Genomic DNA, 57,671 nt, shown 5'->3' on the forward strand with positions numbered 1-57,671 from the left:
TAATATTAAATTTTAAAGCCTGTGCTTTTTTATTTTTTACTTTATTAATAATTAATACTATCTTTTTTTTCTGTTGTTCATTATACTGTTTCATAGGTATTCCTTTGGGTTTATTTCTAGTAATTTAAATTATAAGGAATACCTTCTTTTTTTTAAACTAAAAGTGTGCAATATCTATGGCTCTTAAACAAAATTATGAACTAAATATTGTTTATTTTTTTATATAAAAATATATAATATAAAGTTTATTATAGAGGGTAAAAATATGTCTAATAATACAAATAACTCCAATAAAGATAATACTACATTTATATTGTATATTGTTGTATGTCTTCTCTCTTTGCTAGCATTAATTGCTATATATTTTTATTATACTAATTCAATAAAAAAATCAATAGATGACAGTATTGGAAAATTTGAAACAAATTCTCAAATACAATTAAGCAATTATTATGAGTTACTAAAAGAAACAATCACAAATGAAAGTTCAAGTAACAAAGAGTTTATCAAAGATACATTAGAAGAAGCATTCAAACCTAACATTGATTTACTTAGAGAAACATTAAGAGACACTAAAGAGTTCGGAATAAATACTGTAACTTTCTGGCTAGCATTCTTATCATTAAGTATGATAATATTTACAATTTTAGGAATATACTCTAATAACAAATCAATAGAATTCAATAAAGAAAATATTAAATCAATGGAAGAAAAATTAGTAAGTATTGAAGAAGCTTCTAAAAAAATAACAATAGACATGTATGTATCAAAAGCTAGAAAAGAAGAAATTGATGAAGAATATGATAAAGCAATAGATAGTTACAGTGAAATATTGAAATTAGATGAGGATAATTTAGATATTCTTAATTCCAGAGCATTATTATATAGTAAAAAGTATGAAAATGAAAAGTATGATGAATATTTTAATAAATCAGTTGAAGATTATGATAAAATTATAAAAAATGATGATCATAATAATAAAGCACTACTAGGAAGAGCATGGCTATATACTAAAAAATATGAATATAGTTTGGGTAAAAATGATGAAGTCTATGAATATTTTAATAAAGCCATAAAAGATTATGGTAATATTTCTAATGAAAAAGATAAACTTGATTCTATAGCTTGGCTATATTATATTAAATATGAACATACTACTTCTGATGATGATTATAATAAATCTATTAATTATTATAATTATTTATTTAATTCCACAAGTAGCAATATAATAAATACTGATACATATAACAATATACTTAATAATATATTAAATTTATATAGATTAAAATATACTGAAAATTTTTAACTTTGTCATTTTTTTAGTCAACTTTTTCCCGCCGCATACGCTCTGCGGACTTCGTCAAAGTTGCTATATCCTCGACAGGCTTGGATACGCTTCGCGAAAGTGCAAGGTATAAAATTAGTACTAAATCATACTAAAATTGTTTTACATGTAATATAAACTATTAATTTAAGCTAAAATATAGCCCTTTTGCTTCTTTGTGGCAACAAAAGAAGTGGGGTTTGGGGCAAAGCCCCAAATATAAAACCAAAACATAAATTTATTTTTGACAAAGTATAATTGTTTAGGTATATATAGAAAATTACACATTACTTAAAGATATTTTCAGTATCGATAAAATATTAGAAAATAGTATAAATCATAAAAAAACAAATATTGATACTAAATCGATTATTGATAGTTGTGAAAAAATTATAAAAAGAAGTAATAATAATTCTGATATAAATAAAAATGCTTTATATATTATGTACTCTATGTGTTTAGTAAAATATAATGATGAAAATGATGAGAATTATTTAGATAAAGCTATTCAATATGCAGAAAATGCTATACAGATTGATAATATAAATTTGGATACATTAAAAAATATATCTGCTCTTTATTGTTATAAATACAAATGTGCTAAAGGCATGAATTTATTTTATTTAGAAAAAGCAGAATCTTATTTATCAAAATTAGTAAATTTCTCAAAAGATAAAGAAATGATAAAGAATAATTCTAAATACTTATCCTGTATATATAAAGAATATTATAAAAATGGCGGAAAAAATATTAATAAAATATTTGATATTTCAGAAAATGAATGCAAAAATTTAGCTGACAAATACAATAAATAACAATCCAAATGATATATTGAGTTTCTGGTTTGCTTTTTTATATATAAAATTGGAGTAAAAAATGGAGAAGAAATTAAGCAAAGATCAATTAGAATTACTTTATAATACATTAGAAGAAATATATAATCATAAAATACGTAGAGAAGATGGATTGAAAAAATTAGTAAATGATATAGGAATTTATAAAAAAAATTATTATATATGTTTATACTATGCTTTTTGTGGAATGAAGGAAGGCGAATTATTTACGATGTTTGTTGCCAATGCATTTATATATTTTTTTCTTGATAAGATTGCAAAAAATAATAATCCAACTGATATAAAAAACTCTTTAGAGTCCATTAAAAAACATATTAAATATAGATATGATAATTATAATAAAATTCCAAAGTCATTACTTACAATATGTAATAAAATATCAAAAGAAAAAAATATAGATATAAATTTTAATGATTTAGAATATAATTCAGAAAAAGATATAGATAATAATTATATAAATGATAAATCAGATAACTCCTATACAAAAAATGATTTTCTTAATGAAGTTTTTATATCCGAAGAAAAATACAATACTATTTGCAATTTATTAAATAGAAAGAAGAATATTATTTTTCAAGGCTCACCGGGAGTGGGAAAACTTTTATGGCTAAAAAACTTGCCTATTCAATTATAGGTGAAGCTGATGATAATAAAATAAAAATGGTTCAGTTTCATGAAAGTTATTCTTATGAAGATTTTATTATTGGATACAAACCTAATGATAAAAACTTTGAATTAAAAAACGGTGTGTTTTATGATTTTTGTCAGAAAGCTGCCTCAGATATGGATAATGATTATTTCTTTATAATAGATGAGATTAACCGAGGAAACATTTCTAAAATTTTCGGTGAGCTTTTAATGCTTATAGAATCGGATAACAGATTGCAGAAATTATACTCTCTTACAATAATGAAAGTTTTACAGTGCCTAATAATTTATATATTATTGGTATGATGAATACTGCTGACAGAAGTATTGCTGTTATTGATTATGCATTACGAAGAAGATTTTGTTTTATAGATATTGAGCCAGCTTTTGAAAATGAAAAATTTAAAAACTATTTAAAAAATCAAAATGTAAATGATAAGCTTATAGATAAAATAATTAAAAAATTTACTGATCTGAATAATATTATAAAAAGCGACAGAACTCTAGGTAAAGGCTACACTATAGGACATAGTTATTTTTGCGATAAATTAGATGATAAAGAATACAAAAATATTATAGAATATGAGATAGCTCCTACATTAAGAGAGTATTGGTTTGATAATGAGGAGAAAGCAGAAAAGGAAATAAAGAAGTTATTGGAAATATAAAATTTGTTATATTAAATCATAATTATAATTTTTGATGAGTAAAATTGCAGTTTTTTTGGTTCTCGCCGAAGGCGGGCTGTGCCTTATACCAATACCGAAAGGTACCTTGCCGCAGGCACGCAGAGCGTCGGTAAAAGAACTGGGGATTTGGGGGCTAGTCCCCAAAAATAATAATATAAAATTATGAATAATATAAAAATACCTATTAAAAATATATACTACATGCTTTCTTATGCTTGGAATGTTTGGAATATCATTGATGAAAAATAATGAAGATAATGATAAAAAAGAAATTTTCGGAGATGAAAAGTTTGATAATATTTATAATGTTATGGCTTATATTCTCAATATGTTTTTAGATAAATTAATTAAAAGAGGTTTTTATAAAGGATATATAACTTTAGAAGAAGATTTATCTGTATTAAAAGGAAAAATTAACTTTTCTAAATCTATAAAAAGAAATACTATCAATTATAAAAAATTGGTATGCAGTTATAATATTCTATCTAATGATATACTTTTTAATCAAATAATAAAATCCACTTTAAACAAACTTATAAATTATAAAAATATAGATAATGATATTCTTGATAAACTAATAAGATTAAATCATTACTTTATAAAAATAAAAAATATAAATGTTAATAACGCCACTTTCAAATCATTAAAGTACAATAGAAATAATATGCATTATAAAATTATAATTAATATTTGCAAATTCATACATAAACATTTAATAGTTAATAAAAATAGTGATGAATATTCCTTTATTGATTTTAACGAAGAAAAAAGAATGCATATACTTTATGAGAAATTTGTTTTAAACTTTTATAAAATGCATTTTAGAAATAATAAAAATATAAAAGTAAAAAATAAATCTATTAGGTGGCAGATAAATAATAATGAATATATACCTATAATGAAAACTGATATCATGATTTATAATAAAGAAAAATGTTTAATAATAGATACAAAATTTTATAAAAATATATTAATAAAAAATAATGATAAGATTTCAATAAGAAGCCAGCATTTATATCAAATGTTTTCTTATATGAGTAATGTCAATAAAAAATTTAAAACTATAAAAGGTGTTTTACTTTATCCTTTATGCTCTGATAATATTAATAAAGAATATAAAATACAAGATAAATATTTTGCTGTTAATACAATAAATTTAAACTCTGATTTTAAAGAAATTAAAAATAAATTAATAGAACTAATAAATGATTTTTTAATGGAATAATTTTACTGCAAAATAAAATACATTGTTAAATATTGTAATTATTATAATATTATATAGTAAAGAATAGTAAGAAATGAAAGATTTTTTTGAAAGCTGTAAAAATGGAGATTTAAACATATTTAACAAATATATTAATGAAGGAATTAATATAAATTCATTCGATAAAGAAGGATTTAGTCCTTTAATGCTTGCCTCAATATTTAACAGAATTGATATAGCAAAAGAATTAATAAAAAATAATGCTGATGTAAATTTGATTAATAATGAAAATTGGACTGCTTTAATATTTGCCTCATTTTACGGACATTATAATATAGCAGAACTTTTATTAAAAAATAATGCCGATTTGAATATAAAAAACAAACAAGGCTTTGATGCTTTGCTTGTAGCAATATTTTATAAAAGAACTGATATTATAAAACTTCTTATAGATTATAATGTAAATATTAATGATACAAATAATAATGGAACTACTGCTTTAATGTATGCTGCCTTAATGCTCAAAGAAAATATTATAAAAGAGCTTTTAAAGCATAATGCTGATACTAATAAAAAAGATAATAACGGCGACGATGTTTATACATATTTAAAAAGCAATGATTATGATTCTAATAATACAAAAATAATAAATAATATATGCCGCATATTAAAAAAATATTCAAATTAGATTGTATATAATTAATATTTTATTTTTAAAAGTATTAAATTGATAAATAAAATATTTCTTATTGTAAAATACTTCTAATAACTTACATATTTATGAATCAGCAAAACTTCCTAAAATAATCATATTTGTTTAAAATCTATTCACATAAACATGACTAAATGCATGTATAATAGAAATATGTTTTTTAATATATTCACCCCGCCCACCCGCCCCTAAATTAATATATTTTGTTTGTAATTATATTTTTTTAATATATAATGCTTAGACACTAAAATCCGTTAATTTAAGAAGTTAATAAAAAATAAAACACAATAGTAAAGTTTCCCCATGCAGAATTATAATATATGTATAATAACAGATATAGGAACAATATATGGGTTTGGACATATTACCCGTATGAAGTTCATAGCGAATAGATTAAAAGATAATTACAATTTTGTATTTTCTTCTATAAATAATAACAGTGATATATTTAAAGACAGCAGTATAAAAACTTGTAAATATAATGAAATAAAGAAATTAAATCCATATTTGATAATAGTGGACAGCAGAGAAGTAGAACCTAAATTCATAAAGGAATTAAAAACTATAAGCAATGTTATAATAATAGACAGTGTAGGAAATGAAAGAGCATTTGCTGATATAGTTATAGAAATGCTTCCTAATATAGATAACTCAAAAGAAGTTAATATTAAGCCTTTTATAGCTACTATATTAAATTCAAATATAAAGCCTAAATACGATAAAAATGCCCCAGTGCTTTTATACTTAGGATTTAATAATGAATTAAAAAAGAAAGCCATTGATATTATAAGACAAATAGAAGATAAAAATTTCGTATTGATAGACACAGAAAAAGAAAGCGAATATAAAAATATAAGCTATAAAAATTTCAGTCCTGATATATTTATAACTCCATACAGTGCTGTAATAACATATTTTGGACTTACCGCTTTTGAATGTATAGAGGCTTCAATACCTACTATAGTGCTTTCTCCTACAAAATATCATGATGATTTAGCCAAAAGCCAAAAAGAATTATTCTTTAATTTGGGATTCTTTGAAAAAGTTAACATTGATGAAGCAGCAGTAAAATTAAAAGAATTTTTATTCAATAAAGAAATACAAGAGAAATACACAGAAAACGGGAAATCAATAAATACAGAAAAATCTTTAGAAAGAATAAAAACTATAATAGATAATATAAAAGATTTTAAAGATATAAAATGTCCTTTTTGCAGCAGCCATGATATAGAAATGAAAAATAGAAATATAGAATCTAATTTGTATAAGTGTAAGAAATGCAATACATTATTTAGAAAATATTTCCTTCCTCCTTTTACAGATTATTCATCAAAATATTTTGTTGAAGATTATAAAAATCAATATGGAAAAACTTATGAGGAAGACAGTCAGAATTTATCCGCTTTAGCAAAAAGGCGTTTGGAAAAGATAAAGAAAATAAAACCAAATGGAAAAATTCTTGATATAGGAAGTGCAATGGGCTTCTTCTTGAATGAGGCCAGAGAATATGGTTATGAAACCGAAGGCATAGAAATAAGTGAATATGCCTCAAATTATTGCATTAATACTTTGAAACTAAATGTACATAATTGCTCTTTACTAGATTTTGAATATAAAGAAAAAGAATATGATATAATTACCGCTTGGTATGTTGTAGAACATGTATATAATTTTGAATCTATTTTGGATAAGATACTTTTCTCTCTAAAAGATGACGGCATACTAGCATTTGCCACACCTAATGGAAACGGACTCAGCGGAAAATATAATAAAAACTACTTCTCTATAGTACCTACAGATCATGCTTTTGAGGCTAATCCAAAATCATTAGATATACTTATGTCTAAACACTCTCTAAAATGTATTGATTTGGAAAATCAAAGTGTTTATTATAACAGATTCTGTGATATATTTAATTTAAATTTCATTAGAAAAAACAATCTTTTATTAAAAATATATAATTCCACTGCTAAAAAGAAAAATTTGGGTGATACATTTGAGTGCATATATGCAAATACAAAAATTAAGTAAAATTAATGTATAATTTTGTATTATAATACAAATAAATCATTAAAAAATATTTACAATAATCAATTTTTAGCTATAATTGTAATATATACATTGTTAGGGATAAATTATGAAAATGCACAATAGTTTAAGTTTTAAAATTACTGCCATGATAAACTTATCTATAATTATAATGGTAGCCATACTTTTAATAATATCAATAAAAATTGCAAGCGATGCATTAATTGATACTAGATTTGAAGGCTTTGACAATATGCTTTCAAGCTATACATCATTATTTGATACTTGGATTGATGACCAAAAAATGCTTATAGATACTTATAGTTTGCATCCGGATGTTTATAGCTTAATACAAAATAGAACAGAAGAAAATTTAGACAGAGCATATAACTCTATATCTAAATATGTTAATAATAATGATTATATAATCAATATGGGAATATGCGATACCAGAGGAATATGTATAATAGATTCAAGCCTTAATGATAATTTGGTAGGAAAAGATATATTAGCAATTCACCCAGAAGCAGCACAAAAAATGAAAAATGATAATAATAAAGTTACTTTCTCTGAGAAAATAACTAAATCAATAGCTAAAGGTGTATGGGCTATATTTGCATGCACTGGCATAAAAGATTCTAATGGTAATTTATTAGGATATTTATATGTAATGTATGACTGGACAAAAGTTAATACATTATATTTCAGCAATATAGAATTATCAAAAGATATAAATATATTTGCTATAGATAAAAATTTAACTATTATGATTCATAGTGATATAGACAGACTTGGAATGACTACAAGCGACAACTATAAAAATAATTTCCAACAAGGAAGCGGTATAGACCATTATATTTCCGGATCAGATACAGGTTCTCAGAAAAGAGTATCTATATTTACAAAACTGCAATCTTCTCCTTGGCTATTAATCATAAGTATGGTTGAAAGTCAAATATATACTAGAAGCAGACTTTTGGGTATTGTTATATTTATAATAGGTACTATATCTACATTATTAATTTCAATTTATGTATATTTCTTTATAAAAAGTGTAATGAAAAGATTAACTCATATATCTGTAGAAGCTAAGGATATAGAAAATGGTATCTTATCATACAATGGATCTAAAATAAAACTTTCAAATGATGAACTTGGAATGTTATCGAATTCATTTGACGCTATGAGAGAAAAACTTACAGAGATAATAACAAAAGTAAAAGATGAACTTGAAGATATAAAAGAATTAACAGAAAATTTAGTAAACGGAAATAATAATCTATCAAGAAGAACAGAAGAACAAGCATCAAGTTTGCAGGAAACAGCAAGCTCTATGGAAGAGATGGCCTCTACAATAAAATCATCGACTGATAATGCTATTGTAGGAAATAATATGATGTTGGAATCAAAAGAATCAATAGAAAAGGCAGGAAATATAGTATTAGAAACTACAAATAATATAGGTGAAGTTAATGAAGCCAGTGAAAAAATAAAAAATATAACAAAAATCATAGAAGATATAGCTTTCCAAACAAATATATTAGCTTTGAATGCCTCAGTAGAAGCAGCAAGAGCTGGAGATCAAGGAAGAGGTTTTGCAGTTGTAGCGAGCGAGGTAAGAAATCTAGCACAAAATACTCAATCATCAATAAAAGATATTACAGAACTTGTTAATAATACTTATGAAAGTATAGTAAAAGCCACAAACAGTGCCTCAGAATCTCAAAATATATTTAATGAATTAAAAGAAAAAATAGATGAAACTTCAAAAATAATGCAGGAAATACGTGAAACTGCTATGGAACAGCAATCTGGTGTTGATCAGGTTAATATTGCAATAGCTAAAATAGATGATGCTACCAATCAAAATGCTGTTTTAGTAGAAGATTCCAATAGAACTTCAAATGAAGTTTTAGAAAAAATAAAACTGCTTGAAAATACTATAAGTTTCTTCAAACTATAAGATAAATAAAGATTTTTAATTAAAATTATTAATTTTTTATTACAAATATCACAATATATACTAAATAAGTAATATATAATTTGTAAAAATGCAGTATTAATATTTACAATAGGATAATTATATTTTACGAATTTTATTATGAATTTGTTATAAACATGTTATGTTAATAAATTTAACATAGCAACAACAAATAATAAGGATTCAAGGAAAAGTAATCATGAAAAAAATAATTTTAATTATGTCTTTAAGTTTTATATCTATAGTGGCATGTAAAAGTGCTCCTGTAGCCACTGGCCCAGAAAACAGCAGCGGTTTTAAAACAACTGAAGCTAATAATCAAAATTCTAAAGGATTAAATTTACCAGATGGTGCCACAGTTAGAGAAACTCCAAGAGGTAAAGTATTAGTACTTCATGATCCTAAATCCAAAACAGATGTGGGTAAAGGTAGCGGAAATTATGAGGTAAAATTCGGTTTTGACAACACAATAGAAATAGGCAGCTATAAAGAAGCTTATAATTTAGTCTATCAAATATTAAAAAATAATCCTGATATTAGAATAATGGTTGAAGGAAATTCTAGTAAAGAAGGCCCTGCACCTTATAATTATCAATTGTCAAAAAGAAGATCTGATACAAGTTTTAATTACATAATAAAACTAGGTGCTGAAAACAGTAAATTATTAAAAAGTGCTTTTGGAGAGGCTTTACCAGAATACCCTACTCTAAAAGAAAATAGAAGAAGCGAATTCATTATCATAATGACTGAAAATGATTTGAAAAAATATAACGATTTTGCTAAAACTGTCGACATTAACAAAGAAACAAAATAATGTCGAGGATTTTGCAAAATAATGAAGAAAATTTTATTTATTTTTAGTTTAGTGATCTTTGTCATAGCATGTAAGAGTACACCTGAAAGTACTACTCCGGAAGATGTTGTTATAGCAGATGAGCCTGTTGCTCAAGAAGAAGAAACAGTACAAGAACTTTATTTACCTGCTGATTGTTCTATTAGAGAAACTGACAGAGGTAGAATATTAGAAACTAATCCGAAAATTGTATTCAAATTTGTAGAAACAAATATGCCTGCAACTGCTGATATGTCATTTGCTCAGGTGATAGAGTTTTTGGATAAAAATCCTAATGCAAGTATTGTTTTAGAAGCTCATACAAGTAACAAAGGAAGAGCTTATCCATACAATTACAACTTATCTGTTATTAGAGCTAGAAACGGTAAAGCATATCTTTTATCTAAAGGTATAGCTACTGAAAGAGTTATAGAAAGCCCTCTTGGTGAAGCTTTACCTGAATACTCTACTCAAGATGCTCTAAGAAGATACGAGTTTGTCATAATAGAAAATGATGAAGATATGACAAAATATAACACATATATTTCTCAATTAGATGTTAGACAAGAAAGTACATATCAGGGAAATTAATTTTATTTCTAAAAAACAGAAAACAAAACCCCTTTGGAAATAAAGGGGTTTTTATTTATATAAACTTTTAAGGAAAATTTTTATTTATGAAAAATATTATATTAAGTCTTTTATTTTTAATTACTTTTGAGGCTTTTTCTCAAACAGCAACTAATGAAACAGCAACAGCTGCTGCTGATACTAATGCTTCTGCTGCCACAGCGGGTTTAGTTAATTCAGATTATGAAAAGGCTTTTGAATACGGAACTCCAACTCAAAAAATAGCTACTATTGGAAAGATTAGAAGAACAAAAAGTGAAGCTGATATAGCTATGCTTGCAAGCCATTATCCTGAAGAAATGAATAATAGAGTAAAAACAGAAATTATCAATTTCTTCAAACAAATTAAAAATGATAATGCTAAAAGTGTTATAGAATACGCTATTAAAGATGAAAATGATAATGTACGTAAAGAAGCTTATTATTTATGTTCTATTTATCCGGATCCTAAATTCGAAACTGATATAATGGCAGAAATTACAAATGCATCCGGATTAGTTCTTGATAGTATGATAAATGCTTTGGGTGCTATGAAATCAGAAAATGCAGCTGATTTCCTATTAGAAAAATATACAAACAATGTGGTAAGCTCTACTACAAAAGTTGAAATATTAAGATACTTCAGTGAAACAAAAAATCCAAAAGGTGAAGAAATTTGCCAAAATGCTTCACAGAATACTGGGGAACCTGCTTTAGTACGTTATATGGCTGTAGTAGCTTTAGGTGCTTATCCTAGTGCTGAAAATTATGAAATATTACAAAAACTTTTAGCTGAAGATTTACCGGAAATCACAGCTAGAGTTATTTATATACTTCCAGAGTACAGTGCTTATGGAGATGTAAAGAAAGATATAATTGAAGCTGCTAAGAATGACAGTGATTCAGTTCGTGTTTATGCTATTAAGGCATTAGATAGTTATAAATCAGAACCAGAGATAGAAAAATTATTATTATACAGATTAAAAAATGATAATTCAGAAGCTATCACTATGGAAATACTTAATTTATATAAAGAGTCTGCCCCAACAGGAGATATGTATGAAGCTATAAAGACTTTATCATCATCTGCTGCAAGCGATAAAATAAAGAATCTTGCTAAATCTATAGTAGGAGAAGAAAGTGCAGACACAGAAACAACTATAGAGGAATCTCTTTCAGGCGTAAAAAATACTGCCAATTAAAAAGTTATATATATTTTTTTACTGAGCTTGCTGTTATTTATAATGGCAGGCCTTTTTTATTTTTTAATCTAATCACCCCGCCCACCCTCCCCTAATTCTTTTTAATTTTTTTAATTCATTTATCAACTTTTCCTGCTGAAAAAGTTGCAAAAGATCAATTTATTTTTATTAAATATATTTAACTTCAGTGGAATATTAATAAGCTTTAAAAAAATTGATAATAAAAAATACTAGATTTAATTTATATATATGCTAAAATTTATTAAAAGAAAATATTTTTAAATATAAAAATTAAAGCGAGAAAATAAATGCTTGTAAGTTTCAGTGCTAAAAACTATAAATCATTTTATGATGAAGTTACTCTTGATATGCGTGTAGAAGTAAATGACAGCAACAGAGAAGAAATTGAAAATAATCCATTCATATATAAAATAAATGATGATTATATATCAAAACTATGCATACTATACGGACATAATGGAAGCGGTAAGTCTAATTTACTTGATGCCATTAAATATTTATTTCATATAAATTCTTATCAAGATGATGATATTAATCAGCATTATAAAAAATTATTTATAAAAAATATGGTTTATGGAAAAGATGAAGATATAAAATTTTTTCTGGAATTTTACTATAAAAATAATTTATATCATTATGAAATAGTACATAACATTGACATAAAATATGAATTATTAAAAGAAAATAATAATATAATTTTTGAAAGAGAAGAAAATTCTATTATTAATGGTATAAATCTTTTGAAAAATAAAGAAGGCATACCAAACAATATCACAGTTATAACATATCTAAATAGTGTCAATAGTTATAAATCAATAATAGAAAATTACAGAATGGCATTTATAACTAATTTCATATTTCCATTACTAAATGCAAATGAAAATTATACTGAAAGTTTATTTTTTCAACTTGATAAAGTTTATTATGCTTTAGATAAATCAAAATCTTGGAATATATATAAAAAACTTATTTCACTTGCTGATGTTGGAATAGACAATATAAAAATAATTGAAAATAGAAATTATATAGAAACTACTAATATTGTAGAAAATCTTATTAATAAAACTAGTAAAAAAAAGCTTATTTCAATCCATAGTAATTATGAAGATGAATTTAGAAAGATAGAATCTTATGGAACAAAAAATTATGCTAATAATCTATTTGATATATTAGGATGTGTAAAAAGCGGTAAATTATCAATAATTGACGAATTTCAAGGTGTGCAGTCTGAACTTTTAGAACTTGTTATTAGTTTATTTCAAAAAAATATGTTTGAAGATTTGGATAATCCTACAGCTCAATTAATATTATCTACCCATGACACAAATTTGATGTGCCTAAAAAATACATTGTTAAATCATTATTGGTTTCTAAACAAAGAAGATAATAAAAGCGAATTATACTGTGCTGCTGACTTTGAAGATTTAAAAAAAGAAGATTTAGAAAAAGAATATAAAAGGAATAGTTTAAAAGCTAAATACAATTCTCGATTATTTGAAATTCCTTCAAGATTTTTTATTGAAGATAATAAGGAATAAAAATGAGAAAAAGAAGACAATTAAATAAAAAATATTATTTGTACTGCTTTTCTACTGGCGATACTGAATTAATTTATTTTAATAGATACGTTAATGAAATTTTAAAAGATAAAATAGAGTTCTCTCCAAAAAAAGAATTTATAACTCAAATAAACCCTAATATAAAAAACAAGAATAAAGACGCTTTAATTGGGGATATAATAGATTCTATTGAAAAAAGAATAACAAGTAATGAATATGGATTAGGAAAAATAATAGTCATTATAACGGATTGCGATAAAACAGACCCAAAAAATATTAATGACTTAAGATTTAGATTCCAAAACAAATTCAAGGATAAAACTTTATTTATACTCAATTATCAGGCATTGGAAAGCTGGCTTGAATATTACTATAATCAAAAAACTAATAAAGAACAAATTAGAAGAGATGTAAAAGAACATTGGGATAAAATATTTCAAAATAATCATGATAATGCTGTAAATAAATACTTAAAAGAACATAATCAAAAAGAACCTTCATCAATAGATAACTATTCAAATATACAGTCATCAAAATACTCAGATTTTCCTTATGCTTTTAAATATTTGAATGGATTAGAAATAAAATAATATTATACAATTCTAACAATTCTTATTAAATCAAATTACATAATTACTATTGACAGATACTTTTTAAAATATATAATATCTAAGTCTTTTATATTAATTTTTTTAATATATAATATAATCCACTATAAAATCACAGGATATATATGATCGTTTTAGAAAATGTTAGCAAGGTATTTAAAACCGCTAAAAATAAGCAGCTTAATGCTGTTAATAATGTATCTCTAAAAATAGAGAAAGGACAAATATACGGAATAATAGGTTTTTCCGGTGCAGGTAAATCTACATTGGTAAGATGTATAAACTTATTAGAAAGACCAACTTCAGGAAAAGTATATTTAGATGGTGTTGAACTTACAGCTTTAAAACCTAGAGAGCTTAGACATACAAGAAAAAAAATAGGTATGATATTCCAGCAATTCAATCTTTTCGGATCAAGAACTGTATTTAAAAATGTTGCATACCCTTTAAGATACAGAGGATTATCAAAAGAAGAAGTAGAAAGAAAAGTTATGTCGCTTCTTGAACTTGTAGATATAAAAGAAAAAGCCTATGTATACCCTTCTCAATTGAGCGGCGGACAAAAACAAAGAGTTGCTATTGCCAGAGCTTTGGCTAATGATCCGCAAATACTTTTATGCGATGAAGCTACAAGTGCATTAGACCCTCAAACAACTTCTTCTATATTAAAACTGCTAAAAAAATTGAATGAACAATTAGGCATTACAATAGTGGTAATAACTCATGAAATGAATGTAGTTAAAGAATTATGCCATAGAGTTGCCGTTATGAATCATGGTAATTTGGTAGAGGAAGGAAATATATTTGAGGTATTCTCACATCCTCAAAATAAAATTACTCAGGACTTTATAGATACCACTTCAAATATATCAAAAATTTATTCGCTTGTTGAGGAAGGTCATAATATAACAAAATTAAAAGCCGGCGAATGTATAGTAAGATTAAAATATAAAAAAGATAGTGTTGGAGAGGCTTTAATGTCTCATATTTCAAGAAAATATAATGTTGATGTTAATATTATATTTGGAAACGTTGAACTTATAGATGAAAGTCTTTTAGGAGGACTTGTTGTTATACTTCATGAAAAAGAAAAGGGAGGAATAACAAAGTCTATAGAATTTCTTAAAGAACAGCATGTTGATGTGGAGGTTATAACTGATGCTAGATATGATGAATAATTTAATGCCTAATGTAATGGCTGATTTACCTAGACTATATCAAAGTATATGGCAAACTTTTGTTATGTTATTCTATTCCGGAATAATATCATTTTTTATAGGCGGTTTCTTAGGAATACTTCTTATAGTTACAAAAAAATTCGGAATAATGGAAAATATATTAGTATATGAAATTTTAAGCAAAGTTATAAACTTTTTCAGAGCAATACCATTTATAATACTTCTTGCAATGCTTGTGCCTTTAACTAGATTTATAATGGGTACTGCTATAGGTGTAAAAGGTGCTATTATACCATTAATATTCGGTACTGTTCCATTTTTTGCAAGACAAATAGAAAGTGCTTTATCAGAAGTTAATCCCGGATTAGTTGAAGCAGCTCAATCTATGGGTTCTTCTCCTGTAGCTATAATTTTTAGAGTATATTTAAAGGAAAGTATTGCCCCTATTGCAAGAGGTACTACTATAACTGCTATTAGCTTAATAGGATTAACTGCTATGGCTGGTGCTGTAGGTGCAGGCGGACTTGGTACTTATGCTATACAATCCGGATATTATAGAAATAAACTTGATATAATATATGTTTCTGTAATACTGCTTGTTATATTAGTCGGATTAATACAGGCACTTGGTAATTTTGTGGTAAAGAAAGCTACACACTAATAATTTATTAATAATAGGAGATTTGATTTATGAATAATATAAAAAGAAGAAAAGCTGTTTTAATAGGAGCTGGACATGTAGGCTCTCATGCCGGATATGCATTAGCTTCTAAAGGATTAGTTGAAGAAATTATTTATATTGATATAGATGAAAAAAAGGCATTTTCACAAGCATTGGATATATTTGATGCTACTGTTTATCTGCCTCATAGAGTTGAAGTAAAAGCAGGGAATTATAATGATATAGATGATGCTGATATAATGGTTGTATGTGCCGGCCCTTTACCTAATATGAATCAAACTAGAATGGATACTTTAGGTGCCACAATAGAAGTTATGAAAGATATAGTTGGCAAAGTAAAAAATACAAAATTCAGCGGAATAATAATCAATATATCAAATCCTGCTGATGTTATCACTCATTATTTACAAAACAAGCTAAATTATGATCCAAAAAGAATAATTTCTACAAGTACAACATTAGACTCTGCAAGATTAAGAAGAGCAATATCTGAAGCTATAAATGTAGATCAAAAATCAATATATGCTTATGCTTTGGGCGAACATGGTGAAAGTCAAATGGTTCCTTGGTCAACAGTTACTATAGCTGGAAAACCTTTATTTGAACTAATGAAAGAAAAAGAAAAATATTCAAAGCTAGATTTAAATGAATTAGCTACTAAAGGTAAAAGAGGCGGTTGGGACGTATTAGGCGGAAAAGGTTCTACAGAATTTGGAATAGGTGCTTCTTTGGCAGAAGTTGCTGAAGTTATACTTTGCGATGAGCATAGAGTACTTCCTGTATCAGTATATTTAAATGGAGAATATGGTCAAACTGATGTTTATGCATCTGTACCAGCTGTACTTGGAAGAAATGGAGTTGAAGAAATAATTGAACTTAATATGAACAGTGATGAAAAAAAATTATTTGATGAATCTTGTAAGGTTATGAAAGATAATTATCAATTAGCCTTAAAGATGTAATCAAAAAAAATAAAAAAACTAATTAGAATATTTGGGGGATTTTTGTATGAGAAAAATTATTTTGTTTATTAGTATGATGTTTAGTATGATATTTTTAGCAGCTTGTTCAGGCGGAAATAAAAATATCAATAAAGTTAAGGTTGGTTATATTGGGGAATCTGACCGTGTTATTTGGGAAGAAGTTAAAAGGCAAGTTTCTACTAATAATATAGAAATAGAACTTATATCTTTCGGAGATTATTTACTTCCTAATCAGGCTTTGAATGATGGAGATATAGATTTAAACAATTTCCAGCATTATGCCTTCTTTAATAATGAAGTAGAAACTAAAGGATATAAATTAACTGCCATAGCTGATACTTGTCTTGCCGCAATGAATATATATTCAGATAATATAAAAGACATCAGCGAAATAAAAGAAGGAGATAAAATAGCAATTCCTAATGATCCTTCTAATGGAGGCAGAGCCCTAAAAGTTTTGGAAGCTGCCGGACTTATAACATTAAAAGATAAATCTATAGCAAATCCTGAACTTAAAGATATAAAAGAAAATAAACTTAATTTAGATATAATAGAAATGGATGCTGGAAGTATATATAGTATTTTGCCTGATGTTGCTTGTGCTGTTATCAATTGTAATTTTGCTTTGAATTTTGGGCTTAATCCTGATCAAGATTCTATATATAAAGACAATCCTACAAACTATAATGATAAAAATTATATAAATATCATAGCAGCTAGAACTGAAGATAAAGATAACGAAATTTACAAAACAATAGTAAAAGCTTATCAATCTGAAGAAGTTAAAGAAATTTACCGCAAAGATTTTAAAGGAGCTTATATAGCAGTTTGGTAATATAATATAGGGGCTGGATTATGAAATATTATATAATATTTTTCTTAATTGTACATCTCCTATATTCATGTAATAATGCTAATAACGTTGTAAGAATTGGTCATATCGGTGAATTTGACTATGATATATGGGAGCAAATAGATAAGGAATTAATAAGAGATAAATATAAATTAGACATTGTATATTTTGATAGTTATGAGCTTTTAAATGCAGCTTTAAACAGCGGGGATATAGATTTAAATACTTTTCAAAATTATAGCTATTTTGTTAATGATACAAATAATAATAATTATAAACTGGCAATTTTGGAAACAACTTTTATAGCACCTATGAATATATATTCAAAGCATCTAACAAATTTAAATCAAATAACTACAAATTCTAAAATTGCTATACCTAGTGATAAAATAAATTTGTCTAGGGCTTTATTTATATTAGAAAAAGCTAAACTAATAACATTACAAGACAATGATAATAATTTTTATTCTGGATATAATTTAATAGAAAATAATTTGCAGTTAGAAATAATACCTATGGATGCTGGTGAAGTATATTACAGCCTTGATAAAGTTGATGCCGCTATAATTAACTATGGTTTTATATCTGATTATCAAAATGTTAATACATTATATTATGATGATGTAACTATATATCCTCATCATAAATATGAAAATTTAATAGTATGCAGAGAAAAAGATAAACTTTGCAATTTATATATATTTATAGCTGCTAGTTATAAACAAAAAATAAAGGCGAAGATAGAAGCAAATAAATTACAAGGACTTATTGCTGTTGATTAATAATAAAAAATAACAATAAAAAAAATTACAAATGAAAAATATATTGATGATATTATTAATTTTATTATTATCATGCAGTACTAATAATAAAAATACCAACAAAGTTATAGAAATAGGTTATATAGGTGAATTTGATGTGAATGTATGGGAATCTATGTATACTGAATTTAGAAATGAAAATATCATTTTAAATCTTGATCCTTTTTCTGATTATTCTATGTTAAATGAAGCATTAGAGAGAGGAGATATAGATTTAAATACATTCCAGCATTACCTATACTTTGTTAATGAAACCAATAAAAATAATTATGACTTTACTATCATTGATAAAACATATATAGCTTCTATGGATATATATTCGCAAAAATTAACAAATATAAATCAAATGCCGACAAAAGCTAAAATAGCTATACCTGATGATAATATAAATTTATCAAGGGCTTTAAAAATATTGGCCTCTATTAATTTAATAAAACTGGCAAGTAATGGAGATATTAATTACAATTATACATTAAATGACATAGAAGAAAATAAATTAAATTTGGAAATAATACCTACAAAGGTAGAACAAATACGTTATATGATGTATAAATTTACTGCTGCTATTATTAATTATAATTTTGCTTCCGATTTAAAGGACTGCAATATTATATATCATGATGATCCCAGTAAATATTCATCAGATATGTATGTTAATTTAATAGTTACCAGAAGTAAAGATGATAATTTGGATATTTATAAAAGAATAGCAAAAAACTATAAAAATAAATTAAAAGAGTTTATAAAAGCAGGAAAGATTGAAGGATTAATAGTGGTAGACTAATATAATTTTAAGGAAACATAAATGATTAAAAAAATATTATTATTATTTATATTAATTTGCATTTCATGCAACAATCAAAATAATGATAAAGAAAAACATATAGTAAAAATCGGATATATTGGGGAATTTGATGTTGCTATATGGGAATCCCTTATAGGTAAATTGCAAGAAGAAAATATTCAATTAGATTTGGTTCCTTTTTCTGATTATACGGCTTTAAACAAATCTTTAAATAGCGGATATATAGATTTAAATCATTTTCAGCATTATGCATATTTTGTTAATGAAACTAATAAAAACGATTATTATTTAAGCGTAGTAGAAAAAACTTTCATAGCTGATATGAATATGTATTCTGAAAATTTAACTAATATAAGTCAAATGCCTAGAAATGCTAAAATCGCAATACCTCAAGATGAAGTTAATTTATCAAGGGCTTTAAAAATATTAGAGTCTATTGGTTTTATCAAATTGAAAAAAAATAATGATACAAATTATAATTATTCATTAAATGATATAAGAGAAAATGCTTTGAATATAAATTTCATACCTAAAAAAGCAAGTAATATGCATTCAATAATATCAGAAGTAGATGCCATAATAATAAATTATAATTATAATTTTGATTTTCAAGATAAAAATGTTCTATATTATGATGATCCTGGTAAATATTCTTCAGATATGTATGTAAACCTAATAGTTTGCAGACTTAAAGAAGCAGATAATAACATTTATAAAACTATAGCAAAATTCTATAAAGAAAGAGTTACTAAACTTATTGAATCAGGAAGAATAAAAGGTATTACTATAATTAATTAATTGCTAAGGATATTCTATGCGTAAATATATTTTTAAAACTTTATTATTACTAACTATTACTGCATTACTATTTATATCTTGTTCAGAAAAAGATAATAATAAGGTGATAAAAATAGCACATGTAGGAATGTCTGATAATTTAATATGGCAGCCCATTATAGAAAAATTAGAAAAAGAAGGTATACAAATAGAATTAATAGATTTTTATGATTATAACATACCAAACAGAGCATTAAAATGATGGAGATGTAGATTTGAATGCCTTCCAACATCATGCATATCTTAATGATGAAGTAGCAAAATATGGATATAAAATAGTACCAATAGCTGATACTTATATATCTGCTATGAATATTTATTCAAAATTCATAACTAATATTAATCAAATTAAAATGGGTGATAAAGTTATGATACCGCAAGATCCTTCCAACACAGGAAGGGCTTTAAAAGTATTAGAAGCAGCTGGTATTATAAAAATTAAAGATGAAGCCGGAGATTTTCCAAAAACAAATGATATTATAGAAAATAAACTTAATATAGAAATAATAGAAATAAAATCTATAGATATGTATACTGTAATAAATGTGTTGCATGTGCTGTTATAAATGCTAATTATGCTGTAGATTTAGGTTTTAATCCCGGTGTTGATTATATATTTCAAGATGATTCTTCCATTTATGAAGGTGATTCTTTTATCAATTTAATAGCTGCTAGAACTAAAGATAAAAATAATGAAACTTATAAAAAAATTATAGAGGCATATCAATCTGATGATATGAAGCAAATATATAAAGAAAAATTCAGCGGAGCATATATTCCAGCTTGGGAAGAAGAATAAATAATAAAAAATATAAATAAAATTTTGAATAATTATCCATTATAATTTATAATAAACAAAATTTATTCTTAAAAGGAGAAAAAATGAAAAGAATTTTATTATTAATATTGTCTATTGTTTTTGCATTTTCAATATTATCATGCGGTGAGAAATCTTCCAGCGATAAGAAAATAGTTAAAGTTGGTTTCGCAGGAGAATCTGATTACCAAATTTGGAATCCAATAGTAGAAAAGTTAGCTGGTGAAGGAATTACTGTGGAATTAGTATCTTTCTCTGATTACACTATTCCTAATCAGGCATTGAATGATGGTGAAATAGACTTGAACGCTTTTCAGCATTATGCATACTTTAATGATGAAGTATCAAACAAAAATTATAAATTAACTGCTATTGCTGATACTTATATATCTGCTATGAATATTTATTCAACTAACATAACAGATGTTAAACAAGTAAAAAACGGAGATAAAATTGCTATACCTAATGACCCATCTAATGGCGGAAGAGCTTTAAAAGTACTTCAAGCTGCTGGACTTATTAAAGTTAAACCAGAAGCAGGTGATACTCCTAGCGTTAGCGATATAATAGAAAATCCTCTTAATCTTGAAATAGTAGAAATGGATGCTGGTGCTATTTATGGAATACTTCCAGATGTTGCTTGTGCTGTTATCAATGGTAACTATGCTATAGACTTCGGTTTGAATCCTGGTTCTGATTATATATTCAAAGATGACCCTTCTATTTATAGCGGAAAATCTTTTGTTAATTTAATAGCTGCTAGAACTAAAGATAAAGATAATGAATTATACAAAAAAGTTGTAGAAACTTATCAATCTGAAATAGTAGAAAAAGTTTATAATGAAAACTTTAAAGGTTCTTACCTTCCTACTTGGAAATAATATAGTAAATAATATTTCATAAAAAATATTTAAAAATAATGAAGCATAAGAGATAATTCTCTTATGCTTTTTTATTTATAATTAATAATCAATATTATAAATAACTTTTTATTGATTATTCTCTTTTAATCTTTTTATATTCTTTATTTCTCTGCTAACCATTATAATTGTAACTATCAAAGCCGCACCGTCTGCAACAGGTCCAGCATACATTACTCCATCTATACCTAATATACTAGGAAGAATTATAATAAGCGGAAGTAAAAATATTATTTGTCTAGTCATAGCTATAAAAGCACCTTTGAAAGCCTTTCCTAAAGAAGTAAAAAATGTTCCTGTTACTGGCTGTATACCATTAACTATCATAAGTGCCATATATATTCTCATATACTCCTCAGCAAATCGGAAATATAATTCACTTCCATCTCCGAATATTGCTACAATCTGTCTTGGGAATAATTGGAATAATGAAAATGCAACTGCAGCCATAATTGTAGTAATTATTATTGTAAGTCTATAAGCTCCTATTACTCTATCATAATTCTTTGCCCCATAATTAAAACCTATTATAGGCTGACTGCCTTGAGATGTACCTATTATAAATGCCATAACAAGCATATTAATTTTTGATATGATACCAGCAACTGCAAGAGGTATATTACCGCCGTAAATAGAATTAGTTCCATAGTGGCTTAATACATTATTCATAGTTATTTGTACTGCCATCATAGCAAATTGATTGAATCCGCCTGAAGCTCCTAACGACAATATTTTAAACACATTCTTTGGTTCAACTGCAAAACTATCTCTCTCAAAAGTTACATTCTTAAATTTGAATAAATATCTTACAACCATAATAAATGAAATAAATTGACCTATTATAGTGGCAAGTGCCGCACCTGACATTCCCATATTAAATTTAAATATCAATATAGGATCCAAAATAGTATTAACAATAGCACCGCTTAATACTGACATCATAGAATATTTGGGGCTTCCGTCAGCTCTTATTATATGACTCATAACTGTAGAAAATATAAATGGTATAAATCCAAATGCTGTTATATTGGTGTATTCTACTGCATATCCTAAAACTTTATTAGTAGAACCAAACATTACCATAAAATTTTTATTAAATAGTTTAACTACAACAGTGAATATAAATCCAAATATAACTGCAAGTACTATAGCATTTCCTATCATCTTAGCAGCTTTTTTATTATTACCCTGCCCCAATAATATACTATATGATGAAGCTCCTCCAAGTCCAAGAAACAAAGATATAGACATACAAATTATAGAAAGCGGAAAAGCAACATTTGTGGCAGCATTGCCATTAATACCAACTCCCTGACCTATGAAAATTTGATCTACTATATTATATAAAGATCCAACAAGAAGCGATATTATACTTGGTGTGGCATATCTAAAAAGTAATTTATATATTTTTTCATAATATAATGGATTAGAAGTAACTGTATTATTCATAAAAATCTCTCAAATATAAAAAACATTCTAATAAGTATATTTTATTTTCATCTTTTTTCAAGAATGTAATTTTGAATCTTACCGCACGCAGAATAGGATTTATAAGAAAAGTGCATTAAAAACATAAATGTATTAGTAAATAAATTTCATATACCGTGCGTTGAACAAGTTCTAAAGTTAATAAAAACTTGGGCGGGCTTGCTTTTTCTAAATACACAATAAAGAAATTATAATTATCATTTCTAAATAAAGTAATGAAGTTTAAAGGGCGGGCAAATGTAATTAAAATTAAAAGACTAATTTTTTTATTTATTATATCCTTTATAAAAAACTTGTTCGCTAATAAACTCCTTACATTCTATCAAATGTCAGAAACTCATAACCTTTTTATTTATTTGGTTATAGCTTTTCTATTTCTTGTATACTTAAGCCTGTTAATTCACTAATAAGGCTTAAGTCCATACCTCTAGCTCTCATATCTTTTGCCATAGATATTGCTTTATTTTTTTCGCCTTGTTCTATACCTTGTTCTATACCTTTCTCTATGCCTTTTTTTAAACCTTCTTCAATTCCTAATCTTCTTTCTTCTTCAAGCATTATTTGATTACCATATAAATATGCCTGTCTTTTATCGTATTCATTCATCATCAATCTATTTTTAATAAAGTTATTATATCTTCTTTGTACTTCTTCCATTATAGGCTTTTCCTTTACTATATCAGACATAATCTCCTCCTTATTATCTTTTTCTTTCATAGTGAAAAATTTTAGCCAACAGTTTAAATCTGGTTTTAACAAATCATATTTAAACTTCTTTAATTCTAGTATATGTATTTGTAAATGATCTGTTAATAATCTTTTATTGTTAGTATCATAAATCATATAGCATGAATGTATAGAGTCATTATCATCTAAATTGAAATTAAGAAGATTTATACTTATAACCGGAGTTAAAGCATCATACTTTTCTCCATGCTTTAATAATTTACTGTAATTAGATGCCCAATAATATAGTATACGTTCTGGAAATCTTGAATTACCTTGTAATTGTATCTCTATAATAACTACACTTCCGTTTTGTGTAATACATTTTACATCTGCTATTGTTTCTTTATCTTCATAATTTTCTTTATAATTGAATGGTGTAAGTATTTCCGCTGATCTAAAAGTTTTCATATTAGAGTCAAGCATTATAGAATTTATAAAATCAAGCAATATAGGATTGCTATCTGATGATGAGAATAAATATCTCACAAAATAATCATTCAGTACATTAATATTTTTTCTTTCACTCATAATATTATTATAATGAAATAATTTATAAATGTCAAAATATATTTTGCTTTATCCTAATTCCCGCCCTTTATATTATATTGAGGTATTCTCTTATTTCTATTTTTAATTTCTTTATTGTTTAAAAAGAAATGATAACGCCCACCCAAGATTTTTTTAAATTTATAATGCATAGACCGCACGTTAAACAAGTTCTAAAATATAAATAAAATAATAATACAATTTTTACTATAAATAAAAGTGCATTAACCGTGCGTTAAAATTAATCATTATTAAATTTTATATTTATAACAACAAAACAATAAAACAATATATTTTTTGTTTAACTTTTTTGCGATTTTAGTATATAATAGTACTTAATCTTATTAGAAGGAGTTTTAAAAATGACAAAAGTTGTTTTAATACGTCATGGTGAGAGTGTTTGGAATAAAGAAAACTTATTTACAGGCTGGGCAGATGTTACTTTATCAGAAAAAGGTATAGAAGAAGCTAAAGCAGGCGGTAATGAATTAAAAAAAGCAGGCTTTACTTTTGATAAAGCATATACTTCTACTCTTACTCGTGCCATCAAAACTTTGAATTTAGTATTAGAAGAAATGGGACTTTTATGGATACCTGTAGAAAAATGCTGGCAATTAAATGAAAGACATTATGGTGCTTTACAGGGCTTAAACAAATCACAAACAGCTGAAAAATATGGTGAAGATCAAGTTAAAATCTGGAGAAGAAGTTATGATACTCCACCTCCAGCATTAGAAAAATCTGATGAAAGATATCCTGGTAATGATCCACGTTATAAAGGCTTATCTGAAAAAGAACTTCCTTTAACTGAATGTTTAAAAGATACAGTTGCAAGAGTAGTTCCTTTCTGGGAAAATGTTATACTTCCAGATATTAAAGCCGGCAAAAAAATTATCATTGCTGCTCATGGTAACAGCTTAAGAGCATTAGTAAAATACTTAGACAATATCTCTGATGAAGATATTACAGAACTTAATATACCTACAGGAATGCCTTTAGTTTATGAACTTGATGATAATTTCAAAGCAGTTAATAAACAATATTTAGGCGACCCTGAAGCGGTTAAAAAAGCTATGGAAGCTGTGGCAAATCAAGGAAAAAAGAAATAAATAAAATTAAATTAAAATATTTTTTAATAAAGGAGTTTTTAACTTGAGTTTATATGTTTTAGTTAATATAATAATATTTTTAGTATTAATGGCTGTTCTTTATGTAATGAAAAAGAAACATATTGATTTTACATTTAGAGTATTAGGCGCGTTAATTATGGGTTTAGCTTTAGGTTTTTTATTAAGAACCTTATATGCATCAAATATAGAAATAATTAATAAAACTATAATTTGGTATAATATCGTAGGCAACGGATATGTTAGGCTTTTGCAAATGTTGGTAATGCCTCTTATATTTGTTTCTATAACTATGGCTTTGATTAATATAAAAGGCGGAAGCAATTTGAAAAAAATGACTTTCAGCATTATAGCGGTATTAATGATAACAACCGCAATATCCGCTTTGGTTGGAATTTTGGTTTCAAAAGGTTTTGGATTAGACGCTTCAAAATTACAATCTTTAATGAGTGACGCTTCTCAAGGTTTTAATTATGAAGACAGGCTTAAAACTTTTTCTGGGAAATCCGCCCCGCAGCAATTACTAGAGATTATTCCAACAAATCCGTTTTCTGCTTTAGCGGGATTTGGAGTTTTGCCAACTTTATCGGTAGTATTCTTTTCCGCTTTAATCGGAGTTTCGGCTTTAGGTTTGAAAAATAAAAAACCTGAAATTTTCGATTTCTTTTTCAAAATGATACAAACTTTGCATGATGTTATAATGCAAATAGTATCTTTTGTGGTTGGATTAAGTCCTTTCGGAGTATTGGCTCTCATGACGAGATTTATGGCTTCAAGTAATTTTGAAAGTTTTGCACAATTAGGACAATTTTTAATCGCTTCTTATGTGGCTATAATAGTTATGATTTTGGTTTATGCCGTTATGCTTATTATATTTGGTTATAATCCTATAAAGTTTTATTCAAAAGCGTTTTCAGTTCTTACTTTCGCTTTTACTTCAAGAACGAGCGCGGGAACTTTGCCTTTAAATACTTCGACTTTAATAAATGGAATGGGAATTTCAGAAGGAATTTCTAATTTATCCGCTTCGCTTGCCGTTAATATAGGTAAAAACGGATGCACGGGAATATTTCCCGCTATGGTTGTCGCTATGATAGCGCCTACTTTGGGAATAAATATTTTTGAACCGTCTTTTTTAATAAGGTTAATGATTATAATATTAATCGGAAGTTTTGGATTGCCAGGAGTTCCAGGAGGGGCTATGACGGCGGCTTTAATTACGCTTTCCGCTTTGAATTTTCCCGTAGAATTGGTTGCGGTTCTTGTCGCTATAGACCCAATTTTGGATATGGGTTTTACTATGCTTAATGTTAATGACGGCATGATAACTGCGGCGGTTACGGGAAAGATTTGTAAAGAAGTAGATATGGATAAATTTAACGCTAAATATACATCCTATTCTGAAAATATATAAATTATTGAAAACTATTTTTAGGCGACCCTGAAGCTGTTAAAAAAGCTATGGAAGCAGTAGCTAATCAAGGTAAGAAAAAATAATTATAATAAATACTAAGCGTTAATTATTTTATTTATAAAAGGAAGTCCTAAATTAAGACTTCCTTTTTTCATTTAAATCAATTTATTTTTTACTTTAAAAATAAATATAGAATTTAACCATAAAAAATATTATAAATTTGTAAATAATAAAATAATTATTAAATATTATTCTAATTCATTGACTATTTTTACCATTATGATATAATTGCTTCAAGTTATGGATAATATTATGAAACAAACAAACAAACAAACAAACAAACAAACAAACAAACAAACAAACAAACAAACAAACAAACAAACAAACAAACATTTCTCAAGTTTCACTTTACTAAACAAATTTATCTTTGTTGCAAAAAATATTTTAATCAATATATATACAACCTATGTATATTATGGAGCAATTTATGAAAAATAAATTAAATAAAATTTTATTAATTACAAGTACTATACTTGTAATAGTAATATTGATTCTAGCTTTATTTGCCTCAATTAATAGAGAGGGATATTTATCAAACTTTCAATTAAACAAAGATTTATCTAAAAAAAATGCCTATTATTATGATTTTAGGTTAAAATATTATAGTAAAATATTTAGAAACAGTGATATATATGGTGTAGTCTTTGATATTCCTCAATTTGCTTATGTAGGTAAGAACCTTATAGAATTCAAAAATATAACATTTGATAAAAAAGGCAGCAGTCCTTTCTGTAATTTTATCTCAACAAGAGAACTTCAATATGATGATAAAATACAGGGCATTAATTATAAATTAAAATTAAAAATACCTATTTGGTTAGTATTTATTATTGTTGTAACATATATATTGTTTAATTATAAACTTATTATTGACATCTTTAAAGAAAAAAAAGAAATTATTATAAAAGTATCAAAAATATCTTCTGTTTCAATATTAGCTATATTAGTATTATTATTTATACTTGGAAAATTAAACCATAAAGCCAGTTTAGAAGATTTGGAGCTTGTAGCTGAAAGTGAAGCGGGATATATTTATAGAGCAAGAGTAGTAAGTAAAGGTTTATTTTCTGAAAATGCTATATATAAATACAACAATATACTAAAATTTGAAAATAAACCTGAGTATATAAAAAATTATGGATATAATATAAATTTAAAATTAGTAAATCATAAAAACAAAAATGGATCAATTTATAATAATCCTGATAAAACAGTTACAATTTCAAACAATAACAATTATTATAGTATATTAGGATATGATATAGAGCCTTCTGTTGGAGAAAAGTATATTTTTACATTAGAGGCAAAAAAAATAGGCGATGTATCAGGAAATATAAAATATCAATTAGATGATATAAATCAAAACATTGTTGTATCAAGTACAGATAAAATGACTGATGAATACAAAGAATATACTAGTACTTTATATATTAAAGATGCTAAAAAATCTATCAAACCAGTAATAAGACTTCATTATCCTGTTGGAACTATTAATGTAAAATATTTGAATATACAGCAAGTATCAGATAATTTATATCTTAAATCAGGAAATACTATAATATTTACTTCTTCTAAAAAAATTAATGATAAAATACTAACTGGTAATATTATTTTTAAATTAAATCCAAACAATATATTTATATTCATATTAATTATATCTATAATATATTTATTAAAAAATGTTATAGATTTTTGTATCAATAAAATAATTGATATTATTAATTATTTTGGAATATATCTTAATAAATCATTTTATGATAATATAATAATAAATCAAAATACACATAATGAAAAAACTAATTGTATTATATATATATTGTTCTTACTTTTTCCAATTATATCATTAACATATATAAGTATAGCTAAATCTATACCATATTATTATTGGATTGATTCTACAGAGTTCTTTGGAAGGGATATTTTATTATCTTATTTAGGAATTCCTCCTGGACATTTATTATATCCAAACATGATACCATTAATACTATATAAATACATATTTTTACCTATAGGATATTTTTTCAATATTATATCAAGTGTAGATCTTACAAATTTTCAAAATAGTTTAAACCCATATTTATATTTAATTGAAATTATAGAATATGTACGTAATATTAATATTTTAATATTATTAATATTTATGATATTAATGTATATAAACTTTATAAAAATTTTTAATATAGAAAAAATAACTAATAACAAATTATTTATATATATATATTATTTATCTTTATTCATAATTTCATGTATGAGTAGTTTCATAGCATCTCCAATAATATATCAAATGATAATTATTAGATACGATACTATTGGATTATTATTAATATCAATATCATTATATTTTACAATACTCTCTTCAGAAACTAATACTTGTTATGATAGAAAACATATACTATATATAATATTATCCTCAATATGTGCAGGTGGAGCTGTATTATCAAAACTTCAATTTGGAAGTTGGATGATCTGTATATTTATAATATATATTATTTTAAATATTAATAAATTTTATAACAAGGATTTAATAAATATTAATTTTAAGAAAACATCATATATTATTTCTCTATTTACTATAATATTTATATTTATAAATATTATAGTGTATAATTTATTTGTAAATAAAAAAATTATAGAAACGATATGGCTTAATAGAATAAATCCAGAAATTGTATTATATATATTAACATCTATTTCTGTTTTTTTTATTGCATTATCTGTATTGGCAATATTAATAGCATACAATAAAATTAAAGCTAATGAATATATTAAAATATTTTTTAATAATGCTATATATTATATAGTATTTTCTTTTTCACCAATGATATTATCATTGTTATTACCTAAAGGTATAGATATGTTATGTAATGCTTGGATATTTACATATGGAGGTGGAAATATCCTAGCGGCTTTAACATATAACATAAGATATATTAAAGAAGCTCAGAAAATATTAATGTTATTAGTAATATCAGGTATATTCTCAATTTCTATAATTATATTATCAATCCGTTTTTATAAAAAAATAATAAATAAGATATTGTCAAATATAGTATTGATTAGAACGTTGCTGTCTATATTACTTATAATTATTTCTTTTATTTTTATAAAAGCTTTGAGATCTGAGAGTACTATAAAGGATGCTATTATTTCTTATACTATATTATATGCATCAATACTAATTGTTTTTAGAAATATTATTTTATATCTAAAATATGATAAAATAAAAAACACATTAATTATTATATTTATTATAATAAGCAGTATTATTTCATTAAAATATATAATAAATATTCATAATAATAATATAGCATATGCTAGCCATCATAAAAATGATAATGAATCTTACTATAACTTAGAACATTGGAAACAAAGAGGTATTAATGGTTGGATAGGTAATTATAAAGATAGCTATATTATGGGGAATCTATTTACTAATAGATATTCAAATGCTGAAATATGGAATGGGGTATTTTTTTGGTCTAGAAATATACAAAATACAAAAAAATTATTAAAACAAGTAATAGTAAATAATAATAATGTGTATAATACTTCTGTAGCAGAAAAAGGTGCCTTAATAAATAGAACAGCAGATTATATATCTCAAGTAGATAATAATATTAAAGGAGGAATAATATTGCCTGTTTATAATGCTGCTACAGTATATGTAAGAAGTGATTACGATTTTTATTTTATATCTAATATAGAATATAATGATAAAAATTTAAAATTAACAAATTATAATTTTTATGTAAATAATTCAAAATATTTTGTATATCTTATTAAATCAGATGTCAAATTAACAAATTTTGGTAATGGATTTATTCTCATTAATGATAAATTGGTAAAAAAATTATAATAAAAAATTGAGAGGTACTTTAATGAAAGCTGTAATATTAGCAGGCGGGCTTGGTACTAGGCTCGGTGAAGAGACTATAATAAGACCAAAGCCTTTAGTAGAAATAGGCGGTAAGCCAATTGTATGGCATATTATGAAACATTATTCTCATTATGGAATAAATGATTTTGTTGTGCTGCTTGGTTATAAAGGATATATGATTAAAGAGTTTTTTGATAATTATAGAAGACATTTATATGATATGAAAATAGATTTTAAGCATAACAAATCTGAAGTTTTAAGATCTAGTCTCAATATAGAGGAAAAAAAATGGACTATAGAACTTATAGATACAGGTGAACATAGTATGACGGGTGGAAGACTAAAAAGAGCTTATGAATATTTAAAAAATGAAGAAAGTTTCTGTCTAACTTATGGAGATGGAGTTTCAGATATTAATATAGAAAAAGAAATTAAATTCCACAAAGATAATAAAAAAATAGCAACAATGGCTGCTGTTTTTCCTCCAGCAAGATGGGGAGCTATAAGTATTAATAATGATAATATGATTACAGATTTTATAGAAAAACCAAGAGGAGATAATGCTTATATAAATGGAGGTTTTTTTGTATTAAATACTAAAATATTTGATTATATAGATGGAGATAGTACTATATTTGAACAGGAACCTTTAAGAAAATTAGCTAAAGATAGTGAACTTATGGCATTCAAACATGATGGTTTTTGGCAATGTATGGATACTCAAAGAGATAAAGCTTTGCTTGAAGATATGTGGAATAAAGGAAATGCACCATGGAAAACTTGGAAATAAAAAATATATTTAGTTTTTTAAAAAATAAAAAAATATTAATAACAGGACATACTGGTTTTAAAGGTGCTTGGTTTTCTAAGCTGCTTTTAACTTTTGGTGCTGAAGTATATGGTATATCTTTGCAAGCTGAAGATTTGTCATTATATAATTTGATTAAACTAGATAATGAAGTAAAATCTTATATACAGGATATAAGAGATTTAGAAAAAATAAAAAACATAGTAAAAGAAATAAATCCAGATATAATATTTCATTTAGCAGCACAGCCTCTTGTAATAGATAGTTATAACAGACCTGTATATACATTTGAATCTAATGTAATAGGCACAGTTAATTTAATGGAAGCTATGAGAGAATTAAATAATTTAGAATGTGCTGTAATGATTACAACAGATAAAGTTTATGATAATAAAGAATGGGTATGGGGATACAGAGAAAACGATGCCTTAGGCGGCCATGATCCGTATTCTGCTTCTAAAGCATGTGCTGAAATAGCAATAAAAAGTTATAAAAAATCATTTTTTAAAAATGTTAATATAGCAAGTGTAAGAGCAGGTAATGTCATAGGAGGAGGAGATTTTGCTGATAATAGAATAATACCTGATATAGTAAGATCTATAGAAAAAAATATTCCTGTAGAATTAAGAAATCCAAATAGTGTAAGACCTTGGCAGCATGTTTTAGATGTACTTTACGGATATTTATTAGTATGTTATAATTTAACAAACAATAAAAATATTTCAGAAAGCTATAATTTTGCCCCAATAGATGAAGGTAATAAATTTACTGTTGAATATATTACTAAAGCTTTTATTGATAATATTGGTAAAGGAAGTTATATAATAAATTCTCCTGAAACTTCTAAAAAAGAAATGAATATATTAAGATTAGACTCATCCTTGGCAAGAAAAGAATTAGGCTGGAAAGAGAAATTTAATACAGAAGAAGCAATAAAACAAACAGCTGTTTGGTACAGCGAATATTTAAATAAAAATGATATTAATAATATCACAGAAAAACAAATAAAAAATTATATAGAAGGTTAATTAATATGGATAGAAATAAAATATTAGAATTAGTAAAAGAATATGCTAAAGAAGAATATTTTCCAAAAAAGTTTGTAGAAGGAGAAAGTTCTGTACCTGTATCAGGTAGAGTATTTGATGAAGATGATATTGCTACTTTAGTTGATAGTGCTTTGGATTTTCATCTTACAACATATAGATATAATGATGAATTTGAAAAATGTTTAAAAGAATTTTTTGGATTAAAATATGCTTTAAGTTGTAATTCCGGATCTTCAGCAAATTTGATAGCTGTAAGTTCTTTAAAAAGCCATTTACTTAAAGATAGGGCGTTAAAAGAAGGAGATGAAGTTATTACTGTAGCTGCTGGTTTTCCAACAACTGTAAATCCAATACTACAAAATAATTTAGTACCTGTATTTGTAGATGTTGAATTAGAAACTTATAATGTTAACACTGAATTGATAGAAAAAGCTATAAGTGATAAAACTAAAGCTATAATTTTAGCCCACACACTAGGAAATCCATTTAATTTAAAAAAAGTTAAAGAAATTTGTGAAAAGTATAATTTGTGGCTAATTGAAGACTGCTGTGATGCATTTGGAAGTATTTATGATAATAAAAAAGTTGGTACTTTTGGTGATATTGCTACATTAAGTTTTTATCCCGCTCATCATATAACTATGGGAGAAGGCGGAGCAGTACTTACCAATAATCCTATACTAAAAAAAGCTATGGAAAGTATTAGAGATTGGGGACGTGATTGCTGGTGTCCTCCAGGATGTGATAATACTTGTAATCAAAGATTTAGCCAAAAATTAGGGGATTTACCTGAAGGATATGATCATAAATATACATATTCTCATTTGGGTTATAATTTAAAAATTACAGATATGCAGGCTGCTTGCGGCGTAGCTCAATTGAAAAAGGTTAGCACTTTTATAGAAAAAAGAAGAGCTAATTTTAAAAAGTTAAAAGAAAGATTACAAAAATTTGATAAATATATCATATTACCAAATGCTCAGGAAAATAGTGACCCATCTTGGTTTGGTTTTCTTATAAGTGTTAAAGAAAATGCTCCGTTTACAAGAAATGATATTGTTAAATATTTAAATGATAAAAAAATTGGTACTAGATTATTATTTGCTGGTAATATTATAAAGCAGCCTTATATGATAGGAAGAAATTATAGAGTTGTAGGAGAATTAAAGAATTCTGATTTTATTATGAATAATACTTTTTGGATTGGGGTTTATCCTGCTATTAATGATGAAATGATAGAATATATAGAGAAATGTTTCGATTCTTATATAAACAAAATATGATTTTTATAATAGGATAATTATATGAATTTAGAAAACACCACTATAGATGGGGCATATATATTACAAAATAACTATATAGAAGATGAAAGAGGATATTTTTTGAGAATATTTGATAATAAAGAACTTGAAAAATATAATTTAAGTTTTAATTTAATACAATCTAATATTAACTACAATAAAAAATCTGGAACATTAAGGGGAATGCATTATCAAAAATATCCCTATCCAGAAATAAAAATTGTTAGATGTTTAAAAGGAAAAATATTTGATGTGATAGCAGATGTTCGTAAAGATTCTCCAAGTTACGGTAAATATTGTACTGTTGAATTATCAGAAGAAAATGGAAAAATGCTTTATATTCCCCCTTATGTGGCTCATGGTTTTCAAACACTAGAAGATAATACTGTAGTGGCTTATTTTCTAAGTACATATTTTGTACCAGATGCCTATGGATATTTAAGATGGGATGATCCATCATTCAATATTAAATGGCCTGAATGTAAAAATAGAATTATAAGTGAAAAAGATAAAAATATACCAGATTTTATTTTTTAGGATTTTATTATGAAAAAAATAATAGTTACAGGAATAACTGGTTCTATTGGACAATATATAGTAAAACCATTAAATGAATTGGGATTCAATATATATGGTATAGGAACTAGAAATATTAAGTCTCCAAATTTTAATTATATAAATCTGAATATCAATGATTATCAAAAATTACAAAACATTTTTAATGATATAAAGCCAGAATATCTAATACATTTAGCTTGGGATTTAAGTAGTGGATATTTTCATTCAAATACTAATTTTGATATGATTACTTCATCTATAAATATTTTAAAATATTTCAAAGATAATAATGGTAAAAAAGCTATTTATATTGGTACATATGCAGAATATAGTTTTGATAATATTCCTGCCAAAGAAAATGATAGATTAAATCCAACAACAGTATATGCTAAATGCAAAAATTATTTAAGAGAGATATTTGAGTTATATTGCAAAAATAACAACATAGATTTTTGTTGGGCTAGATTGTTCAATACATATGGAGAAAATGATAATAATACAAGATTATTTCCTTATATCATTAATTCTTTAAAAAATAATATAAAGGTTTCTGTAAATCATTCACAATTAGAAAAAGATTATATATATGCTGGTGATGCTGCCAAAATACTAGCTTTAATTATTAATTCTGATATTACTGGAACTATTAATATTTGTTCTGGTCAAGGTATAAAATTAAGTGATTTGGCTATTATGATAGCAGAAAAATTAGGAAAAATAGATTTATTAGAATTAAATAACTTTGATACAGATGAGCCTTTAAAAACTATAGGAGATAATTCTAGAATTATAAATGAACTTAAATTTACTAATTATACAGATATTAATAAAATAATAGATATGATAATTATGGATAATAAACTATAATATTATATTTATTCATATAAAAACATTACAATAATATTAATAAAAATATAATTTTACTAATTTTGGAGAAAACTATGAATTACCAATTTACAAATGAAGAACTTTTAGAAATGGAAAATAAAATACCAAAATATGAAAAACACGAATTTTTTGAAAAGAGAAATAAATATGCATTAATTATTGCAATAATGAATGAGGGTAAAAGATTTTTATCACAAATAGATAAAATGAAAAAATCTAATATATTTAATCAATGTGATGTATTCATATGCGATGGTAGTGATGAAGATAAATTGTTATCTTTAGATTTTATTGAATCAATTGGTACAAGAAAACTTCTCGTTAATAAAAGTGGAAGTAAAGGAAGGACATTAAAATTAAAACAACTTCTTTATGAAACTGCAATAGATGGTTATGAAGGTGTTATTATGGTTGACGGTAATAATAAAGATAGTGTAGATGAATGTTTACATTTATTTGTAGAAAAACTTGATGAAGGATATGATTTAATTCAAGCTACTAGATTTACTTTAGGTGGAAAAGAAGAAAATACTCCTTTGTTAAGAAAAATTGGCTTAAGATTTATAGCTTCTCCATTGATAAGTTTTGTATCAGGTTTTCATTATGATGATGTACTTAATGGTTTTAGAGCATTTTCTAAAAGATTCATATTAGACAAAAGAATAGATTTATTTAGGGAAGAATTTATATATTATGAATATGATATTTATCCTTTAGTTCATGTAAAAAAACTAGGCTATAAGGCCTGTCAGGTTCCAACTATAAGAAAATATCCTAAAAATGAAATACCATCAAAAATTAAAGGTATAGTAAATATAAAGTTATTTTTTTATATAATTCAAAATGCATTTAGTAAAACAAAAAAAATAGATAATTAAATAATAATATTTTTATAAATAATTTATACAATATAACAATAATTAATATATGAATTTTAATATAAAAATAAAAATATCATATATTTATAAATGTTCGATTTTTTCACTTGAAATTTATATGTTATGTTATATTATATATATCAATTATAATTTATAAGGAGTTTTAATATGTCTTTAATAGATAATATAGTAGCTAGAGAAATACTAGACTCAAGAGGAAACCCTACAGTAGAAGTTGATGTTTACTTAGACAGCGGCGCTATGGGTAGAGCTGCAGTACCATCAGGAGCTTCTACAGGTGAACATGAAGCAGTAGAATTAAGAGATGGAGATAAAAGCAGATATTTAGGAAAAGGCGTTCAAAAAGCAGTAGAAAACGTTAATGAAATTATTTGCAATGAATTAATTGATATGGACGCTTTAGATCAAGTTGAAATAGACAGAACTATGATAGAACTTGACGGCACTGAAAACAAAGGTAAATTAGGTGCTAATGCTATACTTGGTGTATCACTTGCTGTAGCTAAAGCTGCTGCTGACGAATTAGGTATGCCATTATACAGATACATTGGCGGTGCTAACGCTAAAACTTTACCAGTACCTATGGCTAATATCTTAAACGGCGGTGCTCACTCATCAGCTCCAATCGACTTCCAAGAATATATGGTTATGCCAGTTGGTGCTCCTACTTTCAAAGAAGGTATACGTTATGTAGCTGAAGTATTCCATAACTTAAAAGCTATACTTCATGACAGAGGCTTAAGCACTACTGTTGGTGATGAAGGTGGATTTGCTCCTACTCTTAAAGATAATGAAGAACCACTTCAAGTAATCATGCAAGCTATAGAAAAAGCTGGATACAAACCTGGTGATGATATAATGATCGCTATGGACCCTGCTTCAAGTGAATTCTATAACAAAGATAAGAAAAAATATGTATTCCATAAATCAGACAACAGAGAATTAACTCCTGCTGAAATGGTTGATTTCTATGCTGATTTATGCAGCAAATACCCTATCATCTCTATAGAAGACGGTGTTGCTGAAGATGACTGGGAAGGTTGGGCTTTACTTACTCAAAAATTAGGTAAAAAAGTTCAATTAGTTGGTGATGACTTGTTCGTTACTAATGTAAAAAGACTTCAAATGGGATTAGATAAAGGCGTTGCTAACTCTATCCTTATTAAAGTTAACCAAATCGGTTCTTTAACTGAAACTTTAGATTCTATTGAACTTGCTAAAACTCATAACTATACTGCTGTAGTTTCTCACAGATCTGGTGAAACTGAAGATGCTACTATTGCTGATATAGTTGTAGCTACTAATGCTGGTCAAATCAAAACTGGTTCTGCTTCAAGAAGTGATAGGATTGCAAAATACAATCAATTATTAAGAATCGAAGAAGAATTAGGCAACAGAGCTATTTACTTAGGTAAAAAAGCTTTCTATAATGTTATAAAATAATGAATAGCTAAATATAAAAATTATTTGCCTCTGGCAAGTTTACTTGTCAGAGACTCTAAGCAAATAATTTTTATTAACAATAATAAAAAATAAGCAAGAGCTGGTAACAATTTATGTTGCCAGCTTTTTTATGTAGTTTATCGCTAGCAACAAGAAAGCGAGTCGGAGCCAGCTAGTGAGTTTACTCACTAGCTTATTGTATGGCGTAGACGAGCATAGCAATAATAATAAAAAAGCTTTCTATAACGTTATAAAATAATGAATAGCTAAATATAAAAATTATTTGCCTCTGGCAAGTTTACTTGTCAGAGACTCTAAGCAAATAATTTTTATTAACAATAATAAAAAATAAGCAAGAGCTGGTAACAATTTATGTTGCCAGCTTTTTTATGTAGTTTATCGCTAGCAACAAGAAAGCGAGTCGGAGCCAGCTAGTGAGTTTACTCACTAGCTTATTGTATGGCGTAGACGAGCATAGCAATAATAATAAAAAAGCTTTCTATAACGTTATAAAATAATGAATAGCTAAATATAAAAATTATTTGCCTCTGGCAGGTTTACTTGTCAGAGACTCTAAGCAAATAATTTTTATTAGCAATAATAAAAAAATAAGCAAGAGCTGGTAACAATTTATTGTTGCCAGCTTTTTTATACGAGTTTATCGCTAGCAACAAGAAAGCGAGTCGGAGCCAGCTAGTGAGTTTACTAACTAGCTTATTAAGGGCGTAGACAAGCATAGCAATAATAATAAAAAAGCTTTCTATAACGTTATAAAAATGAATAGCTAAATATAAAAATTATTTGCCTCTGGCAAGTTTACTTGTCAGAGACTCTAAGCAAATAATTTTTATTAACAATAATAAAAAATAAACGTTAGCTGGTAACAATTTATTGTTGCCAGCTTTTTTATACGAGTTTATCGTTAGAAATAATAATAAACTTCTTATGAATTTTATTTACACACCCTACCCTATAGATTTTAAAACTTAATTTTTATTTATAATACAAATTTTCCATAAAAATCTATCAACATTTTTCAAAGCCCACCCAAGTTGTATTTTGCTTTTAAATTTCATTACCGCACGTTTTGTTGATTCTCAAAAATAACAAAATTAGAATTATTAATAATTTTATGCTCGTTAATATTATTAAGCGTGCGGTTGATACCATCATTAATTTAATTACATTTTGGGCGGGTGCTATAAATTCTAATTGAGTAAATTAAGAAATAATAAATATAATTTTAAATCAAAATAAAAAAGAATAATGGGCGGGAATTATAATAATTTTAATTCTTTTAATAAATAATTATTATATTATAATAGCAAAATAACTGTTTGACAAATCTAACAAATTATATAAAATAGTTATTTATAAATTATTTTTAATAAAAAAATAATTTATATGTACAAATTATTTATATTTGTATATAATATATAAGCAGAGGATTTTATTATGAAAGATAAATATATAGTGTGGGAAAATAAATATAAAGTAGGTTATAAAAGAATAGATGATCAGCATTTAGAATTAATAGAGATTATCAATGATTTGTATGCTTGTATGGAAAATAGAGATTCAGAAGATGAAAATTTAAAAGAAGCTTTCAAAGATGCACTAAAAAAAACTGTTGATTATGTAGCATATCATTTTTCTTATGAGGAGAAGATAATGCATGCTATAAAATACGGTAAATTACTGGAACATTCTTCATACCATAAAGAATTTACCCAAACTATCTATAATTATGTTATGTCTTATGAGAAAGGTTCTTTAAAAGCGATTGATGATTTAGTAAAATATTTAAAAGATTGGTTTTTAAATCATATATTGGTTACTGATAAAAAATTTATAGCTGAAGTGAAAGAAACTTTACAAAAACTTACAAATGAATAATAAATTTTAGGAGTTTTTTATGGCTAGCAATCAAGAAAAAATAGAATGGATTAAATGGGACGATAAATATAAAATAGGTTATAAAAGAATTGATGATCAGCATAAGGAACTTGTAAATATCATAAATGATTTATACGATTGTATAGACTATAGTGATTCAGAAGATGATAAATTAAAAGAAGCTTTCAAGAATGTACTTAAAAAGACAGTAGATTATGTCACATATCATTTTACTTATGAAGAAAAAATAATGCATGCTATACAATATAGAAAGTTATTAGAGCATTCATCTTCACATAGAGAGTTTACCCAAACTATCTATAATTATGTTTTATCTTATGAGAATGGTTCGCTTGATGCCATTCATAATTTAGTGAAGTACCTAAAAGAATGGCTTTTAAACCATGTTTTAGTTGCGGATAAAGAATTCGTTATGGAAGTAATAGAGGTATTGAAAACGCTTTCAGAACAGTAGAACAATAATAGGAGAGTTAAATATGGATAGTTCAACAGAAGTTTTAGTAAAAGATGGTTGGATTAAATGGGATAAAAAATTCCAAACAGGCTACAAAAGAATTGATGATCAACATAAGGAACTTGTTAATATCATTAACGATTTGTATAATGTAGGAATGGTTAATGATCTTAGTAATGAGGAAGTAAAAGTAACCTTTCACTCCATAATAAAAAGAACTATAGACTATGCTACTTATCATTTTTCTTATGAAGAAAAGATTATGGGAGCTGTTGATTATAGTTTGGCAAAAGATCATATAGCAAAACATAGATCATTTTCTTTAAAAATAGTTGATGATGTAAGCAGATATGAAAATGGTGATGATCTAGCAATTGGAGATTTTCTTGATTTTTTAAAGAATTGGCTTTTACATCACATAATAGTAGAAGACAAAAAATTCATAGCTGAATTAAAATCAACTTTACAAAAGATGTATGAAGATGAATTAAATTAAATATTAATTAATCAATACTTCATTACAAATATTTTTCTATTTCGGTAAATGCTACACCAGCCTTTTCTGGTATATAAATATCAACTATAGAGTTTGTGAAGTTAGAAGGTTCAGGATTAATTTCCATAATTTTAGCCCCTGATCTTTTAGCGATATGAGGTATCTGAGCAGCAGGCATAACTTCTCCGCCTGTACCTATTATAATAAATAAATCACTTTTCTCAGCATCTTCTATTGAGCTATTAAAATCTAAAGCAGGCAATTGTTCACCAAAGAAAACAAAAGCAGGTTTCAAAGTAGCAGAACATTTTTCACAAGCAGGAGGATCCATAGCTAATATTTCTTTATTAATTTTATATCTAGTTTTGCATTTCATACATATAGCATATTTAGCTGTACCATGAAGCTCATAAACTATTTTACTTCCAGCCTCTTGATGAAGATTATCAATGTTTTGAGTAATTACACTACGCATTATACCCATTTTTTCCAAATTGGCCAAAACTATATGTGCCTTATTAGGCTTAACATCAGTAATAGGATCATAAAAAACTTTCTTCAATGATTTCCAAGATTCTTTTTGATGCTTTACAAAATATGATATTTCAGCAAATTGACTTCCATGCTTCTCCCAAAGACCGTTAGGACCTCTGAAAGGAGGAACACCGCTTTCAACACTTATACCAGCACCTGTAAATGCTACTACATATTTTGATTCTTTTATTGTTTGAGCTATTGATTTATAATCTATCATGATACTACCCTAATGTTTTTTATATTATAAATTATATAATGATAATATCTTTTTTGCTATATTCTAATTAAAAAAATTTACTTTTAAATTTATCTCTCAATTTTTTTATAGGTATCCACCATGCTAATTTCTTAATAAAATTTTTATACATTAATAATTTATCCATTAAATCAGATACATCTTTAGAATTATTTTTATATTGTTTTAATAAAATTTCTGTCAATTCTTTATAATCTTTAAACCAAGGAGTACTCATATAATGTTGCCAGTAATAATTAAAATATATTGAGCCTACAGATATAGATTCTTCATCCCAAGGCTTATAATATATATAATGTATTATACTTTTCTTATTAGCTTCTATGTAATCATCCATAGATATTCCTAATGGTTTATTATTAATCATTGGGAAAAAATTCCATTTTTTATCTATAATCTTTACTTTTCCCTTTAATACATCATTCAATAAATCTTGATCTAAACACCCATAATTAATATAATTTTTATTATAATACTCACAAAAAACTTCTTCTATATTTGACTCTTTCCATAATTTATTATTAATCATCAAAACACCAGCATTAAAATAACCTTCTTCTCTCCAATCTTCTTTGCATACCAATGCATAATAATTTTCTATATCTATTTCAAATAATTCTCTCAAACTTAAATTTACAATCACATCACAATCCAAATATAATATTTTGTCTACATTTGGAATAATACTTGGAATTGATAATCTATAAAAAGTAGCAGGGCTCCAATTTTCAGAATTACTTTTTAAATACCAAGTTTCATATTTTTTTATATCTGGTGTATAAAAATAAATTTCGCAATTCTTTATATTTTTTAAAGATAATAAATTATCTTTATTTTCTTTAGATATACCGCCATCTAATAAATGAAATACTATTTCTTCATCATCTAAACTATTATTTAAAATAGATACCATTGCTGTACCCATATATTTAGAATATTCATCATCGCTTGCTAAACAAATATTCATTTTTAATTTATTACTCATAAAAACTCCTAAATAAAATATAATAAACCTTGATTATAACATAATATAAAATTTATTCATTAATATAATTTTATATACTATAGTTTCATAATCAATTAGGAATTTTTTTTTAATAAATAAAATATTATAAAAAATATTATTAATGTTCTTAGTTCGTATATAATATACAATAAAATAGACATTCTATATTAATATTTTATTGACAGACAACTTTATTATGTTATAATATATCCATATTAATTGTTTATAAATACAAAAAAATAGTTTAAGGATATATTATGATTAGTAGAACACAAATTATGCGTCTATTAAAATATAAAAATGCTTTAAGACGCATGAAGAGTTTCGGATTTATAAAAGCATATTCTAATAATCTTGGAGATGCTATAGGTATAACATCAGTTCAAGTTAGAAAAGATTTTTCACTATTTAACATCTCGGGTAATAAGAAAGGCGGATACAATATCGATGATCTATTGGAACAAATAGACAGTATTTTGGGAAAACAAATTTCTCATAACATCATATTGGTCGGATATGGTAAAATAGGTAAAGCATTGGTTAATTACAGAGGTTTTGAAAGTGAATCTATAAAAATAATAGCTGCATTCGATCATAACCCAGAAAAAATTGATAGAAATGCCCCTACTCCAATACTTCCTATAGAAGAATTAAGAGATTTCATTATTCAAAACAAAATCGAAATAGCAATATTAACTGTACCAGATTTAGAGGCTCAAAGAATGTTTGATGTTATATGTAATGCTGGTATTAAAGGTGTTTTGAATTTTGCACCTATTAAACTTTTAGAAAGACCTGATTGTATTATTAACGATGTAAATATTGCAGATGAAATTGAATCATTATTCTATTTCATTAACGATGTAAAAGAAACTTCAGGCCATAAAAAACATAAAGAGAAAGCTGAAAAATAATTTAAAAAATTATAAGGCTATTTATAAAAATTGTGAGGCTCTGGTAAGTTTACTTAACAGAGCCTTTGCTGTAGTTATGCAGAGCTAATGAACAATTTTTATTAGCAAAATACTGGAATTAAAATATAAAAAGCGAGTTGAAGCCGGCTAGTGATTTTACTCATAGCTTATTATAGGGCACACAAGGCGGACTTCGTCACGAGCATAACAATTATAATAAAAAAGAGACTGTTTAATAAAAAACAATCCCTTTTATTTTTTATTCAATTTCTATTCAATATGCATTATTTTTTATAAGCCAAACTAGCTCTAGTCAATAGATCAACAACATCAGTGTTTCCATTTTCCATAGCATACATTAAAGCTGTTTTACGGAACTTATCTAAAGTATTTAAATGAGCACCTGCATTAATCAAATATTCTACTGAAGCATAATCTCCATTTTCAGCAGCAAACATTAAAGCTGTTTTTCCGTCATTATCAGCAATATTCAAATCAGCTTTATTCATTATCAAAGAATTTACAGCCTCACTTTTTCCAGCAATAGCAGCCCATATTAAAGCTGTTCTTCCGTCTCTCATCTTGAAATCGATATTAGATTTTCCAATGAATAATGATGACATAACATCAGTTAAGCCTAATGTAGAAGCCAAAGCAAGAGGCGTAATATTACCATAAGGGCCGTAAGTAGCTACTATATTAGCGTCAGCACCTCTTTCTAATAAAAGCTTAGCAACTTCATTATTTCCTCTAGCTATAGCATAGAATAAAGCATTAGCACCATATTCATTTATATAATTAACATCACTTCCTTTATCTAAAAGAAGTCTTACTATCAAATCATGATTGTTATAAGAGGCAACCATTAATGGTGTCATATTATAATCTATACCATCACCATTACCGCTTCTGTATGTGCCTACAATCTTCAAATCTGCTTTGGCATTAACAATCATTTCTACTATACTATAATAACCCTTACCAGCAGCCTGAAGAAGTGCTGTAGTGCCTCCATTTATTTTTATGTCCGGATCAGCATTCTTAGCTAGTAAATAAGAAACTATATCAACATATCCGGCATCAGCAGCATAAGTTAAAGCTGTTTTACCATGAATACAAGTAAGATTAACATTAGCATTTTGAGATAATAGTAATAATACAATATCTTTATAGCCTTTTGATGCAGCCTTAATTAAAGCATTATGTCCTTGATTATCTCCAAAGTTTATGAAGCTTGAAACAGAACCTTGTGATATTAATTTTCTTACTCCATCTGCATCGCCTGTATTTGCATAATCTAATAATTGATCCAATCTGCCTGTGTTCGGAGTTTGGGCAAACAGTGCAAAAAATATATTTAAAAATATTAAAGCAAAACTTAAATAACGCATCTTTAATTCTTCCTTAAAGTATAGAATTTTAGCTATTATCAAATTTCGGAATAAGATATATTAATTCTTAATAGTTTATGATTTATTTTTTACTATTATTTCTATAGGTTATTTAATTGAATTATCATTAATAATATATATTTGCAATTAAATAGAATGTAAATAGTATTTATAAAGATCTTTTTTAGTAGAATATAAACTTACTCCCTTTATAGGGCTTATTTTTAAAGTTATTGTGGCAAGTTTTATCTTTCTACTATTATCTATTATCAAATAACTTTCTCTAACAGCTTTTATTATATTCTCTGTTATATTATTTAAATTACTATAATCTCCCCTACTCTCTTTTATATCATAATCAATATTATTGTTTTTTAGTATCTTAAAAAAATTATTCTCAGTAAAACGGCTTGTAAATATTATAAGCTCTAAACTATTATTCTTATCATTTACAAGGCCGCTTAAAATATTATTATATTCTACTATTATCAAATCAGTATCTCTGGCACTATCTTCATTCTTCCTTTTACATTTAGAAAATACATCAGCTATACCTACTCTATTTTCTTTAAATACTTTTTTCTTTTTATTCTTATTAATAAGAAAATCAGTATTCTTATAATCTATATCAAAGCTGTCAGCAATTATTTTCCAGAACTCGCTTCTTTTACTTGAATAATACCATGCATTTTCTTTTTCAATTTCGCTTAATTTATTAAACTTTTCTATATTGGAATATAAAGGCACTGGAAAAGTACCAAGTATTAAAATCTTCATTCCATCAGGGAAAAAATTAGTATCTTCAAATAAATGCTTTTCAATATTCATTTTTTTACTATTAAAATAATTAAAGAGCCTATCATTATTATAATCCCTAAAATACCTGTAATTATTCTAACACCCATTTCTCCAAATAATTCATATATAGAAATCATAAAATTTGAACTATTAGGGTTTAAAAGGAAATTCCATTTAAAAACAGCGGCAAGAAGAAATAAAAGTCCTACTAATATTCCTAATATAAAAGGGAATTTTTTTATATAAGGTTCCATATTTTCCATAAACTTTATATAAGTATTACTGACATTATTATTCATACAACTATTTTTTATATTTTTTTAATATTTTAATCTGCTTTTGTCTTCTTGTTTCCAAATATTATTAAGCTTATCCTGCATTATCAATGATGAAATATTTACTATAAAAATAAAACTAGTAGGTAAAACTCTAACAAAAAAAATCAAATCCTCTGTGTTTATAGGAGGATCATTTAATGCAATTAATAAAATAATAATATTGAGTATCAAATTAAAGAAATAAATAAATGCAACTGCCAAATCTATAAGTACAAGCATCATGGTTTTATTTTCAGTATTATTCATACCAACTTTTAAAGGCATTTCTTTATAAACAATATTTCCGTATTTATAATACCAATATTTAAAATACAATCCTCCTGTAACTACTCCAAGTAAAATTTCTAGGGTAGGGTTAAGGTCATCTCTTTCAGTAAACTTTTTTATTTCAGATGAAGTTTGATATACCCAATAAATATAATACCAACCGCAAGTGATTATATTCAATACAACCATTATAGGTATTTGTCTTATAGTGCCTTTTTTCACAAATCAATCCAAAGAATATATTGTACTTGCGAATTCTCGAAACTTTCTATTTTTTGTTTAACGAATTTAAAAAATTTATTTTAATAAATGTCTGCAGGAACAAATCCAGCAGACAATAATTTCAATATAAAAAGAGTAGGGGAGTGATCATCACTCCAAATAATAAAATAATTTTTGATAAGCTTAAAAATTTTCAGTATATACCTAAACAACTATATTTTGTCAAAAGTAAAGTTATATTTTTGTTTTGATATCTGGGGCTTTGCCCACCGCTCTGCGTGCTTACGCAATACCCCAGTTCTTTTACCGAGTAGGTGCCTTGTTACGGCAGGCAGAGCGGTGGGCAAAGCCCTGCAGATATTTAAAATTTAAAAAATTATTTTTGACAAAATATATTATTCAAAAATATTAAATAATCCTATAGCACTTACATTATCGTTGCTGTTTTCTGATAACGTTTTTAATTTATTCAAAGCTTCTTCAGTACTTTGACAATTCATTATATCATTAATGCCGGCTTCTGCACTCTCATAATTCTCTGATAAAAGATCAATCATAGAATTACTTGCTATAAAATAATTATAATTTTTATTTCTTCTTGCTCCCTCAATAGTTATATAATGTCCGCCTCCGGCACAAGCACAATTTTCTAAAGCATTGCCGTTAATATGATCTCTGCTTATTTGAATAGCTCTGTTTTTATTTACTGCGAAAACTTTTGAATCTCCAGCATTAAATACAAATGCACCTACAAATTTATGGCATATTACTCCAGCAATAGATGCACCTGCCATAGATTTATCTTTGTCATCTGCTGATTCTCTTGCAGCTACAACTTCCAATTTTACAAAGTTATGCATTATCCAATTTGTAACTTCCTGCTCTCCAACAAGTTCGAGCAAATCTAAAAAATTCTCATTGTAAACGTCTATAGATAATTTTGAAGCAAATGTATCTCCAAGTCCGTCAGCTACTAGAGCAATTGATGTGCCTTCTATGTCATTTATGAAATGGGAATAATTATTTTGCTCGTTTATAAGAATAGGGTTGCCTGATATTGACTCTCCGTTAAAAAGAATTGTATCAGTATTTATTTTTGTATTAGAACCTTTATTTGTAAAAGTAAATATATTCATAGTTAATCCTTATTATTAATAAATATTTATTTCTAATAATAAAATATTATAAAAATTAATCAAGAATAAATTTAATAGGGTAGGGGAGGAGTAACATTAAATTTTTAGTATATACTGAAAATTTTTAAGTTTGTCATTTTTTTATTCAACTTTTTCCCGCCGCACACGCTCTGCGGACTTCGTCAAAGTTGCAAAAAGTGCAAGGTATAAAATTAGTACTAAATCATACTAAAATTGTTTTACATGTAATATAAACTATTAATTTAAGCTAAAATATAGCCCTTCGCGAAGCGTATCCGAGCTTGTCGAGGATATAAGCTTCTTTGGGGCACCAAAAGAAGTGGGGTGCGGGGCAAAGCCCTGCAGATATTTAAAATTTAAAAAAATTATTTTTGACAAAATATAATTGTTTAGGTATATACTGAAAATTATTTTAACATAAATATATAGTTTTTATCAAAATGTTAATAAATTGTTGATAACTGTTAAAAATCTATTAACACTTATAACAAATTTATAAAATGTTAAAAATTTGAATTTCAATAGTAAATTTGTTAATTTTCAGGTTTTATATTTCAGTTGATATAAACAAAGTTATCAACATCATATAAAGCTGAATTTTTGAGTTTCTTCTTATATGCAAAAAGTTATCAACATATTAACACCTTAATAATAATAAAAAATTTATTTAAAAATTTAAATATATAATATTATTATAATACTATAATCTTTCTCAGGAATTCAAAATTTGAATTCGTATACTAAAAAATGAATGAATTCAATTATTTAACCTATGTTAATAACTTGTTGACAATGTTGATAATTTTAAAAAATATACTGTATAAAATTCTATTTATAAATTTATAATATGAATTCAAAATTTGAATTCGTAATTATTCACTGATTGACATTTTTAATTATTATATGTTATAATACTCTAAAATATTATGTTTATTAATGATGAGCCTATTATGAAAAAAACTTTTTATATGAATGATAATTTAAGACTTTTATTATCAAATCTAATATATGATGTGCAAAATTATAATAGCGTTATATCTAAATATATAGATTTGGAAAGATGTCCTAATAACTATTGTAATGAATCCAGAAATACAATAGTTAGACAAACATTTCTAATATCTAGGACTATGGAAGCTCTTAATGATTTTAATGAGATAAGTTCTAATTCTTTTAAACTTAATATGAATTTAGAAAATATAAATAATATTTTTAATGAAGTTTTAGATGATACTATTGACTTATTTAAATCTAAAAGAGTTAAATTTACATTAGAAAATTCAATAGTTAATGAATGCACCATAATGATGGATAGAAATAGAATCAAAAGCAGTCTTTTGAATATATTTTCATTTATATACAATATAGTAAAGTTTAATGGTAAAGTAGATATAAATTATGATCTTATCGAATATGATGATGATCAGTACTTTTTATTAATAAATAGGGTAGGGTTCTTAAGCAGATATAAAGAAAAGAAATTGGAATTAAATAAAAGATGTATAGATATATCAATAACTTTTGATTCTGACGAAATACCTCAGAATATAAAAAAGAAACTTTTCAAAACTCCATTAATATCTTATGATAATATGAATTTTAATAATTTATATTTATATACAGCATATAATATCATAAAGAAACATTATGGAAATATGTGGATAGAATCTTTAAAAAATAAAGAAAGGATTAATATAATTTTCCCAGCTAAGAATAAGTTATGAATTTTGTTTTAGGTTATAGTCTTTTAATTGCCTACTTATTGGCATTTATGATAGGTTTTTCTTCCATACTTTTTTCTATTATTTATTATATAATAGAAAGAGTATCTTGGCTTAAATATTATATAGTATTTTTGTTTACATTTGCTTTCTTGATTTTAATAAGGGCAGTAAAGGTTCTTACTTTTTTGACAATTCCTTCCTTTATGTCAAATAATATATTTAATACTTTGTACTTCTTTACTTTTTCTATAGCTATGTCATTAATGCTTTATTTTATACCAGCTTTTTTATATAGATTTTTGAATATGAAATGGACATTTAAAGAGAATATAATATATATTATATTATCAGTAAGCCATTTTATTATTAGTATATTAGGTATAGTTACAGTATTTGATATATATATAATTAGTAATATTATATTCTATCTTTCAATAATAGTTTTATTTATAATAGGAGTTGTTAATTATAAAAAGTTAGAAGATAAAACCATGAAATTCATAGTAAAAATATTGGGGCTTATAACTATAATAATATATCCGATTTTAATATATCAGTTTATTTCATATAGAAAAGAGTCATATAATATAGGTTCTATGGATATAACATTTGTATTGTTTTATATATGGTGGAATCTTGTTATGCTTGGATATTTTTCTTGGTATTTTATTAGTATAGTAAAAAACAAGAATAAAATTGTGAATTCAGATATACAATTAACTAACAGCAGTGTTGAAAATGAAGCATCTAATAATATGAAAGATATGAATTCAAAAACTGAAGAGACTATAAACTTAACACGCAGAGAGAAAGAGATATTATCCTATTTATTAGATGGTAAAACTAATAAGGAAGTTTCTTTAATATTAGATATATCATTAAATACAGTTAATAATCATGTTGCCAATATATATGAAAAGTCAGGTGTAAAGAATAGGGTAGAGCTAGTTAATAAGTTTTCGAAATAGTGACAATATTTATTTGCTTATGATAACTTGAGGTACAAAAAAATAGTAAGCTTAATAACTTACTATTTGAAAAAAGTAGAAATGCCTACAAATCTATTATAAAGGATATTAATCTAAAGGCATAGAATCTAAAATAGAATTAGCAAGAGAGTTTAGAACTTCCTCTCTTAAGGCTCCATCTTGCATATACAACTCTAGTCTTTTTTTAGCTTCTGCAACTTTTTCTTCTCTAACATCAGGAGCTTCCTTGATGATGTTAACTAATTTTTCATTTTGCAAAGCTAATCTTGATTCATTAGAAATTTCTATTCTATCTGAACCCATTTTAGAAACTTTTTCATTATATCTGATATTAGATTTTTGTTGTATATTTGATGTGCCGCCTATTTTATCAATTGTCATAATCTGACTCCTTACATAAGATTATTTTCGGCATTAGGTTCGCATACTTTAGATGTTCTATTATCAATAATGATGCAAAATTCACCTTTAGTAAGTATACTACCATCTGTAAAAAAATCAAGAATATTTTTAGCATTAGCCCTTATAATTTGTTCAAATTGTTTGGTCAGCTCTCTTCCGATAACAATATCCGTTTTTTCGCCGAATATGTTAACAATATCTTCTAGGCATTCTTTTACCCTATAAACTGATTCATATATAACTATAATACTTTTTTGATTGTTGTATAAATCTGTTAATTGATTTTTTCTTTTTCCAGATTTATTTGATAAGAATCCTACAAACAAAGTATTTCCTGAAAGTCCTGAAACAGAGAGTAGGGAAGTAAATGCTGATATACCTCCAACAGGAACTATCCTTATATTTTTCTCTATAGCTATTTTTATAATGCTTACTCCAGGATCGCTTATACAAGGAGTTCCGGCATCACTTATAATAGCGGCAGATTTTCCATTCAATATTTCATTAATATATTCATTGATCCTATATTCAGAAGAATGGCTATGATAAGAGAATAGAGTCTTTTTTATTTTGTAGAAATTAAGAAGTCTGATTGCAACTCTTGTATCTTCTGCTAATATAAAATCAACATTTCTAAGTATTTTTAAAGCTCTTATAGTTATATCTTCTATATTACCTATAGGTGTGGCAACAACATAAATGACACCGTTTTCTACAGCATTTTTATTATTATCAGTGTTTATAATTTCTTCTATAAACTCTTCATCATTTTTTATAATATCATTATTACTCATAGTTTTTTTGTTATTATTGTTTTTAATAATAGTACTCCAAGTTTTATTTATTTTTATTATATATTAAAGTTTGTATTAATACAATAATATTGGATAAAATAAAAATGTTTCACATGAAACATTTTTTATATTTTATTTATGCTTTTTATATTTATATAATTGTGAGTCAGTAGGGTAGGAATAGATTTATTTAATTAAGTTTAATGGAAATATTAAATAGTTGTATTAAAATATTTATTCTGTTTTATGATATTAGTATAAATTAAATGTATTTATTATAGTTATAAATTAATAATAAATATATTGAATATATAAATTGTAGTTAGTACATTTTACGGCAGGAAAAAGAACTAATAAATTAAAAACCTTCTATTATAAATATATTCTTTCTATATAACTTATTTTTTATTACTAAATAGTTTCACGTGAAACAATTAATATATTCTTTAGACTTATAAAAATAGTCTATAATATATACATTCTTTTAATATACTGTTATTTATAATTAAATGTTTATTATAAAATAGTAAATTATATTTTGTATATAGTTATGGCTGAATGGAATTAAAAAATTATAAATATACTTATTTCTGATATTAAAGTTTTTATATAAAATAATAAATATATACAATATAATATAAATTGTAGTCAGTACATTTGTGAGGTGGAAAAAGAACTAATAAATAAAAACCTTCTATTATAAATATATTCTTTCTATATAACTTATCTTTTATACTAAATTTGTTTCACGTGAAAACTTTAATATATAATCAATTTATATATAATTAAGTTTCAGAAAAACATTAATGTATTGATTATGATATATTTCTGTTATTAGCTTTAATATTATAAATTAAATATATTCTTTAGACTTATAAAAATAGTCTATAATATATACACTCTTTTAATATACTATTATTTATAATTAAAAGTTTATTATAAAATAGTAAATATATCTAATATAATATAAATTATAATTAGTACATTTGTGAGGTGGAAAAAGAACTAATAAATAAAAATCTTCTATTATAAATATATTATTTTCTATATAATTTATTTTGATACTAAATTTGTTTCACATGAAACATTTTATATAAACTAAATATATTATTATCACAATATATTTAATACCTATTAAAAATAATACTGTAATTTATTTATAGCAATATATTAATTTCAATAATAGATTTTACACTATAAATACCTATAGTGTAGGCAAAATGTATAATATAAATTTATATTTTTGTATTTTATTTTATTCATTTTTATTTGTTATAAATTTATAAAAAATTTACTATTGTAAAATATATTAATTGTTATAAAATTATATGGTATATGAAAGAAAAAATTGAAAACTTAAAACAAAAATTAATTAAAAGAAAAGATATAATATTTTCTGTTATAGTATCCTTTATACTGCATATATTTATTTTCAGCTTTATAAATACATCTATAATGCAAGATGTTTTTGCTTATGAGAAAGCTAAGCAGGAAGCCGAAGAAAAATTGAAAAAAGATGATTATATGTTTTTGGTTGAAACTCCTGATGTAGAGGAGGAAGAAAGCAAAGAAGAAACTCCTTTTGCTTCAGATAAAACTTTAAGGTCTAAAGGCCAAACAGAAGTTAAGCCTTCAAAAGTTTTTTCAGATACTTCAGTTTTTTCTTTCTTAGGTGATGGTGCAAATAGTCCTATAGTTGAAAGAAGACCAAATCAAAACCTTAACCCTAATAATAATACTACTCAAAATCAGCCTAAAAAAGAATTGGGAAAAGAATTATCAAGGGATAAAGTAGAAACATATAAACCAAAAAATCCTGGTATTAAAGGCAATACAAAAATTCCAGCTTCATTTGAAGAAGGTGCAGACAGAGCAGTTGTATTTTCCAGTGAAACAGGAAGTATGCAGTTAGGAACAAAGGCTCAGGAATATTTTTGGTATTTTTATTCTTTAGTTGGTTCTGTGAGAGATTCTTGGTATTTAACTATACCTAATCAGGCACATTATCTTGGACTTATAAGAACAGATGAAGTTGAGGTTTTACTTTCCATAGATGAAGAAGGAAATATAGAGTTTGAGAAATTTTTAAAGACATCTGAAAATGGTCAAACAAGCTTAGATAATTCATGTTCAAAAGCTATTGAATATGCTAAGAAATTAAAACCGCCTCCACAAGGTTTATGGAATGAATATGCAGAAAATGGTAAGATATATATACCATTCAAATTTATATATCAGAACTTTAGCAGAGATTAATTAAATATTTTTTATATTTATTTTTTAATAGTATTATTTTTTTATTTAGGAGTCATTATGAGTTTTATCGAAAAAAACTGTATTTTTTTGGAGAATGAATGTTCTTCAAAAGAAGAATTATTTAATTTTATTTCTAATAAGTCAATAGAGCTAAATATATCTAATGATATTGAAGAAGTTAAAAATGGACTTTATGACAGAGAAAAAGCAGGAAATACTGTAATAGCTGATCTGGTAGCTATACCTCATGCAAGAATTGAATCTATCAAAGATTTAAAGGTTATGCTTATATCTTTAAAAAAACCTATAAACTATAATACTGATGAAAGTGTAGATTTAGCTTATTCAATACTTTCACCTTTAAATGCAAATGATGAATTTATCGATGTATTGACATTAATAGCTGTTGTTGTTCAAGATGAAAAATTACAAAATATAATAAGAAATTCAAAAATAGGCGATGAAGATAAAATAGCTTCTATGATTGATGAAATATTAAAAATATATAATATTTAATTTAATAATAATATATTGATAATATTTATTAAAATAAATGTTATCAAGTTAATAATTGTTTATATTTTAATTTTCATTGTATAGATAATAAAAAATATATAATACATTTTCTATATATTTTTTATTATCTTAATATTCTTAATAAATATATTATAAATTTGTTTCACAGTTAAAATAATATTGATAATACTGCTTATATATTCAAATTAAACTTTCAGGTAATAAGTACAATTTATAATCTGTATATAAATTTTTTTAAGTATTTATATTTTTTATACTTTATAATTTTTGTTATCATAGTATCGATAAAAATATATAGTGAAAATAAATATATTATAATCATAAAATATTTAGTAAATGTATTATAATTTTATATATTAAAATTATTAAAAAATGTGTATATTTAATGATAATAATGTTGACAGCTTATTTATAAATGTTATAATATAGAACAATATAACTATATTTTAGGAGATTAATTATGTCAAGATTTACAATTCCTAGAGATTTATACTATGGCGATAACGCTATGGAAGAGTTAAAAAATTTAAAAGGTCATAAAAAAGCTATAATTGTTACAGGCGGTTCATCTATGAAAAGAGGTGGCTTCCTTGATAAATGCGAAAAGATATTAAAAGATACTGGTTTAGAAGTTAAAATATTTGACGGTGTTGAACCAGATCCTTCTATAGAAACAGTTTATAAAGGTGCTGAAGATATGAGAGAATTCCAACCTGATGTTATAGTTGCATTAGGCGGCGGTTCTGCACTTGACGCTGCTAAAGCTATGTGGGTTTTCTATGAATATCCTGAGAAAAAATTTGATGATATCAAAACTCCTTTCACTATGCCTAAACTTAGACAAAAAGCTATATTTGCAGCTATACCTTCTACAAGCGGTACAGCTTCAGAAGTTACTGCTTTCTCAGTTATAACTGATTATTCTACTAACATCAAATACCCATTAGCAGACTTTGAAATTACTCCAGACATTGCTATCTTAGATTATTCTATTCCTATGACAATGCCTGAAACAGTTTCTGCTGATACTGGTATGGATGCACTTACTCACTCTATAGAAGCTTATGTTGCTGGACTTAGAACTGATATTACAGATGCTTTAGCTATGAAAGCAATTGACATGATTGTTCATAACATAGAAAAAGCAGTTAAAGGCGATAAAGAAGGAAGAGCAAAACTTCATGTTGCTCAATGTTTAGCTGGTATGGCATTCTCTAATGCTTTACTTGGTATAGTACACAGTTTAGCTCACAAAACAGGTGCTGAATTCCACATCACTCATGGCAGATGTAATGCTATACTTCTTCCTTTCGTTATTCAATACAACTCAAAAGTTTGTGCTGACAGATTTGCTGATATAGCTAGAATGCTTAAACTTTCTGGAAATACTGATGCAGAACTTACAGCTGCTTTAGTAAACAAAGTTAAAGAATTGAATACTAAATTAGGCATCAAACAAACTTATAAAGACAATGGCGTAACTGAAGATCACTTCAAACAAAAGTGCGATGATATAGCTAAAAACGCAGTTGCTGACCCTTGTACTGGTTCTAACCCAAGAGAAACAGATGTTGCTAATATGAAAAAAGTATTAGAAGCAGCTTATTACGGAAACGATGTTAACTTTTAATTAATATATTCTAATCATAGTTTTTCCCCAAGTATTAATAAATAATACTTGGGGTTTTTTATATTATACATTTTCTATTCATATCAATACATATTTTAATGATATTAAAATTATCTTCTTACATCTCAAACATATTATTACACATTATTATATTTATATATAAATAAAAATAAGTATTAATATTTATATATAAATAAACTTACAAAAATATTAAAATATTAATATTTTAATTGATTTTTTTTATTAATTATATATAATTTAGATATATTAAAAATTCTATATTAAATTTTTAATAGAATTTTTAATAAATTTTAAAATATTTAATAGAATTTTTATGAGATATATTTTATTATTATTGTTGTTTAGCAGTTTATTATTTTCTAAAGAACCAGAATGGATATTTAATCCTTATGATGTATATAATAAAAAAATATATGAAGTTGGTGTTGGCAATGGCAAAACAGAAAAAGAAGCTGAAAATAGTGCATATAGTGCATTGGCAAATATTTTTGGCATGAAAATATCCGTTGATACCAGAGCTAATGAAAAATATATAGAAACATCTTCTGGTGTTGAAGAAACTAGAATATTAGATAATAATACAAGAATTGAGGCAGAGCATAATTTAATTAATGTAAAAATAGATGAAAAATATTATGATGAAAAAAGAGATATATATTATGCTATTGCTGTTTTGAATAAAAAAGAAACTTCTGTACTTTTAGAGAAAAAAATAAAAGAAAATTTAAATATCATTAAATCATATATAAATAAATCTGATATTGAAAAAGATTTATTAAATAAGTATTCTGCTATGTATATAGCATATATATTTTCTGAAAAAAATAATAATTTCTTATCCCAATTATCAATAATAGATAATTCAAAAAATATTACCATAGATGATGAATTCAAAATGGATAATATAAAAATTAAATTAGAAGATATAAAACGAAAAATAACATTTTCTATTGAATCTGTAGATATAACACCAAATATAGAATCTGCTATAGAACATTCCATAAGCGAATTAGGATTTAAAATAAGTTCTAATCCTTCATATATTATAAGGGATAAATTTACATTTGATGGAAATGATACAGGCTATGGCATGTATATTTTGAATTATACGCTTATTTTAGAATTGCTTGATTATAATGGTGATAGAATAGCATCTTTTAAATTTAGAGGAAAAGACGGAGGTACTTCAGAAAAAGATGCCAAGCGTGTTG

At 25.4% G+C, this 57,671-nt stretch carries 54 protein-coding genes and 1 pseudogene (1 of these 55 running past the window's edge); 44 read left to right on the top strand and 11 right to left on the bottom strand.

What is annotated here, in order from left to right; all coding sequences use genetic code 11:
- Nucleotides 1-265: 265 nt before the first annotated feature.
- The 23 genes and pseudogenes from Q0K52_RS01260 to Q0K52_RS01370 all read left to right on the top strand — a co-directional run bounded on the left by Q0K52_RS01260 (nucleotide 266) and on the right by Q0K52_RS01370 (nucleotide 22,128).
- Nucleotides 266-1,306 (top strand): hypothetical protein, encoded by a 1,041-nt coding sequence (locus Q0K52_RS01260; RefSeq protein WP_297295634.1) that lies wholly within the window; start codon nucleotides 266-268, stop codon nucleotides 1,304-1,306.
- 470 nt (nucleotides 1,307-1,776) lie between these two features.
- Nucleotides 1,777-2,139, top strand: coding sequence for a hypothetical protein (locus Q0K52_RS01265; RefSeq protein WP_297295635.1), 363 nt, complete (start codon nucleotides 1,777-1,779; stop codon nucleotides 2,137-2,139).
- A gap of 61 nt (nucleotides 2,140-2,200) precedes the next feature.
- A complete protein-coding gene (locus Q0K52_RS01270) occupies nucleotides 2,201-2,812 on the top strand; it encodes a hypothetical protein (RefSeq protein WP_297295637.1) in 612 nt (203 codons plus the stop codon).
- Nucleotides 2,782-3,132, top strand: coding sequence for an AAA family ATPase (locus Q0K52_RS01275; protein ID WP_297295638.1), 351 nt, complete (start codon nucleotides 2,782-2,784; stop codon nucleotides 3,130-3,132). Before Q0K52_RS01270 ends, Q0K52_RS01275 begins: the two co-directional genes overlap by 31 nt.
- Nucleotides 3,102-3,494: a hypothetical protein gene (locus Q0K52_RS01280; protein ID WP_297295640.1), complete on the top strand. Its 393-nt coding sequence runs from the start codon at nucleotides 3,102-3,104 to the stop codon at nucleotides 3,492-3,494. Before Q0K52_RS01275 ends, Q0K52_RS01280 begins: the two co-directional genes overlap by 31 nt.
- Before the next feature lie 259 nt (nucleotides 3,495-3,753).
- On the top strand, nucleotides 3,754-4,740 hold the full coding sequence (mcrC, locus tag Q0K52_RS01285; RefSeq protein WP_297295642.1) for a 5-methylcytosine-specific restriction endonuclease system specificity protein McrC: 987 nt from the start codon (nucleotides 3,754-3,756) through the stop codon (nucleotides 4,738-4,740).
- 73 nt (nucleotides 4,741-4,813) lie between these two features.
- Entirely contained in the window at nucleotides 4,814-5,407 is a 594-nt protein-coding gene (locus Q0K52_RS01290; protein WP_297295645.1) for an ankyrin repeat domain-containing protein, read from the top strand.
- 327 nt (nucleotides 5,408-5,734) lie between these two features.
- On the top strand, nucleotides 5,735-7,462 hold the full coding sequence (locus tag Q0K52_RS01295; protein WP_297295647.1) for a methyltransferase domain-containing protein: 1,728 nt from the start codon (nucleotides 5,735-5,737) through the stop codon (nucleotides 7,460-7,462).
- Nucleotides 7,463-7,568: 106 nt separating this feature from the next.
- The gene (locus Q0K52_RS01300) at nucleotides 7,569-9,422 is read left to right on the top strand and encodes a methyl-accepting chemotaxis protein (RefSeq protein WP_297295649.1); all 1,854 of its coding nucleotides are present in this window, start codon (nucleotides 7,569-7,571) and stop codon (nucleotides 9,420-9,422) included.
- Between the two features lie 217 nt (nucleotides 9,423-9,639).
- Nucleotides 9,640-10,254 (top strand): OmpA family protein, encoded by a 615-nt coding sequence (locus tag Q0K52_RS01305; protein ID WP_297295652.1) that lies wholly within the window; start codon nucleotides 9,640-9,642, stop codon nucleotides 10,252-10,254.
- A 21-nt stretch (nucleotides 10,255-10,275) separates the two neighbouring features.
- Nucleotides 10,276-10,863 carry an OmpA family protein gene (locus tag Q0K52_RS01310; protein WP_297295654.1) on the top strand — a complete coding sequence of 196 codons (588 nt, stop codon included), beginning with the start codon at nucleotides 10,276-10,278 and terminating at the stop codon, nucleotides 10,861-10,863.
- Between the two features lie 86 nt (nucleotides 10,864-10,949).
- The gene (locus Q0K52_RS01315; RefSeq protein WP_297295656.1) at nucleotides 10,950-12,083 is read left to right on the top strand and encodes a DUF5691 domain-containing protein; all 1,134 of its coding nucleotides are present in this window, start codon (nucleotides 10,950-10,952) and stop codon (nucleotides 12,081-12,083) included.
- Between the two features lie 308 nt (nucleotides 12,084-12,391).
- A complete protein-coding gene (locus tag Q0K52_RS01320) occupies nucleotides 12,392-13,642 on the top strand; it encodes an ATP/GTP-binding protein (RefSeq protein ID WP_297295658.1) in 1,251 nt (416 codons plus the stop codon).
- Between the two features lie 2 nt (nucleotides 13,643-13,644).
- The gene (locus Q0K52_RS01325; protein WP_297295660.1) at nucleotides 13,645-14,253 is read left to right on the top strand and encodes a hypothetical protein; all 609 of its coding nucleotides are present in this window, start codon (nucleotides 13,645-13,647) and stop codon (nucleotides 14,251-14,253) included.
- Nucleotides 14,254-14,396: 143 nt separating this feature from the next.
- Entirely contained in the window at nucleotides 14,397-15,449 is a 1,053-nt protein-coding gene (locus tag Q0K52_RS01330) for a methionine ABC transporter ATP-binding protein (protein WP_297295662.1), read from the top strand.
- Nucleotides 15,430-16,110 (top strand): methionine ABC transporter permease, encoded by a 681-nt coding sequence (locus Q0K52_RS01335; protein WP_297295664.1) that lies wholly within the window; start codon nucleotides 15,430-15,432, stop codon nucleotides 16,108-16,110. The genes Q0K52_RS01330 and Q0K52_RS01335 overlap by 20 nt, the downstream gene beginning before the upstream one ends.
- Before the next feature lie 29 nt (nucleotides 16,111-16,139).
- Nucleotides 16,140-17,093, top strand: coding sequence for an L-lactate dehydrogenase (locus Q0K52_RS01340; protein WP_297295665.1), 954 nt, complete (start codon nucleotides 16,140-16,142; stop codon nucleotides 17,091-17,093).
- Nucleotides 17,094-17,139: 46 nt separating this feature from the next.
- The gene (locus Q0K52_RS01345; protein WP_297295668.1) at nucleotides 17,140-17,949 is read left to right on the top strand and encodes a MetQ/NlpA family ABC transporter substrate-binding protein; all 810 of its coding nucleotides are present in this window, start codon (nucleotides 17,140-17,142) and stop codon (nucleotides 17,947-17,949) included.
- Nucleotides 17,950-17,969: 20 nt separating this feature from the next.
- Nucleotides 17,970-18,749 carry a MetQ/NlpA family ABC transporter substrate-binding protein gene (locus tag Q0K52_RS01350; RefSeq protein WP_297295670.1) on the top strand — a complete coding sequence of 260 codons (780 nt, stop codon included), beginning with the start codon at nucleotides 17,970-17,972 and terminating at the stop codon, nucleotides 18,747-18,749.
- A gap of 31 nt (nucleotides 18,750-18,780) precedes the next feature.
- Nucleotides 18,781-19,572 (top strand): MetQ/NlpA family ABC transporter substrate-binding protein, encoded by a 792-nt coding sequence (locus Q0K52_RS01355; protein ID WP_297295672.1) that lies wholly within the window; start codon nucleotides 18,781-18,783, stop codon nucleotides 19,570-19,572.
- A 21-nt stretch (nucleotides 19,573-19,593) separates the two neighbouring features.
- Nucleotides 19,594-20,391, top strand: a complete 798-nt coding sequence (locus tag Q0K52_RS01360) for a MetQ/NlpA family ABC transporter substrate-binding protein (protein WP_297295674.1) — start codon at nucleotides 19,594-19,596, stop codon at nucleotides 20,389-20,391.
- Between the two features lie 16 nt (nucleotides 20,392-20,407).
- Nucleotides 20,408-21,229, top strand: a pseudogene (locus tag Q0K52_RS01365) (MetQ/NlpA family ABC transporter substrate-binding protein).
- A gap of 83 nt (nucleotides 21,230-21,312) precedes the next feature.
- Nucleotides 21,313-22,128, top strand: coding sequence for a MetQ/NlpA family ABC transporter substrate-binding protein (locus Q0K52_RS01370; protein WP_297295676.1), 816 nt, complete (start codon nucleotides 21,313-21,315; stop codon nucleotides 22,126-22,128).
- Nucleotides 22,129-22,236: 108 nt separating this feature from the next.
- On the opposite strand, the gene Q0K52_RS01375 is transcribed toward Q0K52_RS01370, so the two are convergent.
- On the bottom strand, nucleotides 22,237-23,616 hold the full coding sequence (locus tag Q0K52_RS01375; RefSeq protein WP_297295678.1) for an MATE family efflux transporter: 1,380 nt from the start codon (nucleotides 23,614-23,616) through the stop codon (nucleotides 22,237-22,239).
- A 399-nt stretch (nucleotides 23,617-24,015) separates the two neighbouring features.
- Nucleotides 24,016-24,912: an Rpn family recombination-promoting nuclease/putative transposase gene (locus tag Q0K52_RS01380; protein ID WP_297295680.1), complete on the bottom strand. Its 897-nt coding sequence runs from the start codon at nucleotides 24,910-24,912 to the stop codon at nucleotides 24,016-24,018.
- 380 nt (nucleotides 24,913-25,292) lie between these two features.
- Here Q0K52_RS01380 and gpmA point away from each other — a divergent pair, with 380 nt between their 5' ends.
- The 14 genes from gpmA (at nucleotide 25,293) to Q0K52_RS01450 (ending at nucleotide 41,221) form a co-directional block, all read left to right on the top strand.
- Nucleotides 25,293-26,039 (top strand): 2,3-diphosphoglycerate-dependent phosphoglycerate mutase, encoded by a 747-nt coding sequence (gpmA, locus tag Q0K52_RS01385; RefSeq protein ID WP_297295682.1) that lies wholly within the window; start codon nucleotides 25,293-25,295, stop codon nucleotides 26,037-26,039.
- Between the two features lie 43 nt (nucleotides 26,040-26,082).
- A complete protein-coding gene (locus Q0K52_RS01390) occupies nucleotides 26,083-27,471 on the top strand; it encodes a cation:dicarboxylase symporter family transporter (RefSeq protein WP_297295684.1) in 1,389 nt (462 codons plus the stop codon).
- 312 nt (nucleotides 27,472-27,783) lie between these two features.
- Nucleotides 27,784-27,969 carry a hypothetical protein gene (locus Q0K52_RS01395; protein ID WP_297295686.1) on the top strand — a complete coding sequence of 62 codons (186 nt, stop codon included), beginning with the start codon at nucleotides 27,784-27,786 and terminating at the stop codon, nucleotides 27,967-27,969.
- On the top strand, nucleotides 27,959-31,387 hold the full coding sequence (locus Q0K52_RS01400; RefSeq protein ID WP_297295688.1) for a hypothetical protein: 3,429 nt from the start codon (nucleotides 27,959-27,961) through the stop codon (nucleotides 31,385-31,387). The genes Q0K52_RS01395 and Q0K52_RS01400 overlap by 11 nt, the downstream gene beginning before the upstream one ends.
- A gap of 22 nt (nucleotides 31,388-31,409) precedes the next feature.
- Nucleotides 31,410-32,198: a glucose-1-phosphate cytidylyltransferase gene (gene rfbF / locus Q0K52_RS01405; RefSeq protein ID WP_297295690.1), complete on the top strand. Its 789-nt coding sequence runs from the start codon at nucleotides 31,410-31,412 to the stop codon at nucleotides 32,196-32,198.
- On the top strand, nucleotides 32,180-33,244 hold the full coding sequence (gene rfbG / locus Q0K52_RS01410) for a CDP-glucose 4,6-dehydratase (protein ID WP_297295692.1): 1,065 nt from the start codon (nucleotides 32,180-32,182) through the stop codon (nucleotides 33,242-33,244). The genes rfbF and rfbG overlap by 19 nt, the downstream gene beginning before the upstream one ends.
- Before the next feature lie 5 nt (nucleotides 33,245-33,249).
- A complete protein-coding gene (gene rfbH / locus Q0K52_RS01415) occupies nucleotides 33,250-34,548 on the top strand; it encodes a lipopolysaccharide biosynthesis protein RfbH (protein ID WP_297295694.1) in 1,299 nt (432 codons plus the stop codon).
- 21 nt (nucleotides 34,549-34,569) lie between these two features.
- Complete coding sequence (rfbC, locus tag Q0K52_RS01420) at nucleotides 34,570-35,103, top strand: dTDP-4-dehydrorhamnose 3,5-epimerase (protein ID WP_297295696.1); 534 nt, start codon at nucleotides 34,570-34,572, stop codon at nucleotides 35,101-35,103.
- 9 nt (nucleotides 35,104-35,112) lie between these two features.
- Nucleotides 35,113-35,991 (top strand): NAD(P)-dependent oxidoreductase, encoded by an 879-nt coding sequence (locus Q0K52_RS01425; protein WP_297295698.1) that lies wholly within the window; start codon nucleotides 35,113-35,115, stop codon nucleotides 35,989-35,991.
- 74 nt (nucleotides 35,992-36,065) lie between these two features.
- On the top strand, nucleotides 36,066-36,890 hold the full coding sequence (locus Q0K52_RS01430; RefSeq protein ID WP_297295700.1) for a glycosyltransferase family 2 protein: 825 nt from the start codon (nucleotides 36,066-36,068) through the stop codon (nucleotides 36,888-36,890).
- 168 nt (nucleotides 36,891-37,058) lie between these two features.
- Entirely contained in the window at nucleotides 37,059-38,354 is a 1,296-nt protein-coding gene (gene eno / locus Q0K52_RS01435) for a phosphopyruvate hydratase (RefSeq protein WP_297295703.1), read from the top strand.
- Between the two features lie 1,455 nt (nucleotides 38,355-39,809).
- Nucleotides 39,810-40,250 carry a bacteriohemerythrin gene (locus Q0K52_RS01440; protein WP_297295705.1) on the top strand — a complete coding sequence of 147 codons (441 nt, stop codon included), beginning with the start codon at nucleotides 39,810-39,812 and terminating at the stop codon, nucleotides 40,248-40,250.
- A gap of 19 nt (nucleotides 40,251-40,269) precedes the next feature.
- A complete protein-coding gene (locus Q0K52_RS01445; protein WP_297295707.1) occupies nucleotides 40,270-40,725 on the top strand; it encodes a bacteriohemerythrin in 456 nt (151 codons plus the stop codon).
- 22 nt (nucleotides 40,726-40,747) lie between these two features.
- Complete coding sequence (locus Q0K52_RS01450) at nucleotides 40,748-41,221, top strand: bacteriohemerythrin (RefSeq protein WP_297295710.1); 474 nt, start codon at nucleotides 40,748-40,750, stop codon at nucleotides 41,219-41,221.
- A gap of 22 nt (nucleotides 41,222-41,243) precedes the next feature.
- Here the strand turns inward: Q0K52_RS01450 and Q0K52_RS01455 are convergent, their stop codons facing one another.
- Together Q0K52_RS01455 and Q0K52_RS01460 are read right to left on the bottom strand one after the other, a co-directional pair.
- The gene (locus Q0K52_RS01455; RefSeq protein ID WP_297295712.1) at nucleotides 41,244-41,975 is read right to left on the bottom strand and encodes an NAD-dependent deacylase; all 732 of its coding nucleotides are present in this window, start codon (nucleotides 41,973-41,975) and stop codon (nucleotides 41,244-41,246) included.
- 67 nt (nucleotides 41,976-42,042) lie between these two features.
- The gene (locus tag Q0K52_RS01460; RefSeq protein WP_297295714.1) at nucleotides 42,043-42,999 is read right to left on the bottom strand and encodes a glycosyltransferase family 8 protein; all 957 of its coding nucleotides are present in this window, start codon (nucleotides 42,997-42,999) and stop codon (nucleotides 42,043-42,045) included.
- Nucleotides 43,000-43,277: 278 nt separating this feature from the next.
- Between Q0K52_RS01460 and Q0K52_RS01465 the strand changes: the two genes are divergently transcribed.
- On the top strand, nucleotides 43,278-43,934 hold the full coding sequence (locus tag Q0K52_RS01465; RefSeq protein ID WP_297295716.1) for a redox-sensing transcriptional repressor Rex: 657 nt from the start codon (nucleotides 43,278-43,280) through the stop codon (nucleotides 43,932-43,934).
- A gap of 284 nt (nucleotides 43,935-44,218) precedes the next feature.
- Here the strand turns inward: Q0K52_RS01465 and Q0K52_RS01470 are convergent, their stop codons facing one another.
- The 5 genes from Q0K52_RS01470 to Q0K52_RS01490 form a co-directional block, all read right to left on the bottom strand.
- On the bottom strand, nucleotides 44,219-45,325 hold the full coding sequence (locus tag Q0K52_RS01470; RefSeq protein ID WP_297295718.1) for an ankyrin repeat domain-containing protein: 1,107 nt from the start codon (nucleotides 45,323-45,325) through the stop codon (nucleotides 44,219-44,221).
- Between the two features lie 147 nt (nucleotides 45,326-45,472).
- Complete coding sequence (locus tag Q0K52_RS01475) at nucleotides 45,473-46,153, bottom strand: uracil-DNA glycosylase family protein (protein WP_297295720.1); 681 nt, start codon at nucleotides 46,151-46,153, stop codon at nucleotides 45,473-45,475.
- A complete protein-coding gene (locus Q0K52_RS01480; protein WP_297295722.1) occupies nucleotides 46,150-46,422 on the bottom strand; it encodes an Imm17 family immunity protein in 273 nt (90 codons plus the stop codon). The genes Q0K52_RS01475 and Q0K52_RS01480 overlap by 4 nt, the downstream gene beginning before the upstream one ends.
- Nucleotides 46,423-46,443: 21 nt before the next feature.
- Nucleotides 46,444-46,950, bottom strand: coding sequence for a DUF4234 domain-containing protein (locus Q0K52_RS01485; protein ID WP_297295724.1), 507 nt, complete (start codon nucleotides 46,948-46,950; stop codon nucleotides 46,444-46,446).
- A 395-nt stretch (nucleotides 46,951-47,345) separates the two neighbouring features.
- The gene (locus Q0K52_RS01490) at nucleotides 47,346-48,086 is read right to left on the bottom strand and encodes a serine/threonine protein phosphatase (RefSeq protein WP_297295725.1); all 741 of its coding nucleotides are present in this window, start codon (nucleotides 48,084-48,086) and stop codon (nucleotides 47,346-47,348) included.
- A 971-nt stretch (nucleotides 48,087-49,057) separates the two neighbouring features.
- Here Q0K52_RS01490 and Q0K52_RS01495 point away from each other — a divergent pair.
- Nucleotides 49,058-49,831, top strand: a complete 774-nt coding sequence (locus tag Q0K52_RS01495) for a sensor histidine kinase (protein WP_297295727.1) — start codon at nucleotides 49,058-49,060, stop codon at nucleotides 49,829-49,831.
- On the top strand, nucleotides 49,828-50,799 hold the full coding sequence (locus Q0K52_RS01500) for a helix-turn-helix transcriptional regulator (protein ID WP_297295729.1): 972 nt from the start codon (nucleotides 49,828-49,830) through the stop codon (nucleotides 50,797-50,799). Before Q0K52_RS01495 ends, Q0K52_RS01500 begins: the two co-directional genes overlap by 4 nt.
- 108 nt (nucleotides 50,800-50,907) lie before the next feature.
- On the opposite strand, the gene Q0K52_RS01505 is transcribed toward Q0K52_RS01500, so the two are convergent.
- Nucleotides 50,908-51,201 carry a flagellar biosynthesis anti-sigma factor FlgM gene (locus Q0K52_RS01505; RefSeq protein WP_297295731.1) on the bottom strand — a complete coding sequence of 98 codons (294 nt, stop codon included), beginning with the start codon at nucleotides 51,199-51,201 and terminating at the stop codon, nucleotides 50,908-50,910.
- Between the two features lie 11 nt (nucleotides 51,202-51,212).
- Complete coding sequence (gene rsmI, locus Q0K52_RS01510; RefSeq protein WP_297295733.1) at nucleotides 51,213-52,016, bottom strand: 16S rRNA (cytidine(1402)-2'-O)-methyltransferase; 804 nt, start codon at nucleotides 52,014-52,016, stop codon at nucleotides 51,213-51,215.
- Between the two features lie 1,335 nt (nucleotides 52,017-53,351).
- On the opposite strand from rsmI, the gene Q0K52_RS01515 reads away from it, so the two are divergent.
- The 4 genes from Q0K52_RS01515 to Q0K52_RS01530 all read left to right on the top strand — a co-directional run.
- Nucleotides 53,352-54,272 carry an energy transducer TonB gene (locus Q0K52_RS01515; protein ID WP_297295734.1) on the top strand — a complete coding sequence of 307 codons (921 nt, stop codon included), beginning with the start codon at nucleotides 53,352-53,354 and terminating at the stop codon, nucleotides 54,270-54,272.
- Nucleotides 54,273-54,329: 57 nt separating this feature from the next.
- The gene (locus Q0K52_RS01520) at nucleotides 54,330-54,788 is read left to right on the top strand and encodes a PTS sugar transporter subunit IIA (protein WP_297295736.1); all 459 of its coding nucleotides are present in this window, start codon (nucleotides 54,330-54,332) and stop codon (nucleotides 54,786-54,788) included.
- Nucleotides 54,789-55,269: 481 nt separating this feature from the next.
- A complete protein-coding gene (locus Q0K52_RS01525) occupies nucleotides 55,270-56,439 on the top strand; it encodes an iron-containing alcohol dehydrogenase (RefSeq protein WP_297295739.1) in 1,170 nt (389 codons plus the stop codon).
- Between the two features lie 334 nt (nucleotides 56,440-56,773).
- On the top strand, nucleotides 56,774-57,671 hold the 5' portion of the coding sequence (locus Q0K52_RS01530) for a hypothetical protein (RefSeq protein WP_297295741.1). Its footprint extends 83 nt past the window's final position; the window shows 898 of its 981 coding nt (coding positions 1-898); its start codon is at nucleotides 56,774-56,776; its stop codon lies beyond the right edge, outside the window.

The organism is uncultured Brachyspira sp. (assembly GCF_944390845.1).
Classification (GTDB): domain Bacteria; phylum Spirochaetota; class Brachyspiria; order Brachyspirales; family Brachyspiraceae; genus Brachyspira; species Brachyspira pulli.

What these genes read in the sequence shown, in the direction of transcription:
- Q0K52_RS01260 (WP_297295634.1), top strand. Translation starts at nt 266, where the DNA reads ATGTCTAATAATACAAATAACTCCAATAAAGATAATACTACATTTATA.
- Q0K52_RS01265 (WP_297295635.1), top strand. Translation starts at nt 1,777, where the DNA reads ATGTGTTTAGTAAAATATAATGATGAAAATGATGAGAATTATTTAGAT.
- Q0K52_RS01270 (WP_297295637.1), top strand. Translation starts at nt 2,201, where the DNA reads ATGGAGAAGAAATTAAGCAAAGATCAATTAGAATTACTTTATAATACA.
- Q0K52_RS01275 (WP_297295638.1), top strand. Translation starts at nt 2,782, where the DNA reads ATGGCTAAAAAACTTGCCTATTCAATTATAGGTGAAGCTGATGATAAT.
- mcrC (WP_297295642.1), top strand. Translation starts at nt 3,754, where the DNA reads ATGAAAAATAATGAAGATAATGATAAAAAAGAAATTTTCGGAGATGAA.
- Q0K52_RS01290 (WP_297295645.1), top strand. Translation starts at nt 4,814, where the DNA reads ATGAAAGATTTTTTTGAAAGCTGTAAAAATGGAGATTTAAACATATTT.
- Q0K52_RS01295 (WP_297295647.1), top strand. Translation starts at nt 5,735, where the DNA reads ATGCAGAATTATAATATATGTATAATAACAGATATAGGAACAATATAT.
- Q0K52_RS01300 (WP_297295649.1), top strand. Translation starts at nt 7,569, where the DNA reads ATGAAAATGCACAATAGTTTAAGTTTTAAAATTACTGCCATGATAAAC.
- Q0K52_RS01305 (WP_297295652.1), top strand. Translation starts at nt 9,640, where the DNA reads ATGAAAAAAATAATTTTAATTATGTCTTTAAGTTTTATATCTATAGTG.
- Q0K52_RS01310 (WP_297295654.1), top strand. Translation starts at nt 10,276, where the DNA reads ATGAAGAAAATTTTATTTATTTTTAGTTTAGTGATCTTTGTCATAGCA.
- Q0K52_RS01315 (WP_297295656.1), top strand. Translation starts at nt 10,950, where the DNA reads ATGAAAAATATTATATTAAGTCTTTTATTTTTAATTACTTTTGAGGCT.
- Q0K52_RS01320 (WP_297295658.1), top strand. Translation starts at nt 12,392, where the DNA reads ATGCTTGTAAGTTTCAGTGCTAAAAACTATAAATCATTTTATGATGAA.
- Q0K52_RS01325 (WP_297295660.1), top strand. Translation starts at nt 13,645, where the DNA reads ATGAGAAAAAGAAGACAATTAAATAAAAAATATTATTTGTACTGCTTT.
- Q0K52_RS01330 (WP_297295662.1), top strand. Translation starts at nt 14,397, where the DNA reads ATGATCGTTTTAGAAAATGTTAGCAAGGTATTTAAAACCGCTAAAAAT.
- Q0K52_RS01335 (WP_297295664.1), top strand. Translation starts at nt 15,430, where the DNA reads ATGCTAGATATGATGAATAATTTAATGCCTAATGTAATGGCTGATTTA.
- Q0K52_RS01340 (WP_297295665.1), top strand. Translation starts at nt 16,140, where the DNA reads ATGAATAATATAAAAAGAAGAAAAGCTGTTTTAATAGGAGCTGGACAT.
- Q0K52_RS01345 (WP_297295668.1), top strand. Translation starts at nt 17,140, where the DNA reads ATGAGAAAAATTATTTTGTTTATTAGTATGATGTTTAGTATGATATTT.
- Q0K52_RS01350 (WP_297295670.1), top strand. Translation starts at nt 17,970, where the DNA reads ATGAAATATTATATAATATTTTTCTTAATTGTACATCTCCTATATTCA.
- Q0K52_RS01355 (WP_297295672.1), top strand. Translation starts at nt 18,781, where the DNA reads ATGAAAAATATATTGATGATATTATTAATTTTATTATTATCATGCAGT.
- Q0K52_RS01360 (WP_297295674.1), top strand. Translation starts at nt 19,594, where the DNA reads ATGATTAAAAAAATATTATTATTATTTATATTAATTTGCATTTCATGC.
- Q0K52_RS01370 (WP_297295676.1), top strand. Translation starts at nt 21,313, where the DNA reads ATGAAAAGAATTTTATTATTAATATTGTCTATTGTTTTTGCATTTTCA.
- Q0K52_RS01375 (WP_297295678.1), bottom strand. Translation starts at nt 23,616, where the DNA reads ATGAATAATACAGTTACTTCTAATCCATTATATTATGAAAAAATATAT.
- Q0K52_RS01380 (WP_297295680.1), bottom strand. Translation starts at nt 24,912, where the DNA reads ATGAGTGAAAGAAAAAATATTAATGTACTGAATGATTATTTTGTGAGA.
- gpmA (WP_297295682.1), top strand. Translation starts at nt 25,293, where the DNA reads ATGACAAAAGTTGTTTTAATACGTCATGGTGAGAGTGTTTGGAATAAA.
- Q0K52_RS01395 (WP_297295686.1), top strand. Translation starts at nt 27,784, where the DNA reads ATGAAACAAACAAACAAACAAACAAACAAACAAACAAACAAACAAACA.
- Q0K52_RS01400 (WP_297295688.1), top strand. Translation starts at nt 27,959, where the DNA reads ATGAAAAATAAATTAAATAAAATTTTATTAATTACAAGTACTATACTT.
- rfbF (WP_297295690.1), top strand. Translation starts at nt 31,410, where the DNA reads ATGAAAGCTGTAATATTAGCAGGCGGGCTTGGTACTAGGCTCGGTGAA.
- rfbG (WP_297295692.1), top strand. Translation starts at nt 32,180, where the DNA reads ATGGAAAACTTGGAAATAAAAAATATATTTAGTTTTTTAAAAAATAAA.
- rfbH (WP_297295694.1), top strand. Translation starts at nt 33,250, where the DNA reads ATGGATAGAAATAAAATATTAGAATTAGTAAAAGAATATGCTAAAGAA.
- rfbC (WP_297295696.1), top strand. Translation starts at nt 34,570, where the DNA reads ATGAATTTAGAAAACACCACTATAGATGGGGCATATATATTACAAAAT.
- Q0K52_RS01425 (WP_297295698.1), top strand. Translation starts at nt 35,113, where the DNA reads ATGAAAAAAATAATAGTTACAGGAATAACTGGTTCTATTGGACAATAT.
- Q0K52_RS01430 (WP_297295700.1), top strand. Translation starts at nt 36,066, where the DNA reads ATGAATTACCAATTTACAAATGAAGAACTTTTAGAAATGGAAAATAAA.
- eno (WP_297295703.1), top strand. Translation starts at nt 37,059, where the DNA reads ATGTCTTTAATAGATAATATAGTAGCTAGAGAAATACTAGACTCAAGA.
- Q0K52_RS01440 (WP_297295705.1), top strand. Translation starts at nt 39,810, where the DNA reads ATGAAAGATAAATATATAGTGTGGGAAAATAAATATAAAGTAGGTTAT.
- Q0K52_RS01445 (WP_297295707.1), top strand. Translation starts at nt 40,270, where the DNA reads ATGGCTAGCAATCAAGAAAAAATAGAATGGATTAAATGGGACGATAAA.
- Q0K52_RS01450 (WP_297295710.1), top strand. Translation starts at nt 40,748, where the DNA reads ATGGATAGTTCAACAGAAGTTTTAGTAAAAGATGGTTGGATTAAATGG.
- Q0K52_RS01455 (WP_297295712.1), bottom strand. Translation starts at nt 41,975, where the DNA reads ATGATAGATTATAAATCAATAGCTCAAACAATAAAAGAATCAAAATAT.
- Q0K52_RS01460 (WP_297295714.1), bottom strand. Translation starts at nt 42,999, where the DNA reads ATGAGTAATAAATTAAAAATGAATATTTGTTTAGCAAGCGATGATGAA.
- Q0K52_RS01465 (WP_297295716.1), top strand. Translation starts at nt 43,278, where the DNA reads ATGATTAGTAGAACACAAATTATGCGTCTATTAAAATATAAAAATGCT.
- Q0K52_RS01470 (WP_297295718.1), bottom strand. Translation starts at nt 45,325, where the DNA reads ATGCGTTATTTAAGTTTTGCTTTAATATTTTTAAATATATTTTTTGCA.
- Q0K52_RS01475 (WP_297295720.1), bottom strand. Translation starts at nt 46,153, where the DNA reads ATGAATATTGAAAAGCATTTATTTGAAGATACTAATTTTTTCCCTGAT.
- Q0K52_RS01480 (WP_297295722.1), bottom strand. Translation starts at nt 46,422, where the DNA reads ATGAATAATAATGTCAGTAATACTTATATAAAGTTTATGGAAAATATG.
- Q0K52_RS01490 (WP_297295725.1), bottom strand. Translation starts at nt 48,086, where the DNA reads ATGAATATATTTACTTTTACAAATAAAGGTTCTAATACAAAAATAAAT.
- Q0K52_RS01495 (WP_297295727.1), top strand. Translation starts at nt 49,058, where the DNA reads ATGAAAAAAACTTTTTATATGAATGATAATTTAAGACTTTTATTATCA.
- Q0K52_RS01500 (WP_297295729.1), top strand. Translation starts at nt 49,828, where the DNA reads ATGAATTTTGTTTTAGGTTATAGTCTTTTAATTGCCTACTTATTGGCA.
- Q0K52_RS01505 (WP_297295731.1), bottom strand. Translation starts at nt 51,201, where the DNA reads ATGACAATTGATAAAATAGGCGGCACATCAAATATACAACAAAAATCT.
- rsmI (WP_297295733.1), bottom strand. Translation starts at nt 52,016, where the DNA reads ATGAGTAATAATGATATTATAAAAAATGATGAAGAGTTTATAGAAGAA.
- Q0K52_RS01515 (WP_297295734.1), top strand. Translation starts at nt 53,352, where the DNA reads ATGAAAGAAAAAATTGAAAACTTAAAACAAAAATTAATTAAAAGAAAA.
- Q0K52_RS01520 (WP_297295736.1), top strand. Translation starts at nt 54,330, where the DNA reads ATGAGTTTTATCGAAAAAAACTGTATTTTTTTGGAGAATGAATGTTCT.
- Q0K52_RS01525 (WP_297295739.1), top strand. Translation starts at nt 55,270, where the DNA reads ATGTCAAGATTTACAATTCCTAGAGATTTATACTATGGCGATAACGCT.